The sequence below is a fragment of the Stenotrophomonas sp. C3(2023) genome, assembly GCF_032911385.1.
Taxonomy (GTDB): domain Bacteria; phylum Pseudomonadota; class Gammaproteobacteria; order Xanthomonadales; family Xanthomonadaceae; genus Stenotrophomonas.
On record NZ_JAWJLO010000001.1, the window covers coordinates 1,381,955 to 1,438,080 of the forward strand.

A 56,126-nucleotide genomic window follows, 5' to 3' on the forward strand; every position below is an offset into this window, starting at 1 on the left:
GCCTCGCTCGATGCGGTACTCACTACGCGGCAGAGCGTACTGGGCCAGTTGTTCGCGCAGTCGGCATGGTTTTCCAGCACGCCCGGCCGCGGACAGATCACGCGCGTGCCAGCGGCGGCCTGCGCGTGTGGTAGGTGACGACCGTTGGTCGTCACGCTTGTGCATCTGCTTTCCCGCTTCTCGCTGATTTCTTCCCCGTAACCCACCTCCGCACGCCACGAGGGGCCCGGCCGTTCGCGGTACACTCCAGGATCATCCGTTTGCCGCCCCAGGTCCATGCAACCGCAAACCAAGCTGCCCAAGGTGGGCACCACCATCTTTACCGTGATGTCCCAGCTGGCCGCCGAACACGGCGCCGTCAATCTTGGTCAGGGCTTTCCGGATTTCAGCGCGCCGCAGCGCCTGATCGATGAAACCGCCAAGGCCATGGCCAGCGGCCTCAACCAGTATCCGCCGATGACCGGGGTGGCCCCGTTGCGCCAGGCCATCGCGCAGAAGTCGCTGGACCTGTACGGCGCGCAGGTCGACCCGGACACCGAGGTCACCGTCACCAGTGGCGCGACCGAAGCGATCTTCAATGCCATCCACGCCGTGGTGCGTGCGGGCGAGGAGGTCATCGTGCTTGATCCGGCCTACGACTGTTATGAACCGGCCATCGATCTGGCCGGCGCCAAAGCGGTGCACGTGCCGTTGGACCCGAAGACGTTTGCGGTGGACTGGGACCGCGTGCGGGCAGCGATCAGCCCGCGTACCCGGCTGCTGATGGTCAACACCCCTCACAACCCCTCCGGTGCGATGCTGTCCGAAGCGGACATGCAGGCGCTGGCCGACGTGCTGCGTGGCACGCAGATCTACCTGATTTCCGATGAGGTGTACGAGCACATCATCTACGATGGCCGCCGCCATGAGTCGGCGCTGCGCTACCCGGAACTGCGCGAGCGCGCGTTCGTGATTTCCAGCTTTGGCAAGACCTACCACTGCACGGGCTGGAAGATCGGCTATGCCATCGCCCCGCCTGCGCTGAGTGCCGAGTTCCGCAAGGTACACCAGTACAATACCTTCACCAGTTTTGGTCCGGCCCAGTACGGGTTTGCGGCGATGATCCGCGATGAGCCACAGCACCACCTGGAGCTGGGCGCGTTCTACCAGGCCAAGCGCGATCGCTTCGTGCAGCAGCTGGGCAGCACGCGGCTGACGCCATTGCCGGTACCCGGCGGTTACTTCCAGCTGGTTGACTACTCGGCCATCAGCGACCTGCCGGACCATGAGTTCGTCAAGTGGCTGACGATCGAGAAGGGCGTCACCGCCATTCCACTCTCACCGTTCTACGAAACGGCGCCCGCCGGGCAACGGCTGGTTCGGCTGTGCTTTGCCAAGAACCAAGCTACCCTGGATGCGGCCATCGAACGGCTGCGTGCGCTGTGAGCAAGGTGACCGACATGCAGGATCTACGCATCTCGCTGGTGCAGGGCGATACGCGCTGGCACGACCCGTCCGGCAACCGTGATTACTACGCCGACCTGATGGCGCCGCTGGCCGGCAGCACCGACCTGGTGATCCTGCCGGAAACCTTCACCAGTGGCTTTTCCAACGAGGCCATCGCCCAGGCCGAAGACATGGAAGGCGCGACGGTAGCCTGGATGCAGGCCCAGGCACGTGCGCTGGGCGCGGCGGTTACCGGCAGCGTGCAGCTGCGCGTGGGGCAGGGTGTCTACAACCGGCTGCTGTTTGCCACGCCCGACGGTCGGCTGGCGCATTACGACAAGCGCCATCTGTTCCGCTACGGCGGCGAGCACAAGCGCTATGCGGCCGGCAGCGACCGCCTGACCGTGGAGTGGAAAGGCTGGCGGATCAATCCGCAGATCTGCTACGACCTGCGTTTTCCGGTGTTCTGCCGCAACCAGCATGATGTCGAGCGTGCCGGTCAGATGGACTTCGACCTGCAGATTTTCGTGGCCAACTGGCCCTCGGCGCGCGCACATGCGTGGAAGACCCTGCTGCGGGCCCGCGCGATCGAGAACCTGTGCTTCGTCGCGGCAGTCAACCGCGTCGGCGTCGACGGCAACGACCTGCACTATGCCGGCGACAGTGCGGTCATTGATTTCCTCGGACAGGCACAGGTCGAGATCCGCGAGCGCGAGCAGGTGGTGACCACCACCCTGTCGGCGCAGTCGTTGGCCGAGCACCGTGAGCGATTCCCGGCCATGCTGGATGCTGACCGCTTCGAGCTCGCCGCGCAGGACTGAACCGATCCCCGCTGCGCATGCGCACTCCGCTTCCGCAGCGGGGGCCGGCGCTGCGAGAATCCGGACGTACCCGCTTCCCGAGGTTCGATCCAATGCGCAGGTTGCTTTACGTGTTTGTTGTGATGCTGGCCGGTGCCGGTCTGGCACCAGCGGCGCAGGCCGCCGGCAACATCAGCTGTGAACTGCGTTATGACCTGTCCGGCTGGTCGTTGATCTACAAGACCGCGTCGGGCAACGGCACGATCAGCTGCGACAACGGTGCACGGATTCCCGTGCGGATCAACGTGCGCGGCGGCGGTCTGACAGTGGGCAAGTCGAAGATCGTCGATGGCCGCGGGCAGTTCACTGGCGCCTATACGCTGGACGACCTGTTTGGCACCTACGCCGCCGTAGGCGCACATGCCGGCGCGGTGCGATCCAGCGGCGCGCAGGCCATGACCAAGGGCGATATCTCGCTGGCCCTTGCCGGCACCGGCAAGGGCTGGGACCTCGGCGTGGACGGTGCGGCCTTCACCATCAGCCGACGTTGAGCTGGCGCCGATCCGAGGGGGCGTGTGGTGAGCCCCTCCTTCCCTGGATTCTGGTGGGCGCCTAACGAAAAACCCCGGCCGAAGCCGGGGTTTTTCTGTTTCAGCGATCAGCCGCCGCGCGGGCCGCTGCGGCGCGGTCCACCGGGACCGCGATTGCCGCCCGGGCCACCCGGACCACGGTTGCCACCCGGACCGCCGGGACCACGACCGCCACCCGGACCGCCCGGGCCACGATTGCCGCCGGGGCCGCGATTGCCACCGGGGCCGCCCGCTGCGCGGTTGCCACCCGGGCGGCCATTGCCGGCCGGACGCGGGGTGCTGCCGTACGGGCTGTAACCCGGGTTGGCATGGTCGGAGGGGAAGCTCGGGGCGTTGCCCGGGTGACCGTAGGGGTGCTTGTTGCCGTGGCCCTGCCCACGTGCACCTGCACCCCCCGGACGTCCCTGGCCGCCACCGGCGCCTGCGCCCGGCGACTTCGGCTTGCCGTAGGGACGGCCCTGGCCACCCGCGCCGGGGCCTCGCGCGCCCGGACCACGGCTGCCCGGGCCGGCATTGCGGTGGCCGCTCGGACCCGTGCTGACACCGTCGGGCACGTACCAGGTACGGAACGCGGCCGGGTTGCCTTCCGGCAGTGCACGGTCGTTGCGCGGGGCGCGCTGCTTGAACGGCTTCTGCGACTGCTTGGCCGCCGCTTCACCACTGACCGTCAGGCCGCCCTTGAAGCCGCCGCCCTTGCCACCGCGGCCACGGCCGCGGTCTTCGCGGACGTTGTCGAAGCGGCGCAGCTCGCGGCCTTCATCGGCGGTGCTGTGGCCATTGACGTAGGCGTTGCCGCGGCCACCTTCGCGCACGCGCACGGTGGTCTTGGCCGCACGGCGCTGGCCGATCACCGGCTGCAGGGTCAGGGCGGAGGGGGCGCCTTCTTCCAGCTTCAGCTGGGCGCGCAGGGCATCGACCTGGGCGCTGGGCAGCTCCACGGTCTGGCCACGGGCCAGCTCGCGCGGCAGGCTGACCTTGCCGTAGCGGGTGCGCTTGAGGCGGCTCACCTGGCAGCCCTGCGACTCCCACAGGCGGCGCACTTCGCGGTTGCGGCCTTCCTTGACCACCACGCGGAACCAGTCGTGCGAGTCGGTGCCGCCGATGCGTTCGATCTCGTCGAATTTCGCCGGGCCGTCTTCCAGGGCGACGCCGCGGGCAAGGCGGTCGACGATCGCGTCGGAGACCTTTTCCTCGCCTTCCGGCGCACGCACACGCACCACGTACTCGCGCTCCACCTCGAAGGAGGGGTGCATCATGGCGTTGGCCAGCTCACCGTCGGTGGTGGCCAGCAGCAGGCCAGTGGTATTGATGTCCAGGCGGCCGATGGCGATCCAGCGGGCGCCCTTCAGGGCCGGCAGCGACTCGAACACAGTCGGACGGCCTTCGGGATCTTCGCGGGTGGTCACTTCGCCTTCGGGCTTGTTATAGACCAGCACGCGCGAGGGTTCGCTCAGCGCGGTGGCGACGAAGCCACGGCCGTCCAGTTCGATGCGGTCGCCGCTCTTGACCGACATGCCGGTACGCGCGACCTCGCCATTGACCTTGACCAGGCCATCGGCGATGCGCTGTTCCAGCGCACGGCGCGAACCCAGTCCGGCCTGGGCCAGGACCTTGTGCAGGCGCTCTTCAAGCTTGAACTGTTCGGACGTGGCTTCGCGCTTGAGCGAGAGCTTGTTCAACGAAAGCTTGCGGGGGGTGTCACTCATCAACGTTTGCTCCGGCCGGCGTTTGCTTGGCGGCCTCAGGTTCGGAATCGGCTCGGTCAACAGCCACGGTCGTCATCGCGACGGCGTTGTCTTCGCGTTCGTACGTATTCGCCGCGCGCTCGCCCGGCGCGGTAACGGGGTGCCCGGCTTCAGCCTCGGGCGAAGGTGCTTGGTCCTGCGTGTCCGCCGCGGCCGAAGCCTCGACGGACGGTGTTGGTGCGGTGTCGTTGCCACCATCTTCTTCATTGGCCGCCTGGCCGGGCAGGGCGGCCGAAGCCGCTGCGGGCTGGCCGTCGTTGCCCAGAGGCAGCTGCGGTTCCAGTTCGCCCAGGTCCTTCAGTTCGGACAGGGGCGGCAGTTCGTCCAGCCGCTTGAGACCAAAATAATCCAGGAAACCCTTGGTCGTGCCGAACAGGGCCGGCTTGCCAGGGACATCGCGATGACCCACCACGCGGATCCACTCACGTTCTTCCAGGGCCTGGATGATGTTGCTGCTGACCGCCACGCCACGGACCTGTTCGATCTCGCCGCGGGTAATCGGCTGACGGTAGGCGATCAGCGCCAGTGTTTCCAGTGTCGCACGGGTGTAACGGGTCTTGCGCTCGGTCCACAGGCGGCTGATCCAGCCGTGCACCTCACCGGTGACCTGGTAGCGGAAGCCCGAAGCCACCTCGACCAGCTCGACGCCACGGCCTGCACAGGCCTGGCCCAGCAGCTCCAGCGCGCGCTCGATGCTGCCCGGCGGAGCGGGCTCCTCCTCGGGGAACAGCTCCTTGAGCTGCACCAGGGTCAGCGGCTGGCTGGAGGCCAGCAGTGCTCCTTCGACGATTCGGTTGATCAGCGCTTGATCCATCAGCAATCCGGGCTCATTCGGCTTGGTTGGCGTCGTTGTCATCGAACTCGCTGTTGAACTGCAGCGGTTCGTTGGTATTGCCTGCCGCCAGCGACTTCACATAGATCGGTGCCAGCGGTACTTCCTGCACGATATCCAGCAATTGTTCCTTGGCCAGTTCCAGAACCGCCAGGAAGGTGACCAGCACGCCGAGCTTGCCTTCCTCGGCGGTGAACAGCGACTCGAACCGCACGAAACGCCCTTCCTCCAGCTGGCCCAGCACATCACCCATGCGCTGACGCACGCTCAGGGCCTCGCGCTTAATCGCGTGGCCAGTGAACAGCTCGGCGCGCTTGAGTACGTCATGCAGCGCCAGCAGCATTTCCTTCAGGTCCACCGGCGGCGGCAGCTTGATCGCCGCGCGGTCGGGAACGAAGGCATGCACCACCGTGGTGTCGCGGTCCTGCCGGGGCAGGGCGTCGATGTCCTCGGCGGCCTGCTTGAAGCGTTCGTACTCCTGCAGCCGGCGTACCAGTTCGGCACGCGGGTCGGCTTCGTCGCCATCCTCGCTGACCGGCCGCGGCAGCAGCATGCGCGATTTCACCTCGGCCAGGATCGCGGCCATCACCAGGTATTCAGCCGCCAGCTCGAAACGCAGCTCGCGCATCACGGTGATGTACTCCACGTACTGCCGGGTGATCTCGGCCACCGGAATGTCCAGCACATCCAGATTCTGCCGGCGGATCAGGTAAAGCAGCAGATCCAGCGGTCCTTCAAACGCATCCAGGATCACTTCCAGCGCATCCGGCGGGATGTACAGGTCCTGCGGAATCTGCAGGACCGGTTGCCCATGCACCACGGCCAGCGGCATTTCATGCTGCTGGGGGGCGGGCGGCCGGATTGACGTGTTCGCGTCGTGCGCGGGTTCGGAAGTCATCAAATGGACATCAGGGGTGCAACAGCCGGGTCGCAGTGCCCGGGCAGCTGGCGGACGTGGCCGACAGACACTCAAGGCACCATGACACGCCAGCGTCTGGCGCGATTCCACAACTCAAAAAAGCAGGACGCGCCGTGGCGACGGCAGCGACGAAACTACAAGGAGGTCGTCAGCGTGTTCTGGTCGGGGGCAGCGGATCGATCATCGGGGGCTGGCAAGCCACGGTGCCGACGGGATGCTGCGTCCAGTCACGCGCAATGTCGATAGGTTAAGGCTTTGAAGCGCCAGTGTCCAGCGACCGCCAGGCCGCGCCCGCCTGACCTAGAATCTGCACCGCGCCAAGCCCAGGACAGCGAGGAGACAGACATGTGGTACGTGATTGAAGGTTACGACGGCAGGGAGGTGCTGCAGGCCCGCCTGCAGGCGCGCCCGGAGCACCTTGGCCGCCTGCAGGCTTTGCAGGAGCAGGGGCGATTGCTGCTGGCCGGCCCCTGTCCTGCAGTGGACAGCGAGGATCCCGGCCCGGCCGGCTTCAGCGGCAGCGTGGTGATAGCGCAGTTCGATTCGCTGCAGCAGGCGCGCGCCTGGGCCGACGCAGATCCCTATGTGGCCGCCGGTGTCTACGTGAGAACCGAGGTGCGGCCGTTCCGCAAGGTGCTCCCATGACCCGGATCGAACGGATTCGCGCTGCGTTGCAGCAGAAACTGGAACCGTTTGCAGTGGAGATAATCGACGACAGTCACCTGCACGCCGGTCATGCCGGAGCACGCGATGGGCGGGGCCACTACACCGTGCGCGTGGTCGCCAGGTGCTTCGAAGGTCTGCGCCCGTTGGCGCGACATCGCGCGGTATACGCCGCACTTGGCGACATGATGCAGACCGATATCCATGCGTTGGTGATCGAGGCCATGACCCCCGGTGAGGCTGGATGAGGGGGGTGTCCTGGCCTGTCCGTGACGGTCAACCAGTGCCCCATTCGGGCCATCCGGATGGCCACGCTTGGCCACCCAGGACTAACGGAGTGTTTACTTTGGATAATGGAAACGCTTACATTCCGCGCCATGCTGAAAGGCTCAAGCCGTGGAGGGCGGCTTCGTGAACAAGGCAGCCATCACAATCAAAGATGTAGCCCGCGAAGCCAAGGTCTCTGTGGCCACCGTTTCGCGCGCGCTCAACGGTCATGAAAACGTTGCCGAGCCGGTGCGCAAGGCGGTGCTGGAAGTGGCTGCGCGCCTGCGCTATACGCCGCACGCCGCCGCGCGCAGCCTGAGCAGCCGGCGCACCAACACCGTGGGCGTCGTGCTGCCGGACCTTTATGGCGAGTTCTTCTCCGAACTGATGCGCGGCATCGACCAGGTGGCGCGCCAGCGTCGCCAGCATCTGCTGGTCTCCAGCTACCACGGCGACCAGGAACAGCAGGGAGCGGCGCTGCGTGCCATGCGTGGCCGCGTCGACGGTCTGCTTGTGCTCTCGCCCTACGCGGAGAGTCCGGACTTTCTCACCGACAATCTGCCGCAGGCGCTGCCTACGGTGCTGATCAACACCTACCTGCCCGACCAGGATCACCCTGTGTTGAGCATTGATGACCATGCCGGTGCGGTGGCCATGACCCGCCACCTGCTCGAGGCCGGTCATCGCCGTATTGCCTTCATTTCCGGCCCGGACCTCAATTTCGATGCGCGTGAACGCCTGCGGGGTTTCCGCGATGCGTTGGCTGCCTTCGGCGACGCCGCCTGCGGCATCGAGTTGCCCGGTGATTTTGACGAAGCTTCCGGCCATCGCGCCGGTCAGGAGTTGTTGGCAGCCGGCGCGCTGCCAGATGCGGTGTTTGCCGCCAACGACATGATGGCCCTGGGCTGCCTGTATGCGTTCGCGCAGGCGGGTGTGCAGGTGCCTGACGATGTCGCCTTGGCGGGGTTCGACGACATTCCCCTTGCGCGTTTCGTTCACCCCTCGTTGACAACGATGCAGGTCAGCATTGCCGACCTTGGTGACCGGGCAATGACGCGCTTGATGCAGTTGATGGACGGCAAGACCACCGAAGGCGCCGGCGATAAACACACGCTGGTGCCGCGACTGGTCGTTCGTGATTCCAGCCGTCGAGGTTCACGCAGTTCCCGCACCGAGTCGCCAGCCGGCCGTTGAAGCCGGCGGCATTCCAATCGCTACAGCACCACACCTTTAGGGGCCGCCAAGACGGCCGCCACCACCCCCGGAGAGTTTCAAGATGCAGAACAAACCCCGCAACCGCATGCCGGCCCGCCGGCTGCTGACCAGTGCACTGGTCGGCTGCCTGATGGTGGCTGCTGCGCCGAGCTTCGCGCAGAGCACCTCGGCCACCATCCGTGGCCAGGTCATGGTCGACTCGGCTGCCGCGCAGCAGGCCCAGGTCACTGCGACCAACACCGCCACCGGCCTGAGCCGCAGCGTTTCCACCAGCAACGGTCAGTACTCGGTTGGCGGCCTGCCGCCGGGCACCTACCGTATCGACGTCACCGCCGACGGCAAGACCTCCTCGCAGATGGTCACCGTGCAGGTGGGTCAGACCGCGACCATGAACCTGGGCGTCGGCGGCGTGGCCGCCAATGCCGCTGCCGGTGATGCCACCGACCTGGGCACCGTCAACGTGGTGGCGCCTGCGGCCGTGGTCGAGACCAAGACCTCGGAGAATGCGACCTACATCTCCAACGTGATGATCGAGCAGCTGCCGCGCTCGACGCGCAACTTCCTGGAGATCGCCGACACCGTGCCGGGCGTCCAGTTCCGTCGCGCCGCCAACGGCAACACCACCATGCGTGCCGGCGCCACCTCGGCCAACGGCACCAACGTCTACATCGATGGCGTGAGCCAGAAGAACTACGTGCTGACCGGCGGCATCAGCGGCCAGGACTCCAGCCGCGGCAATCCGTTCCCGCAGTCGGCCATCGGTGAGTACAAGGTCATCACCTCCAACTACAAGGCCGAGTTCGACCAGCTGAGCAGCGCCGCCGTTGTCGCCCAGACCAAGTCGGGCACCAACGAGTTCAAGGGCAGCTTCTTCTGGGACTACACCAATGACAGCTGGCGCGAACCGGGCCCGCTGGAAGAGCGCGCCGGCAAGCGCGACCAGTTCAAGGAAGAACAGTACGGCGCCACCTTCAGCGGCCCGATCCTGAAGGATCGCGCGCACTTCTTCGTGGCGTATGAAGCCAAGGAGTATGTGACTCCGGGTACCGTGATTCCGGGTTCGATCTACCGCGACCGCGTCTCCGAGCTGCCGGCCGAGGCACAGGCCGCACTGGGTACCTTCCCGCAGCCGTTCAAGGAAGACCTGTACTTCGCCAAGATCGACTGGCAGTTGAACGACAACAACTACTTCGAGCTCAGCGGCAAGTACCGCAACGAAGATGACACCAGCGGCATCGGCGGCACCAATGCGCAGTCGTACCGCAGCATCCGCAACCAGGAGGAAAAGCGCGGCACCCTGCGCTGGCAGTACAGCAATGACCGCCTGATCAACGACATGCAGCTGACCTACGAGTCGGCCTTCTACAACCCGCAGGCGGCCAACGATGGTATCGGCTACGGCCTGCGCTACTACCCGATGATCAACGGCAATCCGCTGTCGGGCACCGCCGAGACCATCCTGAACTACGGTGCCGGTCGTGACTTCCAGCGCAAGGGCCAGGAAGGCTGGGGCATCCAGAACGACCTGACCCTGCAGGACCTGGAGTGGAACGGCTACCACACCGTCAAGATGGGCGTGAAGTTCAAGGATGTTGAACTGAACACCCTGCAGAAGAACCCGCGCAACCCGCAGTACTTCTACAACATCCTGACCAGCGTCGACGTGCCCTACCTGGTGCAGTACGGCCAGGAAGTCAGTGCCGGTGGCGGCAACGCGATCTCCAAGAACAAGCAGTTCGGTTTCTACATCCAGGACGACTGGGAGGTCAACGACAAGCTGACCCTGAACCTGGGTGTGCGTTGGGATTACGAGAAGACCCCGTCGTTCCTCGACTTCGTCACCCGTGACGATGTGGCCACCGCGCTGCGCAACTGGCCCAATCTGCAGAACGCCAACTACAACATCGAGAACTACCTGAGCAACGGCAACAGCCGCAAGGCGTTCAAGGATGCCTGGCAGCCGCGCATGGGCTTCTCGTATGACCTGTTCGCCGATGAGCGTCACGTCATCTACGGTGGCGCTGGCCGTGCGTACGACCGCAACCTGTTCGACTACATCTCGCTGGAACAGCTCAACGGCACGTTCGCCTCCTACAACTACTACTTCAGCTCGGCGGCCAATCCCTGCCGCGGCACCCCGTGCACCGCATGGGACCCGCGCTACCTGGACCCGGCCAACCTGGCCGAGCTGCCGCCGGTGCTTGGTGGCGGTCGTGAGATCTACCTGATCAACAACGACATCAAGACCCCGTACTCGGACCAGTTCAGCCTGGGCATGCGCAACGCCGTGGATATGTGGGGCAGCACCTGGTACACCGACGTGACCCTGTCGCGCGTGGTCAGCAAGGACGGCTTCGCCTTCGTGCGTGGCAACCGACTGGCCGACGGTTCCTACTTCCAGCCGGGCACCATCTGGGGTTCGCCGAATGCCGGTCCGGACGGCTTCAACGCCATCGTGCTGGGGACCAATGGCCTGGAAACGCGCAACAACTCGCTGGCACTGAAGATCGACAAGCCGTACAGCCGTGCTGATGGCTGGGGCGTGACCATTGCCTACACCTTCAGCGACGCCGAGGAGAACCGCAAGTTCGGTGAGCACTACTCGCTCGATTACCCGAACATTTCCGATTACGGCTGGCACGAGGCTGCTGGCGTTCCCAAGCATCGTCTGGTCGCCACCGGCATCTATGACCTGCCGGGCGGCATCACCGCCTCGGGCAAGCTGACCCTGGAATCGCAGCGCGTCTACTACGGCAACAACTGCCTGGCAGGCGAGGGCCAGTGCGTGATCCAGCAGTTCAAGCCGGATCACACCATCGGCTACAAGGACTTCAGCATCGGCCTGAACAAGGAATGGGACACCGGCACGAACCTGAAGTTCAACGTCCGCGCCGACGTGCTCAACGTGTTCAACTGGGTCAACTACGCCGAGTACAGCGCCAATACCGGTACCGCGCTGAACCCGGATACCGCCTACGGCACGCCGACCTACACGCTGTGGGCCCCGATGCGTACCTTCAAGCTCTCCATGGGCCTGAACTGGTAAGCACGTCATCCGCCCCTGCGCTTCGGCGCGGGGGCGGAGCTGACAGAGGCTGGCCGGCATGTGCTGCCGGCCTGCCTGCTGCAGGCGGTTGCCGGACCCGTTCCGGCACCGCACCTGGCCACGCATCGTGGCTTTTCAAGCGCTCGGCCTGTAATCGATTACAGTCTGCGCGCGTTATGCTTCAACTACAGATCGCTCACTGGAGGACCCGCGCCATGCAGGCACGCCATCTACTGACCGCTGCCGTGATGACGCTTGCCGTCGTTGCCTGCAAGCCGGCCGAGCAGGAACCGCCCAAGCCCAGGCCGCCGGTGATCCTGGTGGAGGCCGACGTGCCGCCGCGTCCGATGAAACCCGAGCTGCCTCCGCTGTTTGACGACATCGAACGGCGCACCTTCCAGTTCTTCTGGGATACCACCAACGAAATCAATGGTCTGACGCCGGACCGCTATCCGTCGCGCCCGTTTGCCAGCATCGCCTCGGTCGGTTACGCGCTGACCGCCTATCCGATCGGCATCGAGAACGGCTGGGTCAGCCGTACCCAGGCCGTGGACCGCACGCTGACCACACTGAAGTTCTTCCGCGATGTGGCCATGGGCCCGCAGCGCACCGGCAAGGCCGGGTACAAGGGCTTCTATTACCACTTCCTGGACATGCAGGACGGCCACCGCTACGACAGCTGGGTCGAGCTGTCCTCGGTGGACACCGCCCTGCTGATGATGGGCGTGCTGTTTGCCCAGTCGTATTACGACGGCGACGATGCACGCGAGAAGGAAATCCGCCAGATCGCCGACACGCTGTACAAGCGCGTGGACTGGCCGTGGCTGCAGGAGCGTTCGCCGCTGATCTCGATGGGCTGGTTCCCCGAGAGCGGCATCATCGAACACGACTGGATGGGCTACAACGAGGCGATGATCGTCTACATCCTGGCGCTGGGTTCGCCGACCCATCCGGTCAGCCCCGATGCATGGACGGTCTGGACCCGTACCTATGACAATGACTGGGGCGTCTACCAGGGGCAGGAATACCTGTCCTTCGGCCCGTTGTTCGGCCACCAGTACAGCCACGTCTGGATCGACTTCCGCGACATCCAGGACGCCTACATGCGCGAGCGTGGCAGCACCTACTTCCTCAACAGCCGTTCGGCCGCGCTGGCCCAGCGCGAGTATGCGATCAACAACCCGATGAACTGGAAGGACTACGGCCAGAACGTCTGGGGCCTGACCGCCAGCGACGGCCCGCAGAACACGACGCAGGAATACCGTGGCGAGCAGCGGCAGTTCCGCCATTACTCTTCGCGTGGTGCCGGCCTGCGTGAGAACTTCGACGATGGCACCATTGCACCGACCGCGGCGATCTCCTCGATCGTGTTCGCGCCCGAAGAAGTGATTCCGGCCACCCAGGAGATGCACAAGCGCTTCGGCGACTACATCTATTCCAGCTACGGCTTCCTGGATTCGTTCAACCCCAGCTTCGAGTACGACATCCCGATCAAGACCGGTCGGTTGATTCCGGGCCGTGGCTGGGTAGCCAGCGATTACATCGGCATCGACCAGGGGCCGATCCTGACCATGATCGCCAACTACCGCAATGACTTCGTCTGGGACGTGATGAAGAAGAACCCGCACATCCGCAAGGGTCTGGAGCGCGCCGGTTTCACCGGTGGCTGGCTCACCCCGGAAGGTGAGGCGGTGCCGATGCTGCTGGAGAAAGACGAGAAGGCCGCCGCTGCGCGCGCCGTAGGCCTGGCCGAGTCGCGCGCTGCCGCGGCGCAGGACCAGAAAAACAACAGCAACCGTAATTCGAACCAGGGAAAGTAGCCCAGTGGGTGGATTGACGTACCGTTTGACCCGCTGGCTGCTGCCGCTGGCGGCCGCCGTGGCGCTGGCCGGCTGTGGCAGCACCGAGCAGGACACCACCGTGCGCTTCTGGGCGATGGGCCGCGAAGCCGAGGTCGTGGCCGAGCTGATCCATGAGTTCGAGGCGGAAAACCCGGGAATCAAGGTCGATGTGCAGAACATCCCGTGGACTGCCGCGCACGAGAAGCTGCTGACCGCGTTTGCCGCCGAAGGCCTTCCCGATGTCTGCCAGCTCGGCAATACCTGGATCCCCGAGTTCGCCGAGCTCAACACGCTCACGCCGCTGGAGCCGTTCATCGCGCGCTCCAGCGTGGTCAAGCCGGCCGACTACTTCCAGGGAATCTGGGATACCAACATCGTCCACGGCGAGGTGGTCGGCGTGCCGTGGTATGTCGACACCCGGCTGATCTTCTACCGCAAGGACCTGCTGGCCAAGGCCGGCCATGACCACCCGCCGCGCACGTGGGACGAGTGGAACCAGCAGATGGCCGACATCAAGAAGATGCAGGGCCCCAACCGCTACGCGGTGCTGATGCCGATCAACGAGTTCGAGCAGCAGCTGTCGCTGGCGCTGCAGCAGCCCGACCCGCTGCTGCGTGATGACGATACCCGCGGCAACTTCCGCAGCCCGGGGTTCCGTCGCACGCTGGGCTTCTACGCCAACATGTTCGAGCAGGGCTGGGCGCCGCGCATGTCCGAGACCCAGATCTCCAATGTGTGGGACGAGTTCTTCCGCGGCTTCAACGTGTTCTACATCTCCGGCCCCTGGAACATCCGCGAGTTCAAGAAGCTGCAGCCCAAGGCGCTGGAAGGGCAGTGGGGCACCGCGCCGCTGCCGGGGCCTGACGGCCCGGGCGCCGGTATCGCCGGCGGCACCAGTCTGGTGATCTTCCGCAATTCGCAGAAGAAGGAGGCATCGTGGAAGCTGATCGAGTTCCTCTCGCGCCCGGATATCCAGGTCCGCTTCCACGCCATCATCGGTGACCTGCCGCCGCGCCGCAGTTCCTGGCAGGCGCCCTCGCTGGCCAACGATCCGCTGGCGGCCGCCTTTGGTGACCAGCTCGAGCGGGTCAAGCCGACGCCGAAGGTGCTCGAATGGGAGCGCATTGCGCAGGAGATGCGCATCATCACCGAGAAGGTGGTGCGCGGAGGGCAGGACCAGGATGCGGCGGTGACCGAACTGGATGACCGCGTCGACAAGATACTGGCCAAGCGCCGCTGGATGCACGAGCAGCGTCGGCAGCAGGCCGATGAAACCACCACGGCGCCGTCGGCGCCGGCCTCGCACGGTAGTGCCGCAGCGGTCGAAGGGGGCCTGCCATGAAACGTCATTCGCTGGTCGGCTGGGTGTTTGCCGGCCCCTCGCTTATTGTGCTGGGGGTCTTCTTCGCCCTGCCGGTGCTGTCGGCGCTGGCGCTGAGCGTGACCGATTTCGACCTTTATTCGCTGGCCGACAGTGACAACCTCAGGTTTGTCGGGCTCGGCAACTACATCGATCTGCTGCGCACGCCGATGTTCTGGAAGTCGCTGTGGAACACCACCTATTTCGTGGTGATCGGTGTACCGCTGTCCATCGCCGTGTCGCTGGGGGCGGCCATCCTGCTCAACGCGCCGGTGGCGCGTTTCAAGGCGCTGTTCCGTACCGCGCTGTTCGCCCCGGTGGTCACCACCCTGGTGGCCGTGGCGGTGATCTGGCGTTACCTGTTCCACACCAGCTACGGCCTGGTCAATTACGGGCTGGCGCACATCGGCATCGGGCCGGTCGATTGGCTGGGCGACCCGAACTGGGCCATGCCGACCATCATGCTGTTCGCCGTCTGGAAGAACTTCGGCTACAACATGGTGATCTTCCTGGCCGGGCTGCAGGCCATTCCGCATGACCTGTACGAGGCCGCGCGCATCGATGGCGCTTCACGCTGGAAACAGTTCCTGCACATCACCCTGCCCATGCTCGGGCCGGTGCTGCTGGTGGTTGGTGTCATCACCGTCTCCGGTTACTTCCAGCTGTTCGCCGAGCCGTATGTGATGACCCGCGGCGACCCACTGCAGAGCACCGTCAGCGTGCTGTACTTCATGTTTGAAGAAGGCTTCAAGTGGTGGAACCTCGGCCGTGCATCGGCGGTGGCGTTCCTGTTGTTCCTGATCATCCTGGGCGTGACCACGGTGATGCTGCGCATCGGGCGCAAAAGGCAGATGGTATGAGTCGTGAAATCGGTCAGTCGCGCTGGCATCCCTGGGCCGTCAATGGCGGGCTGGTGCTGCTGGCGCTGGTGAGCCTGGCGCCCCTGCTGTGGATGGTGTCCGTCTCGTTCATGCCAGCCGGTGAGGCCTCGCACTTCCCACCGCCGCTGACGCCCTCGCATGTCACCACGGCCAACTACCATGAACTGTTCGCGCGCACCGGTATGGCCGGCAACTTCGCCAACAGCCTGCTGGTGTCGCTGGGCATCACGCTGGGCTCGCTGCTGCTCAACACCATGGCCGGCTATGCGTTTGCCAAGCTCAACTTCGTCGGCCGCGAGCGCCTGTTCCAGGTGCTGCTGGCGGCGCTGGTGATTCCGGCCCAGGTGGCGATGCTGCCGCTGTTCCTGCTGATGAAGCAGCTGGGGCTGGTCAACAGTTTCGGCGGGGTGATCGTGCCGGCACTGGCCTCGGTATTCGGCATCTTCCTGGTGCGGCAATATGCGCGTTCGATTCCCGACGAGCTGCTCGAAGCAGCCCGCATCGACGGGGCAGGGGAGCTGCGCATCTTCTTCCAGATCGTGCTGCCCATGCTCAAGCCGGTGCTGGTGACGCTGTCCATCTTCACCTTCATGGGCGCCTGGAACGACTTCATGTGGCCGTTGATCGTGCTGACCGACCAGGAGCACTACACCCTGCCGGTGGCGCTGGCCACCCTGTCGCGTGAGCACATCATGGATGTGGAGATGATGATGGCCGGTGCTGTGGTCACGGTGGTGCCGGTCCTGTTGCTTTTCCTGGTGCTGCAGCGCTATTACATCCAGGGTCTGCTGCTGGGGAGTGTCAAAGGGTGAACAGGTCGATCGTCGGTGTGCTCGCGTGGCTCGGCTGCAGTGTGGCAGCCGCGCAGGAACTGCCCGCACCGCGGGTCATCGACGATTTCGACGATGTCTCGGCCTGGCGTCTTGTGGTTTCCGACCAGGTCAGCGGCTCGGTGCGCCCGGTCAGCGGTTCCGGCGGTGGTCGCGGCCTGTGCCTGGACTACGACTTCCACGACGTGTCCGGTTATGTGGGTATCCGCCGTGCGCTGCAGATCGACTACCCGGAGAACTACCGGTTCGGTTTCCAGCTGCGCGGTGACTCGCCGTCCAACGACCTGCAGTTCAAGCTGCTTGATGCCAGCGGGGACAACGTCTGGTGGGTCAACCGGCCCGGCTATCGCTTCAACAAGGGCTGGACCCCGGTCGAGTACCGCAGGCGCCAGATCGACAAGGCCTGGGGGCCATCACCCGAACGCGAACTCAAGCGCAGCGCGGCGGTGGAGTTCACCATCTACAGCAAGGTCGGCGGGCGCGGCACGGTGTGCTTTGACAAGCTGACGCTGCAGGGACTGCCGCCGCAGGACACCTCACCGTTGCGCCCGGCCGTGCTGGCCGACACTGCGCCTGCGCTGCAGGACCGGATGATCGACGGCAAGCCGGACACCTTCTGGATCAGTGGCGGGGTCAAGCAGCAGACCATCAGCCTGGATCTGGGCAAGCCGCGTGAGCTGGGTGGTGCCGTCATCGATTGGCTGCCCGGGCTGCAGGCCAGCCGCTACACGGTACGCGCCTCGCGCGATGGTCGCGCCTGGACGGCGCTGCGCGAGGTCACTGCCGGTGCGGGCGGGCGCGACTGGCTGGCGCTGCCAGACACCGAGGCGCGGTATCTGCGCTTTGACCTGGCCGACGGCCCCAACTGGCGCTACGGCATCCGGGACATCGCGCTCAAACCGCTGGAGTTTGCCAGCACGCCCAACGCCTTCCTGGCTTCGGTGGCCGGCGACCTGCCGCGCGGCTCGCTCCCGCGCGCTTTTGTCGGCGAGCAGCCAAGCTGGACTCTGCTTGGCATTGATGGCGGCAAGGAGCAGGCCCTGATCAGCGAGGACGGTGCGTTGGAGCCGGCCAAAGGCGGCTTCAGTGTCGAGCCGTTCGTGGTGCTTGATGGCAAGGTGCTGGGCTGGGCCGATGTAAGGGCCCAGCAATCCCTGCAGGACGGCTACCTGCCCATCGCCAGTGTCGACTGGACGCATGACAGGTTCGCACTGGCGATTACCGGTTTCGTACAGGGTACGGCCGATCGCGCGCAGCTGATCGGCCGTTATCGCCTGAGCAACCCCGACCGCGTGGCCCACGACTACACGCTGGCCCTGGCGGTGCGGCCGTGGCAGGTCAATCCGCCCACCCAGTTCCTCAATACCACCGGTGGCTTCAGCCGCATCGACAGCATCGAGCTGGACGAGCAGCTGGTGCGCATCAACGGCGAGCCGCGGTTGTACCCGCTGCAGCGGCCCGATGCGCGCTTTGCCACCCCGTTCGACGGCAAGCTCGACGTCACTCATCTTGGCAAGGATGCGCTGCCGCAGACCACCTCGACCAAGGACGGGACGGGGCTGGCGTCGGGCATGCTGCTCTATCGCATCCGGCTGGAGCCCGGCCAGAGCCGTGAGGTGGCGGTGGTGGCCCCCCAGACCGGCAGCTGGAAGGCGCAGGCGCTGGACGTGGCCAAGGCGCAGCAGCAGGTCGCAGCGTCCTGGCGCACCCGCCTGGATGCAGTGCAGCTGCAGTTGCCGGCCGAAGGCCAGCCGCTGGCCGATACGCTGCGCACCGCACTGGCGCACATGCTGATATCGCGCGTGGGCCCGCGCCTGCAACCGGGTACGCGCTCCTATGCGCGCAGCTGGATCCGCGACGGTGCGATGATTTCCGAAGGCCTGCTGCGCATGGGCCGCAGCGATGCGGTGCGCGACTATGTGCAGTGGTATGCGCCGTATCAGTTCGACAATGGCAAGGTGCCGTGCTGCGTTGATGATCGCGGCAGCGACCCGGTACCGGAAAATGACAGCCATGGCGAGCTGATCTACAACATCGCCGAGTACTGGCGCTACACCGGCGACGAGGCCTTCCTCGAGCAGATGTGGCCGCACGTGCTGGGCGCCTACCAGTACATGGAAACGCTGCGCGCCAGCGAGCGCACCGAGGACAACCGCGCACGCAACCCGGCGTTCTACGGCATGATGCCGGCGTCGATCAGCCACGAGGGGTACTCGGCCAAGCCGATGCACTCCTACTGGGACAACTTCTGGGCACTGCGCGGCTACAAGGATGCGGCGATCATCGCCGAGCGGCTGGGCAAGCTCGAGGCGATGGCGATCAGCGCCGCGCGCGATGAGTTCCGTGATGACCTGCAGGCGTCGCTGTTGTCCGCGATGGCCCAGCACCGCATTGACTACCTGCCGGGCTCAGCCGAACTGGGCGATTTCGATGCCACCTCGACCACCATCGCACTGGCGCCGGGCGGTGAGCAGGGACGTCTGCCGCAGCCGCAGTTGAACAACACCTTCGAGCGCTACTGGAAGGAGTTCGAACAGCGTCGCGACGGCAAGCGCGAGTGGAAGGACTACACCCCGTACGAGTGGCGCAACGTTGCCGCGTTCGTGCGCCTGGGCTGGCGTGACCGTGCGTGGGAGGCCAGTACGTTCTTCTTCAAGGACCGCTCCCCGCAAGCCTGGAACCAGTGGGCCGAGGTGGTCTCACGCACGCCACGCACGCCGTTCTTCGTCGGCGATCTCCCGCATGCCTGGGTGGCGTCGGACTTCGTGCGGTCGGCGCTGGACATGTTCGCTTACACCCGTGACCTGGATCAGTCGCTGGTGCTGGCCGCTGGGGTACCCGGTCGCTGGCTGGACGGGCAGGGCATTGCGGTGCGCGGCCTGCGCACGCCCCAAGGGCAGCTGGGTTATCGCCTCCAGCGTCAGGACCGGCAGCTGCAGCTCGACATTGACGCCGGTCTGGTGCTGCCGCCCGGTGGCCTGGTGCTGCCGTGGCCTTACCCGGGTGAACCGGGCGCGGCGACCGTCAACGGAGAAGCGGCGCAATGGGAAAACGGCGAGTTGCGTATCCATGTCGTCCCGGCCAGTGTCCTTGTCGACGTACCCGCCGCGCAGCGTCGCAGTGGCCGGCGTGAGCGCTGAGGGATGAAGTGCAGCGCGCTGTGGGTGTCGGCTCTGCTGGCGGTGGCGTGGTTGCCGTCGGCGCTGCAGGCATCGGCCGCACCGGCGCGGCCGGCTGCGGCCGTAGCGTCCACGCAGGTGCCATCGCCCACGCTGGACATGGTGACGTTCAATCTGCACCACGATCGCGAGAACTGGCCACAGCGGCGGCGGATCATTCTGGCCGAGCTCAAGCGCCTGCAGCCTGATGCGATCGCGTTGCAGGAAGTGATCGAGAAGCCGCGGGTGCGCAACCAGGCGCAATGGCTGGCCGCTGAGCTGGGTTACCGCTATGTGTTTGTATCCACCGATCCGCCCGGTGCGCGCAAGCGCTACGGCAACGCGCTGCTGACCCGTCGCCCGGTGCTGGCGCGCGGTGAGCATCTGCTGCAGCCGCTGACCGATTACCGCACGGTGGCGCACCTGCGCATCGACGTGGAAGGGCGTGCGGTTAACGTCTATGCCACCCACCTCAATGAACGCAGCGATACGGCAGGACAGGCGATCCGGCGCAGCCAGGTCGAGGACCTGCTGCGTTACATCACCGCCACCGCATCGGGTGGCCCGGTGGTGATCGCGGGCGATTTCAATGCGCTTGTCGACGCCAGCGATCTGAGTGAGCTGCGCAGCCAGTACGGCGACAGCTACGGCAGCGTGCATGTGAACAACGAACTGGCGACGGTGAGTACGTTGAACAGGCACTACTACCAGGCCCCATCGCGCATCGACCACGTGTTCTTCCAGCAGGACACGCTGCTGGCGCGCGAAGCGCGGCTGTTGTTCGATCAACCCGGCGACGATGGACGCTGGGCATCGGACCATTACGGCGTGTGGACGCGCCTGCAGTTCGCACCGACCCCCTGACCTCGTCGCGGTGGCAGCTGACGCAAGCAACGGCAGGAGCCGTTGCTGACGGCGCGTGCGCCGGCCCGAAGGGCGCTGGTCAGGATGACCGGCGCAACGTTGGTCGTCACGGCTTCTGCGTGCCGCGCTGGGCGCGGGAGCCGACCGTGGGGTCGGCCCTACCGTGCGGCGGCTCCGGTAGGTGACGACCGTTGGTCGTCACAGCCTCTGCCTGCCGCGTTGCGCGCGGTCGTGCACACACGAAAACGGCGGGGATCGTGTGATCCCCGCCGTTTCCATTCAACACATGCCGGATCAGACGTTCGGCTTGTGCTTTTCCTCGTCTTCTTCAACGACGGTCGCGGCTGCTTCCTCGGCTGGCGAAGCGGCATCGATGGCATCGAGAATGCTGGCCTGCACGGGGACTTCGGCCGCCTTCGGCGTCTCCACCTCAGCCGGGGCGTCGACCACCTTCGGGCTCTCAACCGCTACCGGGGCGTCGACCACCTTCGGGCTCTCCACCGCTACCGGGGCGTCGACCACCGTCGGGGTCTCGACCACAGCCGGGGCGTCAACGACCGTCGGGGTCTCGACCACAGCCGGGGCGTCCACCACCTTCGGGGTCTCCACCGCGACAGGGGCGTCAGCCACCTTCGGCGCGTCAGCGATCACCGGAGCATCGATCACCTTCGGAGGCTCGGCCACGACCGGGGCACCGACCATCTCCGGGGTCTGGGAGTCGGCCGGGGCGTCAGCCACCGTCGGACGTTCGATCGGCGCGGGGCGCTCGATGCTGGGGACCGGGACCGCAGCAACGGCGGCACGCGGTTCGGCCCTGGTACGAACCGGGGCGACCGGTGCTGCAGTTTCGCCTTCGTCATCAAAGTCGAATTCCGGCTGGCTGCGAGCGGGCTTCGACGTGGCCTGTGCCTGCTCAAGTGCAGCCACATCGGTGACCGCCGCATCGATTTCGCCGTCGTCAGCGTCATCGCTGCCGTCGTCGTCATGACCCAGTTCGTCGACACCCCCTGCGTTCTCGGCATTGCCGCGACGACGACGACGACCGCCACGACGGCCGCGACGACGGCGGGCGCCGCCTTCTCCATTGACGCCGGCCTCGGCACCGGCGTCAGTGCTGTCAGCGCCTTCGGCAGTGACCTCGGCTGCGGCCACCACGGCAGTGTCTTCACCCTGCGCTGCATCTGCAGGCGCGGCTGTGGCTGCGGGCACCGAAGCGACGGTGGGAGCGGAAGCCTCAGCAACCGGGGCTACCGGTGCGGTGCCCTGCACCACGGCAGCAGCAGCGGCCACGACCGGCGCGGTATCGATCGCCTCAGGCGCGGGGCCTCGCTGCGGCTTCTCATTGGCCGCCTTGTCGGCATCCTGTGCGGCACGCGGCTGACGCGGCTGCTTCAGCTTCGGCTGCGGCTGGCCGTGCTCGCCGCGCTGTTCATTGCGCTGCTTGCCCTGGCCCTGCTTCTGCTCCTGCTTCGGTTCGGCCTTGGCTGCGGGCTCCTGCTTCTGGACCTGCTCGTGCTTCTGTCCGTTGCCGTTGGCACCGTTCTGCCGACGGTCTTCCTTGCGCTCGCCGCGCTCCTTGCGGCCCTGGCTCTGACCGTTCTGGCCGTTAGCACGGTTCTCGTCGCGACGTTCCTTGCGGTCCTTGTTGCGGTCCTTGCCACGCTGCTCGCGGCGGCCACCGTCCTGGCTCGGGCGTGCGGCTGGTGCCGGCGCGGCGGCCGGTGCGGGTTCGCCGCCGAAGATGCGCTTGAGCCAGCCGACCACGCCGCCGCTGGCAGCGGGGGCGACAGCCACCGGCGCCGGCTGCGGGGCGGGTGCCGGCTGCGGCGCCGGCTCGGCGCGAACCGGGGCGGGCGAGGAGTGCTGCACCTGGGTCACCGCCGGCGGCGGAATGTTCAGCTGGCCCTTGGTCAGCGCGTGCACCGGCAACTTGCGCGGCGTGCCGCGCTGATAGCTCGGCTTTCCACTCTCTTCGCCCAGCTCGTTCTCGCGCAGGCGGGTCACGGTGTAGTGCGGGGTGTGCAGCTGCTCGTCGGCAACGATCACGATCGGCGCCTCATGGCGCTGTTCGATTTCACGCAGCGCGCTGCGCTTTTCGTTGAGCAGGTAGTTGGCGATCTCCACCGGGGCCTGCACCAGCACCTGTCCGGTGTTCTCCTTCATCGCATGCTCTTCGGCCACGCGGATGATCGACAGCGACAGCGACTCCACGCTGCGCATGCGGCCGTGGCCTTCACAGCGCGGGCAGACCAGCTGGCTCGACTCACCCAGACTCGGGCGCAGACGCTGGCGACTCATTTCCAGCAGGCCGAAGCGCGAGATGCGGCCAACCTGCACGCGGGCGCGGTCGTACTTGAGCGCGTTGGCCAGGCGGTTTTCCACTTCGCGCTGGTGCTTGTTGGAGGCCATGTCGATGAAGTCGATGACCACCAGGCCACCCAGGTCGCGCAGGCGCAGCTGGCGGGCCACTTCCTCGGCCGCTTCCAGATTGGTCTGGAACGCGGTGTCCTCGATGTCGCTGCCCTTGGTGGCGCGCGAGGAGTTGACGTCTACGGCGGTCAGCGCCTCGGTCTGGTCGACCACGATCGAGCCGCCCGACGGCAGGCGCACGTTGCGCTCGTAGGCACCTTCGATCTGCGATTCGATCTGGAAGCGGTTGAACAGCGGGATGTCGTCCTTGTAATGCTTGAGCTTGCGCAGGGTCTGCGGCATCACCTGCTGCATGAACTCGCGGGCGTGCTCGTACATTTCCTCGGTGTCCACGAGGATCTCGCCGATGTCGGCGCGCAGGTAGTCACGCAGGGCGCGCACGATCAGGCGCGATTCCTGGTAGATCAGGAACGGAGCCGGCCTGCTCAGTGCGGCTTCGGCAATGGCGCGCCAGACGTTGAGCAGGTAATCCAGATCCCACTGCAGCTCTTCGGCGTCGCGCCCGACGCCGGCGGTGCGGATGATGACGCCCATGTCATCGGGGATGTTCAGCTTGTCCAGCGCATCCTTCAGCGCAGCACGGTCCTCGCCCTCGATGCGGCGCGACACGCCACCGGCGGTGGGCGAGTTGGGCATCAGCACCATGTAGCGGCCGGCCAGCGAGATGAACGTGGTCAGGGCAGCGCCCTTGTTGCCGCGTTCTTCCTTGTCGACCTGCACCACCACTTCCTGGCCTTCCTTGAGCAGCTCGCGGATGGTGGCCTTGTTGTGGTCAACCCCGGCCTGGAAGTAGTCGCGGGAGATTTCCTTCAGCGGCAGGAAGCCATGGCGGCCGCCGCCGTATTCGACAAACGCCGCTTCGAGCGACGGCTCGATGCGGAAGATGCGGCCCTTGTAGATGTTCGACTTTTTCTGTTCCTTTGACGGCTGTTCGATGTCGATGTCGTACAGCGCCTGTCCATCGACGATGGCAACCCGCAGCTCTTCAGCCTGCGTGGCGTTGATCAGCATTCGCTTCATTGTTGCGTTCCTCGCAAGCGGCTACCGCGCGGAACACCATGGGGTTTCGCCTCTGGATACGGTTGGTGGCCCATTCGCGCATGCGCGGGGAGGGCCCCCTGGTTTCCAGCGCTACGACACCACGGCAGGCCGCGGGAGCGCTCAGTTCTTCTGGTTTTTTGGGTGTTGCAGGGCCGGCGGCCGCTGTCAGCTGAGCTGGAGCGCCACACGGGACATGTTCAGCGCGACTGCTTGTCAGGCAATCGGCGATGGCCGGGAACGCCGGTGAGCCGCTAACATGGCCGCCCCGCGGGCGGTGGTTGCGCACTGTGCCGGATTCGTCGGAAGCCAGGCTTCTGGCCCTGAGTAACTTCCAACGAAATCAAACCCTTATCTCGCCCCCCGAGTGTAACAGAATAAACTGACTGATGAATGCACCTGACCCCTCGAAAACGTCTGCGGACAAGCCTTCAGTGAAGATGATCACGGTTCCTGAGGACCGTGCCGGCCAGCGGCTGGACAATTTCCTGCTGGGCCAGCTCAAAGGCGCCCCGCGCAGCCTTGTCTACAAGCTCGTGCGCAGCGGCCAGGTGCGGGTCAACGGGGGCAGAGCGAAGGCCGAGCGCAAGCTGGAGGCCGGCGATGAAGTGCGCGTGCCCCCGGTTCGTCTCAGCGAAGAGGGAGACAAGGCCGGCCCGCCCGAGTCCTTCATGCGCAGGCTGGAGCAGGCCATCGTCTTCGAGGACGCGCGCCTGCTCGCGCTGAACAAGCCCTCCGGCGTGGCCAGCCACGGTGGCAGCGGCATCAGCTTCGGGGCCATCGAGACCCTGCGCGCTTTGCGACCCGGCCAGACGCTTGAGCTGGTGCATCGGCTGGACCGCGATACCTCCGGTCTGCTGATCGTGGCCAAGAAGCGCTCGGCGCTCAGCGAGCTGCAGGCCTTGCTGCGCGAGGATCACGGGGCCGGCATCCGCAAGCGCTACCTCACCCTGCTGGTGGGGCGCATGCCTGACGGCACGATGACCGTTGATGCACCGCTGCACGTCGGCCTGCGCCAAGGGGGGGAGCGCCACGTGCAGGTCAACCCGATCGGCAAGGAGTCCATCAGTCATTTCCGCGTGCTGGAGCGCCGCGGCGGGCACTCGTACTGTGAGGTACGCATTGAAACCGGGCGCACCCATCAGATCCGGGCGCACGCCCAGCACATCCATCACGCCGTCGCTGGAGACGACAAGTACGGCGATCCAGCCGTCAACAAGCGGCTTCGTGAGCAGATCGGGCTGAAGCGGCTGTTCCTGCACGCCGCGTCGCTGGAGTTCGCTCTGGACGCCGGCAAAACCCCGTACGTGCTCAACGCCCCGCTGGCCGATGAGTTGGCCGAGGCGCTGGACCGTCTGAAGTAAGCCAAGGCCCGCCCGGCGACGCCGATGGGTCGTCACGCGGGCCGCTCCCTTGGTAGGTGACGACCGTTGGTCGTCACGCTCGTGCCTCATCGTCTGCCTCTGCCAGGCAACCAACGCTCGTCACTTCCCGGCGGTCGGCCTGTCTGTCAGCGGTGTCCCATCGTCAACCATGCTGACACGCCGCTCAGGGGTTGTCTGCCAGCGTCTGCTGGATGAACCCGTGAATCTCCGGGCCCGCCAACCGCATGAACACACTCGGCTTGGGCCGGTTGACGCAGCCGCGCGGGCCGCGCGAAACGATGCCGAGCTGGATCCAGCCTTGCCCATCGTTGACCAGCAATGGGCCACCGGAATCGCCACCGCAGGCGCCGCGCGTCGGCGTGCCCGCGCACATCGCGTTCTCCGGATGCAGTGCTGAGTCTCCCCACATGGCCTGGCATTGCGCCAGCGCAATGAACGGCACCTGGACATGCTGCAGTCGCTCGGGGACCTGGTCAGCGCCTGAGGCGCCCCAGCCGACGGCCATCATCGGGTAGCCAGGTGCTTCATAGCCGGAACCTGCGACGCCGATCAGACGAACCGGGGTGACATCGGAGACCGGCGTGGCCAGGCGCACGAGCGCGATGTCGCGGTCGAAGTCAAACGGTCCGGGGCGATGGATGCTGGCGATCTCCAGCTCACGCGCGTTGGGATCATTGAGGTCGGTACTGCCCAGGCGGATGGTCCAGCGCTTGGCATTTGTAACAAAGCAATGGTTGGCCAGCAGGACCCAGGAGGGGGCGATCAGGGTGCCGCCGCAATAGTGCTTGTCGCGTGGCGTCGGGCCGTCGATCTCGGGTACCTGCAGGCTGACCATGAACGGATAACGCCCTTCCGGTGCGTCCTCGCCACCGATGATCCGTGGGCTGGGCGTGGCTGCGTCTCCGAGAAGGGGCAGCAGCAGGCAGGGGAGGGCGAACAGGAACGCTGTGAGGTGTCTGAGGCGCATGGCTGAGGGACCGGGGGGGATGGAGCGGGCATTACACGCGCACCGTTGCGCGACGGGTGTGACCCAGGCCGCGCCGCGCAGGTTTTGCAGCGTTACTCACGCGCCCCGCAAGCGTGCGGCGCATTCCGTCTCACCATCTGAACAGCACCAGACTGATCGCCAGCGTGCCCATGCCCGCCACCAGCCCATATACCGTTTCGTGGCCCTTGGCATAGCGCTTTGCCGCCGGCAGCAGCTCGTCCAGCGCCAGGAACACCATCACCCCGGCGATCAGCCCGAACACCCAGCCGAAGGTGGCGTGGGACAGTGAATCGTGCAGCAGGAAGTAGCCGATCACCGCACCCACCGGCTCGGCCAGGCCGGAGAGCAGGCTGGCGCCCACTGCGTACAGCTTGTTCTGGGTGGCGAAATAGACCGGCACGGCGATCGCAATGCCTTCGGGTATGTTGTGGATGGCAATGGCAAAGGCCAGTGGCATGCCCACCGAGGGGCTCTCCAGCGTGGCAAAGAAGGTTGCCAGCCCTTCGGGAAAATTGTGCGCGGTAATCGCCACCGCGGTAAGCAGACCGACCCGGCGGATGTAGGCGGCATTGTTCTGCTGGAATGCCGGGTCCTGCTTGTCCAGGCTCTCGTGCGGATTCGGGATGAAGTGGTCGATCAACACGATCGCCGCCATGCCGAGCAGGAAGGCGGCCGTACCATATGCAAAGCCAATGCGTTCGCCATAGCTGAGGGCGAAGGACGCAATGGATTTATTGAGGATTTCCGACAGCGATACGTACACCATCGCGCCGCCGGCAAAGGCCAGCCCGAACGCCAGCAGGCGCGGGTTGGGCCGGCGCGAGAACACAACCATCAGGCTGCCGAGGGTGGTGGCCAGGCCGGCTGCAAGGGTGACCGCCAAGGCGATCCATACATTTTCGGGTGTGATCTGCATGCGCCCGCACCATTTTTCATCGGGTTACAGCCCCGGCCAAGCCGGGGATCAAGAGAGAGGCGGGCGCGGGCTGGCCTCGAAGAAGCGTGGCTCAGCCGCCGCGACGCACGCGCTCTTCCACGGCGAAGCATTCATCCGGGCGCGGCTGCGGCGGGTTGAAGCTGACCGGGACCTGGATCGTGGCCGGTACTTTTTCACCGTTGCGGGTGGCGGCGTTGAACTGCCATCCCTGCACGGCCGTGCGGGCCAGCTCGTCCAGCTGCGGATTGCCGCTGCTGGCGACCTGGCTGACCTCACTTGGCTTGCCGTCCGCACCGACCACCACCTTCAGCGTGCTTGTGCCCCCCACGCCCATGCAGGCCAGTTCGATCGGGTAGGTGGGCGGCGGCGTCTTGACCGCCGCCACGTCGGTAGGTGGTACCGCCGGGGCGGCCGGGGTGCCGGGTCCGCCGCAGGCTGCCAAGAGCAGGCTGGCGGTGGCGGCGGTCATGATCAGGCGCAGGTGCATGGGCATTACTCCGTAAGGGCGGACGCTTTGGCGGCGCAGATGAAGTCGTTCTCGCTTAGCCCACCCACATCGTGGGTGGAGAAGCGCACCACTGCGCGGTCGTAGTGAACACCGAGGTCGGGATGGTGATCTTCGCGATGGGCAACGAAGGCCAGCGCGTTCACGAATGCCATCGTGTGGTGGTAGTCCTTGAAGCGGAATGTGCGCACCAGCGCCTGACCCTGCTCGGCCAGCTCCCAGCCCGGGACCTGCGGCAGCAGCTCAGCCAGCCGTGCCTGACCCAGGCGGTGCTCGTTGCCGCGCCGCGGGACACAGTGTGCCAGCGCCAGGGGGACCAGATCGTTCATGCCGCTCTCCACGTGCAAATCGTTGACTGAACAATGCGCCACAGGGTGTATAAGGGCCATGAGCGCATTCCACTATTTAGTTAGAATAGCCCGATGATCCAGATTTCCAACACCGCCCAGACCCATTTCCGCAAGTTGATCGAACGCGAAGGCGTGCCCGGCATGGGTGTGCGTCTGAGCGCGGTCGATCCTGGCACGCCGTCGGCCGATGCACGCCTGGAATTTGCCGAGCCGGCCGACCTGCTGGGCGACGAATGGGCTGTGGACTGCGATGGCTTCACCCTCTATGTGGCAGCCACCAGCGTGGCGTGGATGGATGGCGCCGAGATCGATATCGTGGCCGGTACCGCTGGTGGCCAGCAGTTGACCATCAAGGCGCCGCGCATCAAGGGCGAGGCCCCGGGTGAGGCCGCCTCGCTGGTCGAGCGCGTGCACTGGGTGGTGGAGAACGAGGTCAACCCGCAGCTTGCCTCGCATGGCGGCAAGGTCGCGGTGCAGGAAGTATCTGCCGACGGTGTGGTGCTGCTGCGTTTCGGTGGGGGCTGCCAGGGTTGCGGCATGGCCGATGTCACGCTCAAGCAGGGCATCGAGAAGACCTTGATGGGCCGCGTGCCTGGTGTGACCGCTGTGCGTGACGCGACCGACCATGATGGTGGGCACGCGCCTTACATTCCTCGCGGCAACGCTGCCTGACCGCCCGCCTGCGTGGCCTCGCGCCGGGCGTCTGAACTGATCGAGCAGCTGCTGGCACGCCAGCAGCATCCGCTCATTCTGGAAAAGCACACGCGACTGCCTTACGGCTGGGCGATATGGTTGCGCGCGCGAGGGCTCGCACCGCTGCCCCGGCCGAGCCCGGCCGAAGCGCTGGTGGCGCATCTATCGGCCCAGCCACGTGCGCCGGCGCAGGGGCGCTTGCCTGCGCTGGGTTTTGTGCAGGCGTTCCGGCGCCTGTTCTGGCAGGGCTGGGACAAGGCCCCCCATGACCAGCGCTGGATGCGCCGGGGCGCGGCGGCCACCAGCCTGCTGCTGCACCTGCTGTTTGCGCTGGCCTTGCTATGGGTGGCCGTGATCCGCCCGCCACAGACGCCGGAGCAGGGCGGCGAAGGTGAACGCGTGCAGGTCGAGTTTGTCGGACAAGGTTCGCAGGACGGCGGCGCGCCTGAGCCTGCGGTCGCTGCTGCCGAGCCCGCCGTCGCGGCCGCAGCAGCAGGCGTTGTGCGCCCATCGCAGACCGATGCGCCGACCGGGTCGCAGCCTGCCGCCGCTGCCGTCAGCAGCCAGACAGCGCCGCCGCCGCCCGCCATCGCCGATGCGCCGGTGGTGCCTGAAGCCGAGCCTGCTTCCTCGCCGCTGCAGGCCACGGAAGTGGCCGAAGCCACCTCGAGCTTTGTCGTGCCACCGATGACCGTGCCACAGCGCGATGTGCGCGCGATAGCAGTGCCGGCCGCGCCCGCCGTGCGTGAGCGCACGGTCGCGCTGCAACCACCGGCCCCGACTCCGGTGCTGCCGTCGGTGTCATTGCCTGAGGTAGCCGTTCCCTCGAGCCAGCCCGCACCGCTGGAGGTGCGCGAACGTGAGGTGACCGCGCCGTTGAACGCACCGGCGGTATCCGCATTGCGTCCGGCGCCGCGGCCGGACGTCGCCGTGCCATCGCGCGAGCTGACTGTGCGCGAGCGGCAGGTGGAAGCGCCGCCCGCCGTTCAACCTCCCAGCATGCCCGCACGTGCCGCCCCGTCTATCACCGCCCCGGCCTTGCCCCAGGCGGGCACCGCCGTGCGCGAGCGCAGCGTGACGGCCCGGCCGACGCCGGCCGCGACCGCCGCGCCGCCGGCTGCTGCAGCGGCCGCTGCGCCTGCCGTGAACAGCAGTGCCCCGCGCGCGGCCGCGCGGCCGGCACCTGATACTGGCAACTGGGCCACACCCGCGCGCGGCGATGACTGGGGCGCGGCCGCGCGTAGCCGCGACGGCGCCACCGCGGGCACACAGACCAGTGCCGCGCGCGGTGCCAGCCAAGGCCTGTTCAATGCAGACGGCTCGGTACGTGTGGCGAGCCCGCCAGGCGACGGACCCGGCGAGCGTGGCGCGCCTGGCGGCGAGAAGGATGGCTGGAGCCGGGACCGCATCGCCCAGTCCGGCACTTGGCTCAAACGTCCCCCGTACGATTACACCCCGACCTCGTTCGACAAGTACTGGGTACCCAACGAATCACTGCTGGCCGAATGGGTGCGCAAAGGCATCAAGGCCATCGAGATTCCGCTGCCTGGCAGCGGCACGAAGATCTCCTGTGTGATATCGGTGCTGCAGTTCGGCGGTGGCTGTGGTCTGACCGACCCGAACATGCAGGACCAGCCCGCCATCGCCCGCCCACCACCGGATATCCCGTTCAAGCCGGAGTACCAGGAGGAGTAGTCAGGCGCTGTCAGCCGGCATCGGGGCTGGATTCAACCCGCCTCGGCGATGAACGCCCAGAACGGCACGTCCTGCTCCACCCAGTAGTGGCAGGCATCGTCCAGCACATCCAGCAGGGCGTCGAACACCGCCGGTGCGGTTGCCCGCAGGGCATCGACATCGTCCAGGAACAGTGCATGGCCGCCGCCTGTGGGCAGCCAGGCCAGGTCGCGCAGGTTGTCGGCCAGCGCATCCCAGTTGCCGCCAAAGCCAACGGGGAAATCCAGCTGCGCCGCCAGTCGTGCCAGCAGGGTGCGCTTGTCGACCACGCCGTGCAGGTCCACGCGCGCCACGCGCAGGCCTGCCGCGCGCATCGCAGCGGCCAGCGGCGCCACGTCGCCGTTGCCGATGGCATAGACGCCGGCATTGTTGATGTCATGCAGGCCGAGGCCAAGTGCATCATGGTTCATCAGTACCCTCCAGGGCAGGAACGCTGAAACTGCGGAAGGTCTGGTAATGGTCAGCGGTGTAATACCAGGTCTCCACCGGCTTTCCCCCGGTGATGATGCGCCTGGCGCCGCGGTTGGAGGCGCCAGGCGTGGGGACGGTGTACTCGCGATAATAGCCGCGCGGCCGCTGCGGCAGGCGCTGCTCACGGTTGCCGAACACGGTGCCGTCCTGGCGGTGGGGGAACGGTCCGCCTCGCTGTATCAGCACGATGGTCCGTGCGGCTTCGGCCGGCAGGAACGCGGGCAGGGCAGCGGGACGTGTCGCCTCGGCTGGTGCATGCACGGCAGCCGTGCCCAGGTCCGGTGCGAAGCGCGGCGCCGGTGGCTTCTGCAGGTAGTGGTTGGTCAGCAGGCCCACCACCAGCAATGCAGCGGCAGTGAGCAGGAGTCTGGGATTGCGCATGAAGGCTTCGGTTGATGGCGTGCGTGCACTCTAGCGCGCGCCAACTGCACCCGGAATAAGGAAGCGATGCGTAGCTGCCGTGTCAGTGCCAGCACGAAGTTTCCTTTACATCCCCCTTGGTAAACTCGACGCCTGTCCCCATCTTCCACCCGCAACACCCGACGATGCGTCGGGTGCCCCGTTATCAGGAGATGCACCATGGCCTATACCCTGCCCAAGCTGCCTTACGCCTACGACGCGCTGGAGCCGCACATCGATGCGGCCACGATGGAAATCCATCACAGCAAGCATCACCAGACCTACATCAACAACGTCAACGCGGCACTGGAAGGCACCGAATTCGCCGACCTGCCGGTTGAAGAGCTGGTGCGCAAGACGAAGTCACTGCCGGAAAACCTGCAGGGCGTCGTGCGCAACAACGGTGGCGGCCACGCCAACCACTCGCTGTTCTGGACGGTGATGGCGCCCAACGCCGGCGGCAACCCGGGCGGTGCGGTGGCCAAGGCGATCGACGCAGAGCTTGGCGGCTTTGAAAAGTTCAAGGAGGCGTTCACCAAGGCCGCACTGACCCGCTTCGGCAGCGGCTGGGCATGGCTGAGCGTGACCCCGGACAAGAAGCTCGTGGTTGAGAGCAGCGGTAACCAGGACAGCCCGCTGATGGATGGCAACACGCCGATCCTCGCGCTGGACGTGTGGGAGCACGCGTACTACCTGAAGTACCAGAACCGTCGCCCCGAGTACATCGGCGCATTCTTCAACGTCATCGACTGGAACGAAGTCGAGCGTCGTTACCAGGACGCCATCGCCTGATCGCAGGCTGATGATGCGCAACAGCGGCCGGGCAGCAATGCCCGGCCGCTTCTGTTTCAGCGTCACCAGACCCGCTGGCCGGAACCAGTATGCCGCACGGCTACAGACTGGCCGGTTGCAGCTCCAGCACGGCCAGCGTGCCCAGCCGCAGGGCCGGCAGCTCGCCCTGCGCCGGCAGTTCCACGCGCTGCTGGCGCAGGCCGCCGAACTGTTTGACCTGGTACAGCACGTCCAGGCCATGGCCACGTTCGGCGGCACTGGCGGGGCCGGACGGTGTGCCGCGTGGCGCCGGGTTGCGCCGCGAGGGCTGGAAGCCCGGCAGGCTGCCGACCAGCTCGCCGGTGGCGGCCGAGAACTCGCCGGCCACCACGCTGGGCAGGCCGCTGCTGGTCGCTTCGATCCAGATGCGCAGGTCGTTGCTCTGATGGCGTCTGCTGGCGACGTCATCCTGCTCGGGGCGCAGCTGCACCATGTAGATGTTCACCGGCTGCTCGCCAACCGTTACCCGCATCATGCCGGCGGCGCTGTAGCGACCCGGTGGGTGCAGCAGGGTCACCCCGTCCTCGCTGATGCTCAGCCGGCTGAGCATGGCAATGCCGTGCCGCTGCGCCTGGCTGGGACGGTCGGGCGTGACGAAATCGCAGCTGTAGCGAAGGCGCCGGGCCAACCAACAGGCCGGGCTGCGGCCCTGTTCCTGCAGCTGCGCATGGATGGCCAGCACGTCCGGGCGCAGGGTGGCCAGCAGTTCGACGATCTGCTCGCGGCGCTGCTGCCATTCGGGGCCATCGGCAGCGGGAAGTTCCAGCGAAGCCACACTCAGGGACGGCAGCGCAGCGGGCGGCGTCTGTGGCTGTGCCCGCGCGGGAATGGCCAGCAGGCTCAACGTGACCAGCAACAGGGGTGAAAAAAACGCGCGCATAACGATAAGTTTACTAAGCTCGCGTGCAGGTGCTGTGACTCCGCCGACGGTCCGTGCGGCGCGGCAGCGTGCGCAAAGGGCGCCCGTTCCGGTACCCTTTGCGCTTTCGTGTCGCAGGAAAGCCGTACAGGATGAGCACCAACGCAGCCGCCCCTTCGGGCAAGGCCTCCATGCCGGGCCAGATCCCCTACATCATCGGCAACGAGGCCTGCGAGCGCTTCAGTTTCTACGGCATGCGCAACATCCTGGTGCAGTTCCTGATCACCTCGCTGCTGCTGCAGGAGATCACCGCCGAAGGACGGGCGGGCGAGGCCAAGGACATCATGCACAGCTTCATGATCGGCGTGTATTTCTTCCCGCTGCTCGGTGGCTGGCTGGCCGACAGGTTTTTTGGCAAGTACCACACCATTCTGTGGTTCAGCCTGATCTACTGCGCGGGGCACCTGTGTCTTGCGCTGTTCGAGAACAGCCGCCAGGGCTTCTTCGTCGGTCTGGGTCTGATCGCGCTCGGTGCTGGTGGCATCAAGCCGCTGGTGGCCTCGTTCATGGGTGACCAGTTCGACCAGGGCAACAAGCACCTGGCCAAACTGGTGTTCGACGCGTTCTACTGGATCATCAACTTCGGCTCGCTGTTCGCCTCGCTGCTGATTCCGCTGGTGCTCAAGAACTGGGGTCCGCAGTGGGCCTTCGGCATTCCGGGCATCCTGATGTTCGTGGCGACGTTCGTGTTCTGGATGGGTCGCAAGCGCTATGTGCTGGTGCCGCTGCCGCCGAAGGACCCGCATTCGTTCGCCAATGTGGTGCGTACGGCACTGACCGCGCGCGTGGAAGGCCGCGGGCGCCCGGGACTGGTGATCGCCATTGCGGGGCTGGTGCTGGCTGCGGCGTCGTTCGCGCTGGTCGGCTCGCTGGGCATTGTGATCTGCCTTTGCCTGGCGCTGGTGGCGATCCTGGCCGGCATCGGCGGCGGTACCTGGATGCAGCTGGACCGTGCCCGCGCCGTGCACCCGGCCGAGGCAGTGGAGGGTGTGCGCGCGGTACTGCGTGTGCTGGTGATCTTCGCCCTGACCACACCGTTCTTCTCGCTGTTTGACCAGAAAGCCTCCACCTGGGTGCTGCAGGGCCAGCAGATGCAGATGCCGAGCTGGTTCACCGCCTCGCAGATGCAGGCGCTCAACCCGCTGCTGGTGATGATCCTGATTCCGTTCAACAACCTGGTGCTTTATCCGGCCCTGCGGCGCTTTGGCTTCGAGCCGACCGCGCTGCGCCGCATGACCGCCGGCATCGCCTTCAGCGGCCTGGCCTGGATCGTGGTCGGCGGCATCCAGGTGGTGATGGATGGCGGCAACGCGATGTCGATCTTCTGGCAGGTGCTGCCGTACGCGCTGCTTACCTTCGGTGAAGTGCTGGTGTCAGCCACCGGCCTGGAGTTTGCGTACAGCCAGGCGCCGCAGGCGATGAAGGGCGTGGTGATGAGCTTCTGGAACCTGACCACCACCATCGGCAACCTGTGGGTGCTGCTGTCCAATGCGGCCGTCCGCAATGACACGGTGACCCACCAGATCGCCAGCACAGGCTTGAGCGAAGCGGCCTTTCTGATGTTCTTCTTCGCCGGCTTCGCGTTCGTGGCGGCACTGGCCTTTGGCTGGTATGCGCGCCGCTACCGCATGGTCGACAACTACCGCACTGCCTGAGCCTGACATGAGTCCTGTCAACCTGCTGCTGATCGCTGTGACCGCCATCCTGTCGTGGATGGCGTTCAACAACCGCAAACTCGCCGACCGCCTGATTCTGTGGCCGCCGGCGGTGGACCGCCACCGCCAGTACGACCGCCTGATCACCTACGGTTTCATCCATGCCGACTGGCCGCACCTGATCTTCAACATGATCACGCTGTTCTTCTTCGGACGGCAGATCGAAGCGGTGATGGTGGCGATGACCGGCAGCTACCTCACCTATCCGGCGTTCTATCTGGCCGCGCTGCTGGTCTCGATCCTGCCCAGCTATCTGAAGAACCAGAAGAACCCGAACTACCTCAGTCTCGGTGCATCCGGTGCGGTGTCGGCGGTGCTGTTCGCCTTCATCCTGCTCAGTCCGTGGACGACGATCCTGGTGTTCATCATCCCCGCGCCGGCGATCGTGTACGCGGTGTTCTATGTGGGCTACAGCATCTGGATGGAACGGCGTGGTGGGGACCGCATCAACCACAGCGCCCATCTGGCGGGCGCGGCCTTCGGCGTGCTGTTCATGCTCGCCATGCGCCCGCAGATCTTCAACCATTTCCTGGCCGAACTGGCCAATCCGCGCTTCGGCTTCGGCGGTTGAGGTGTACTGCCGGGCAGAGCCCGGCACTACGGGTTAGAGGCTCCCTCGGCATAGGCGGCCAGCAGCCGGCTGTGGACTTCCTCGCCGATGCGCTGGAACTCGCGCGCGTCGGTCCGACCTTCGACGGCCAGTTGCAGCAGGCCCTCCAGCAACAGGCTGTCGGTACTGCCATCAGGCTCGGTCGCGGTATGCATGGGCGGTCTCCGGTGACAGGGACAAAGCGGGTCAGGTGGCGGGGTCGGCGTGAATGTCCTCGCTGAGCGCGGTATCGGCCGGCCTGCCGTTTTCTTGAGCGGCCGTCGCCCCTTGCGCTACCCAAGTGCCTGAGGCGGGTTCATACTTCACGCCATCGTGGCGGCTGCCTGCGCACCATCGTCCCAGTACCGCTGCAGGAGACCGCTCATGGCTTCGGTGACGCCCCCTGGCCTGGCTTACGAGATCGAGCACGACGAGGCACACCAGCGTTTTACCGCGCGGGTGAGCGGATACCTGGCCCTGCTCGATTACCAGCTTCGGCCGGCCTCCAGGCCGCGTCGCATGGTCATCACCCACACCGAGGTACCTGAGGCGATCGGCGGCAGGGGCATCGCCGGTGAACTGACCCGCGTGGCACTGCGATGGGCGCGGGAGAAAAAGTACAAGGTGGAGCCAGCCTGCTCTTATGCGCAGGCGTTCATGGCACGCCATGAAGAGTTTGATGACCTGCTGGCCGGTTGAGACCAGCGCCGTTGCCGGCGGACCCGGCAGCGCAATGACAGGCAGGACGCAGCAATGAGGCATGCAGGGCAGGTAATGAAGAGCATGGGTGCAGTGCGGGCCGGTCGGCCGGTGGTAGCCGGGGTGTGGCTGGCGATGGCGATGGTGCTGTCAGGATGCGGCCGCAACGATGAGGCGACCGGGACGGTGGCAGCGCCCGCCGTGAGCGGCGCCCCCGCGCAGGACGCGGCTGCGGCCGGCGAAGCCTCAAGCGCGCCGTTGACGGACGTGATCGAACGTAGCCCGCAGGCGGTCATCGGCATCAGCTACCCGCCAGGGCTGGAGCGCTACCCTGGTCTGGCCAGCGCTTTGCTTGCCTACAGCACCGCTGCCAGGGCAGAGCTGCAGCAGGCGCTCGACGGCCTGGGCAACGACCAGCCGCGTATGCCCTATGAACTGTCGCTGGCGTTCGAAAAACTCCAGGAAACGCCGAACGTTGTTGCGGTGAGTGCTGAAGGCAGCCGGTACACCGGTGGTGCCCACGGCGAACCGCTGGTGGCGCGCTTTGTCTGGTTGCCGAAGCGGGAAAAGATGCTGGCCGCCAGTGAACTGATCACCGACCCCAAAGGCTGGCAGGCGATCAGCAGCTATGTGGCCGATCAGCTGCGCGAGCGCGTGGCGACCCGCCTGAGTGGTGAGGAACTGCAACCTGGTGAACTGCAGGAATCGCTGCGGTCGGCCACCCGGATGATTGCCGAAGGCACCGGCGCCGATGCAGCGAATTTCAGCCAGTTTGAGCCCATCGTCGACGGCGAAGGCAGGATCACGGCACTGCGTTTCGTGTTCCCGCCCTACCAGGTGGCACCGTATGCGGACGGGACCCAGACCGCGGATGTGCCTGCCTCGGTACTGGAGCCGCATCTGTCGGCGGAGTACACGACACTGTTTGCTGGCGGCTGAGCGCCGCACGCGCCGCACAGCGCATACGCATCGCGTGGCCGCGCTTGCCGGATCGAAGGTGGTGCAGCTGCTGCAATCGTCGAGAATGAAAAAGCCGCCCGGTTGCCCGGGCGGCTTTCTTCATTCTGCGGTGTGCGGGATCAGTCGTTGGCGCCGGTCAGGCCACGCTTTTCCAGCAGCGGTTCGATCTGCGGCTCGTGGCCGGCGAAATCACGGAACAGCTGCATCGCATCGACACTGCCACCCTTGGACAGCAGGGTCTTGCGGAAGTGATCGCCGTTGGCACGGGTCAGGCCGCCGTTCTCACGGAACCACTTCTGGGTGTTGGCGTCGAGCACCTCCGACCAGATGTAGGCGTAGTAGCCGGCCGAGTAGCCGCCCATGATGTGGCTGAAGTAGGGGGTTTTGTAACGCGGCGGCACGGCGGCGTAGTAGATGCCGGCCTTTTCAAGCGCTTCGCGTTCGAACTTCATCACATCGGCCGCTGCCGGCACCTGGCTGGCGCCGATCTGGTGCCAGCGCTGGTCCAGCATGGCCGCGCCCAGGTACTCGGTGGTGGCAAAGCCCTGGTTGAACTTGGCCGCGGCGATCACCTTGTCCAGCAGTGCCTGCGGCATCACGCTGCCGTTCTGGTAGTGCTTGGCGTAGTTCTTAAGGATGACCGGATTGTCGGCCCACATCTCGTTGACCTGCGAGGGGAACTCGACGAAGTCACGCGGCACTGCGGTGCCGGAGAAGTAGGGATACTTCACGTCCGAGAACATGCCATGCAGCGCGTGGCCGAACTCGTGGAAGGTCGTGGTCACTTCGTCCCAGGTCAGCAGGGTCGGCTGGCCCGCCGGCGGCTTGGGGATGTTGAGGTGGTTGGCAACCACCGGCTTGTCACCGGTCAGCTCCGACTGGGAAACGTAGGAGTTCATCCAGGCGCCGCCTCGCTTGGACGCGCGGGCGTACGGATCGAAGATGAAGATCGCCAGCTGGCTGCCATCAGCATCGAAGACGTCGTAGACGGTGACGTCGTCGTGGTACACCGGCAGGTCGGTGCGCTGCTTGAAGGTCAGGCCGAACTCAAGATTGGCGGCGTGGAAGACACCGTTTTCCAGCACCGACTTCATTTCGAAGTAGGGCTTGAGCTGCGATTCGTCGAAGTTGTACTTGGCCTGGCGCACCTTCTCGCTGTAGAAGGCCCAGTCCCACGGCTCCAGCTTGAAGGTCGGCTGGCCGGCGGCCTTCTGTTCCTGGTCGATCATCGCCTGCAGGTCGGCAGCTTCACGCTTGGCGTTGGCCACCGCAGCCGGGGCCAGCTGGCCCAGCATCGCATTGACCGCTTCGGGGGTCTTGGCGGTCTGGTTGGTCAGGTTGTAGGCGGCGAAGTTGGCAAAGCCCATCAGCGCGGCCTTGTCGGCGCGCAGCTGCATGATGCGCGACACCAGCGCGGTGTTGTCGAACTCACCGCCGCGGCTGCCGCGGGCGACCGAGGCTTCAAAGATCTTCTGGCGCAGTGCACGGTTGGCCAGGTTGGTCAGCGGCGGCTGGCCGGTGGTGTTGAGCAGGGTGATCACATACTTGCCGTCCAGGCCACGGGCCTTGGCGGCCTCGGCAGCGGCGGCGATCTGCTCGGCCGACAGACCGTCCAGTTCCTTGACGTCCTCCACCGTGATCGCCGAAGCGTTCACTTCGGACTGCACGTTCTGGCTGAACTTGGTGCCCAGGTTGGCCAGCTCGGCGTTGATCTGCTTCAGCTTGGCCTTGTCCGCGTCGGACAGCTTGGCGCCGGCGCGCACGTAGTTGTCGTGGTACTTCTCCACCAGACGCAGGCCTTCGGCATCCAGACCCAGCTGGGTGCGGGTGTCATACAGGGCCTTGATGCGGGCAAACAGCTTGCCGTTCAGCGCGATGGCATCGCTGTGCGCGGCGAAGCGTGCCGAGTAGTCGGCCTGCAGCTTCTTGCGCGCGTCATTGGTGTCAGCGCCCACGAGGCTGAAGAAAACGGTGGTGGCGCGGTCCAGCACTTCACCGCTCTTCTCCAGCGCGATGATCGTGTTGTCGAAGGTCGGCTTGGCCTTGTTGTTGGCGATGGCCTCCACTTCCTGCAGCTGCTGGGCCATGCCGGCGTCGAAGGCGGGCGCGAAGTCGCTGTCCTTGATCCTGTCGAACTGCGGGTAGTGCAGCGGCAGCGGGCTTTCGGCGAAGAACGGATTGGCCTGTTCGGCGTTGGCGGCCGGGGTGGCGGCGCTGACCGAATAGGCGGGCAGGGCAAGGCCGAGGGTCACGGCCACGGCGAGGGCAAGGCGGGTCGTCAAGGGAAGCACTCCTTCTATACAAGTGCCCGAGGGTAACCCGCGCCGCTGTGACGGGACGTGTGTCAAAAGGCACGTTGCAGGCGACCGGGCGCGTGCTGCGCCCCAGCGCAGACGCCACGGTCGGCGATCCCATCGCGACCCGGCCGCAGGGGGGGGGCGTTATCATGCGGTGAACATTCGCGAGCGCCTTTCCATGTCCACTGCGTACGATTTCGGCTTTGTCGACCTTGATGGCCAGCCGCAGGACCTTGCGCAGTACCGCAGTCGGCCGTTGCTGCTGGTCAACGTGGCCAGCCGTTGCGGGTTCACGCCGCAGTACACCGGGCTGGAGCAGCTGTGGCAGCAGTATCGTGGACGCGGCCTGGTGGTGGTCGGCTTTCCCTGCAACCAGTTCGGCGCGCAGGAACCGGGCGACGCCGCTCAGATCCGGCAGTTCTGCTCGCTCGACTATCCGGTCAGCTTCCCGCTGTCGCGCCGGATCGAGGTCAACGGCGACGGTGCGGACCCGTTGTGGGCCTGGTTGCAGCAGCAGCGGCGGGGGCTGCTCGGCAGCGCCCGCATCAAGTGGAACTTCACCAAGTTCCTGGTCGATCGCAGCGGCGCAGTGGTGTCACGCCATGCCCCCTCCACGCGCCCCGAACAGCTGCGCGTGGCGGTGGAACGCCTGCTGTGAGGCGTGCTGTTGCCAGCGCCCGTCACTTCTCGACGAAGGCGCGCTCGAACACGTAGTGACCCGGCTGGCCGATGCGCGGTGAGACCTGGAAGCCCCGGGCATCGAGGACCGTGCGCAGGTCGGCCAGCATCTGCGGGCTGCCGCAGATCATCGCGCGGTCATTTTCCGGGCTCAGTTCCGGCAGCCCCAGCGTGCGCTGCATCGCGCCGCTTTCCATCAGCGAGGTCAGCCGGCCCTGGTTGGCGAACGGCTCACGGGTGACGGCCGGGTAGTAAAGCAGCTTGTCGCCGATCATCTCGCCGAGGAATTCGTGCTCGCGCAGCTCTTTTTCGAAGTAGTCGCGGTACGCCAGGTCCTTCTCGTAGCGCACGCCATGGCACAGGATGACCTTGTCAAAGCGCTCGTAGGTTTCCGGGTCCTTGATGATCGACAGCCACGGCGCCAGGCCGGTACCGGTACCGAGCAGGTACAGGTGCCTGCCTGGGTGCAGGTCGCTGATCAGCAGGGTGCCGGTCGGCTTTTTGCCCACCAGCACCTTGTCGCCGGGCTTGATGTGCTGCAGGCGCGAAGTCAGCGGGCCGTCCTGCACCTTGATGCTGAAGAACTCCAGGTTCTCTTCCCAGTTAGCGCTGGCGATGGAGTAGGCGCGCAGCAGCGGACGCGCTTCGGTTTCCAGGCCGATCATCACGAACTGACCGTTCTCGAAGCGGAATCCGCTGTCGCGGGTGAGGGTGAAGCTGAAGTAGGCATCGGTCCAGTGACGGACCTCAAGCACCGTTTCGGCGCCGAAAGCGGAGGACATGGGGAGGCGTGTTCTGTGATTTCGTCGCGGACATTCTACCCCAAATGAGATGGATTCTCATTGAGCGGAACGAGAGGCGTTCTCACCGGTAACCTGCTGCCTGCAGTTCGAACAATTCGGCATAGCGGCCGCCCTGTGCCATCAGCTCAGTGTGGGTCCCGCTGGCCTCGATGCGGCCGTCGGCCAGCACCAGGATGCGGTCGGCCATGCGGACCGATGAGAAACGGTGTGAGATCAACACGGCGGTACGCTGCTCGGACAGTTCCTGGAAGCGTTGGAACACCTCGAATTCGGCGCGCGCATCGAGCGCGGCGGTCGGCTCATCCAGGATCATCACCTGCGCATCGCGCATCCAGGCCCGTGCAATGGCGATCTTCTGCCACTGTCCGCCGGACAGATCCACACCCTGCTTGAAGCGTCGTCCGATCAGCTGCCCGTACCCACCGGGCAGCGCATCGATGACCTCCATGGCCATGCCGCGACGTGCGGCGTCGGCGATGCGGTCCTGATCGTCCATCGCGCCGACCTGGCCGACGCCGATGTTCTCGCCGGCGGTCAGGTTGTAGCGCACGAAGTCCTGGAAGATGACGCCCAGATTGGCGCGCAGGTCGTCCAGGTCATAGCGGCGCAGGTCCTGCCCATCGAGCAGGATGCGGCCTTCGTCCGGGTCATAAAGGCGTGCCAGCAGCTTGACCAGCGTGGTCTTGCCGGCCCCGTTCTCGCCGACCAGCGCCAGCACTTCACCTGCCCGCAGCTGGAAGTCGAGATGGCGCACCGCCCACTGCTCGGCATCGGGGTAACGGAAGCCGACATTCTCGAATACGAAGCCATCACGGATGGGCCGCGGCACCGGGATCGGGTCGGCCGGCGACTGGATTTCGGCCTCGATCTGAAAGAACGAGAACAGGTCGTCCAAGTACATCGCCTGGCTTGCCACCTGCGAAAACCCGATCAGCAACCCTTCCAGCAGCTGTCGCAGGCGCAGGAAACTGCCGGCCAGGAAGGTCAGGTCGCCGATGCTGAAGTCGCCGCGCACCGTGCGCCAGGCGATGTACCCGTAAGCGGTGTAGTAGCCCAGCGTACCCAACGCGGCCAGCAGCGTTCCCCAGATCGCACGCCGCCGTGCCAGCGCCCGGTTGGCCAGGAAGAACTTCTCGGCCAGCAGGCGATACCGCTGCACCAGGAACCGGTGCAGGTTGAATATCTTCACTTCCTTGGCGGTTTCGACGCTGGCGCCGATCTGGCGCAGGTAATCCAGCTGACGACGTTCGGGGGTCCATTGGAAATTGAGGCTGTAACCGGCCGCATTGAAGTGCGATTCGCCGATGAAGGCCGGCACCAGCGCCACCGCCAGCAGCACGATCAGCCACGGTGCGTACACCACCAGGCCGACCGCCAGGCTGGCCACGGTTATCGCATCCTGCACCTGGCCAAACAGCTGGCTCATCAGGTTGCCGCGACCCATCGACTGGCGGCGGGCCCGGTCCAGCTTGTCCTGCAGGTCCGGGTCCTCGAAATCCTCCAGGTCCAGCTCGGCGGCGTGTTCCATCAGCCGCACGCTGGTCGCGTTGTTGAACAGTTCCGACAGCAGGCCATCGGCATAGCTGACCAGCCGCCCGAGCAGGTCCGAGCTGACGGCCAGTCCCAGTTCCAGCGCCAGCAGCGCCAGCAGCGGATTGAGCAGGCCGCTGGCCAGGGCCTCGGTGAAACCCGGGAAACCGGGTCCGTGCTGGCTCAGCGCCAGCGCGGTGTCGATGATCAGCTTGCCCACGTACAGCATCGCCACCGGCAGCAGCGCCCGCACCACACGCAGGCCGAGGCTGGCCAGCGTGAGGCTGGGGCTGGTCTGCCAGACCTGACGCAGGAACGGGGGCAGGTTGCGCAGGGCGCCGAACCGCTGGCGCAGGGTCGGGCGGGTGGTGGGAGCGGAAGGAGCCATGCCTCATTGTGCACACGGTCGCATGCGCGTTCCGTGCACGAAACGCGGTATTCAGGTGCCACGTAGAGCGGGGCTCTGCCCCGCTGGGGCCGCTGCAACGGTGATTACGGCATCGGTGGCAGCAGTCCGGCACCCAGCCGGTTCCAGGCATTGATGATTGCGATGCCCATGCTCAGGTCGCTGATGCCTTTCTCGTCGAAGTGGGGGGGCAGCGTCTCGTAGTCGGCCTCGGAGGGAGCCGCCTCGGTCAACCGGGTCAGCGCCTCGGCCCAGCCCAGCGCGGCGCGCTCACGCGCATCGAAGAACCGGCTCTCGTGCCAGGCCGGCAGCGTATCGAGCTTGCGCGGATCGATCCCCGCTTTGCGCAATGCGGTGCCATGGATATCCATGCAGTACCCGCAGCGGTTGAGCTGGGACACGCGCATGAACACCAGCTCCATCAGTGTCGGCTCGAGCGAGCAGTCGTGGACGATCCTGCTGGTCGCGAGCAGCGACTGGAACGCGTCACTGGCCAGACGGGTGTAGGGAACTCGAGGGGAAGCAGCGGACATGGGACACTCCATGGCGGCCCCGATGGCCGCCTTCATTCCAAGGACGTCGCGACACCTCCGCCTGTGACAAGCCCGTCCAGTTTGTGCGGATTGAGCACGCTGTAGATGCCGATGATCCTGCCGTCGTGCACCTCGATGGTGGTCACCGACTGCAGCTGGCTGCCGACACCACGCAGAATCGCAAGTTCGCCGTTGACCCAGCCAAGTCGTGCCGGCGCGGCCGCCCCACGTCGGGCGATGGCCCAGTACAGCCGCGCGATGCGCTCGGCGCCGCACAACGGACGGATGCCGGCGGTCACCACGCCGCCGCCATCGGAGAGATGGCGTGCGTGGGCGTGCAGCAGGGACTGCAGGGCGGCGCGGTCACCGCGCTGGCTGGCTTCCATGAAGCGGGTCAGCAGCTGTACGTGCTGCTGAGGGTCGACACTGAAGCGCGGTCGCCCCGCCTGCAGTCGCTGCCGGGCCCGGTGCACCAGCTGCCTGCAGTTGGCTTGGCTGTGCCCGAGCAGTCCGGCCATCTGCGGGTAGTCGATGTCGAAGGCCTCCTTGAGCACGAAGGCCGCCCGCTCGTCTGCGCTCAGCTGCTCCAGCAGCGACAGGAAGGCCAGCGATACCGCTTCGGTCTGCCCGTGGACCTGCGGCGGATCCGGTGCATGCTCTTCCACGCTCAACGGGCCCGGCAACCACGGTCCCGCGTAACGCTGGCGTTCGCGCCTGACTGCGCGCAGCCGGTCCAGCCCCAGCCGGGTGGTGGCCGTTACCAGCCAGGCCAGCGGGTCGCGGATATCGGCCTGGTTGGCGCCGGCCCACCGCAGCCAGGCATCCTGCAGCACGTCCTCGGCCTCGGCGCGGTCACCGAGCAGCCGGTAGGCCAGCGCCAGCAGGCGCGGCCGATGGGTCTGAAAAGTCAGTTCGGCGTTCATGGATTCCAGGACGTCCGGTCGCGCGCGCCTGTGACAGACGCCGGTCAGGGCACCGACTCTACCTGCGGTCGGTGAAGGGGTAAAATGGTCCGATTACCCCCGCCAGCCATGAGCAAGCGAGCCCGTCGTGACTTCGATCAAGCAGGAAGACCTCATCCAGTCTGTCGCCGATGCGTTGCAGTACATCTCGTACTACCACCCGGTCGACTACATCAAGAACCTGGCTGCGGCCTACGAGCGTGAGGAGTCGCCGGCTGCCAAGGAGGCGATGGCGCAGATCCTGATCAATTCGCGCATGTGCGCCGAAGGGCACCGCCCGATCTGCCAGGACACCGGCATCGTCACCGTGTTCCTGGAAATCGGCATGGACGTGCGCTGGGACGACGCCACGATGGGCGTGGAGGACATGGCCAACGAGGGCATCCGTCGCGCCTACCTGCATCCGGACAACAAGCTGCGTGCATCGGTGCTGGCCGATCCGGCCGGCAAGCGCACCAATACGCGCGACAACACGCCCGGCGTGGTCAACGTCAAGGTGGTGCCCGGCAATACGGTCGATGTGATCGTCGCGGCCAAGGGCGGTGGCTCGGAAGCCAAGACCAAGTTCGCCATGCTCAACCCCTCCGACTCGATCGTTGACTGGGTGCTCAGGACCGTGCCGACGATGGGCGCCGGCTGGTGCCCGCCGGGCATGCTGGGCATCGGCATCGGCGGTACGGCCGAAAAGGCGATGCTGCTGGCCAAAGAGGCGCTGATGGAGCCGATCGACATCACCGATCTGCAGGCGCGCGGTCCGTCCAACCGCATCGAGGAGCTGCGGCTGGAGCTCTATGAAAAGGTCAACGCACTGGGCATCGGTGCGCAGGGTCTGGGCGGGCTGACCACCGTGCTGGACATCAAGATCAACGACTACCCGACCCACGCGGCCAATCTGCCGGTGGCGATGATTCCCAACTGCGCAGCGACCCGCCATGCGCACTTCACCCTGGACGGCAGCGGCCCGGTGATGCTGGACCCCCCGTCGCTGGAAGACTGGCCCCAGCTGACCTACGACGCGTCCAAGGGCACGCGGGTCGACCTGGATACCATCACCCCGGAAGACGTGGCCAGCTGGAAGCCGGGCCAGACGCTGCTGCTCAACGGCAAGCTGCTGACCGGCCGCGACGCCGCGCACAAGCGCATGGTCGACATGCTCAACAAGGGTGAACCGCTGCCGGTGGATCTCAAGGGCCGCTTCATCTATTACGTGGGTCCGGTCGATCCGGTGCGCGACGAAGTGGTAGGCCCGGCCGGCCCGACCACGGCAACCCGCATGGACAAGTTCACCCGCCAGGTGCTGGAGCAGACCGGCCTGCTGGGCATGGTCGGCAAGGCCGAGCGTGGCCCGGCGGCGATCGAAGCGATCCGTGACAACAAGTCGGCCTATCTGATGGCGGTGGGCGGTTCGGCCTACCTGGTGTCCAAGGCGATCAAGGGGGCCAAGGTGGTGGGCTTCGCCGACCTGGGCATGGAAGCGATCTACGAGTTCACCGTGCAGGACATGCCGGTCACCGTGGCGGTGGATTCCACCGGCGAGTCGGTGCACAGGACCGGCCCGCGCGAGTGGCAGGCCCGCATCGGCAAGATTCCGGTCGTGGTCGAGTGACCGCAGGCCGCGCGCAGGATCACCTGCGCCGGCGTGAACCACAACGGCGCCTTTCCGGCGCCGTTGTGGTTGCCCTCGCACTCGCCAGGGCAGGCATCGATGGTGTGCCGGACTACAGAATCTCCAGCACGGTCTCCGGCGGGCGACACAGGCGGGTACCCTTGTCGGTGATGACCACCGGCCGGTTGATCAGACGCGGGTGCGCGGCCATGGCTTCAACCAGCACCTCATCGCTGGCGTTGGCCAGACCGAGTTCGGCATAGGCTGCTTCCTTGGTGCGCATCAGTTCGACCGGCCGCAGCCCGGCGTCGGCCAGCACCGTGCGCAGCGTGGCCGCATCCGGTGGCGTGCCCAGGTAATCCACCACCTGCGGATCAAATCCGGCGTCGCGGATCAGTGTGAGCGCGCCGCGCGAATTGCTGCAGGCCGGGTTGTGCCAGATCGTCACCTGCATCAGAACCACTCCAGCAGCGAGACGCCCAGGCCGATGTAGGTGGCCTTGTGGTTGTAGTCGATCATGCTCTCGCCATAGCCGTCGAAGACCTGCACATGGCCGCGCAGCAGGTTGCTGATCGGGAAACCGTAGTCGAGCTGCAGCGCACCGTGCGAGCGCGAACCGCTGCGCAGTGAATGCCGCGCCATCAGAGCGACCTCATGGCCATTGCGGTTCCACACCAGCGTCGCGTCGCCGCGGCCCATGTAGTCTTCGATGTCCGGATTGTTGTCCTCGCCGCGCGACTCGGGAATGCGGTACCAGGGACGCAGCATCAGCGCCCAGTTCTCGCGGTCCAGGCCGACGTTGAGGATCACCCGGTTCCAGCTGCGCGACAGCGGATCGGCCCGGCCATTGGACTGGTGGTTGAGCGTGATGCCGCTCATGCGTCCACGCCAGCCACCGATCGAGTAGCCGTTGCGGAACATAAGCATGACTTCCGGCTCGTAGTTGGTTTCGCGGAACGGGCGCGAGTTTTCGCTGTTGTAGGCCTGCCAGCGCGAGCTCTGCGTGTAGGCGGCCCAGATGTCGCCGTTGTCGCCAAACAGGTTTTCCACCACCTTGGTCTTGAAACTGAGCTGGAACTTGAGCTCGGTGCTGTCCAGCACCTGCGGGGTGCGCACGCTGTTGTCCGGGTTCGGCGACTGCGGCATCTGGTTCTTGTCGCTGGTCCAGAAGGCAGGCAGCAGATAGACCGGCTTGTAGGCGCGCAGCTGGAACGGGCCCAGCTTGGAGTCTTCGGCCAGCTCCCAGCGACTGTCCAGCAGAGAACCACGTCCAGCATTGGCCAAGGCGGTATCGGCCGGGGTTTCATGGCTCGCGCGGAACATCTCGCCCATGCGCTGGCTGAGCCGCTGCTCGCCTTGGCTCATCCGCTGGTTCTGCCGCTGCTGGCGGCGCTGTGCGGCGGCCTCCGCCGCTGCAGCGTCGGCCTCTGCGGTGCTCAGCGCATTCGGGGCGAACAGCTGGTCGTAGCACGCCAGGCGTGCGGCGTCGGTGGTAATGGCCGCACAGGCGCCCGGCGCGGTTGCCGGCGGGACAATCACCTCCTGGGCGAGGGCGGGCAGGCAGGCCAAGGCCAGGGGAAGGGGCGAAAGGCGTAACAGGCCAGAAGGCAGCGTCATCGGCGCAGGCTCATCGATAGTGAGTATGTATGGAAAGAGTGTGGCGGTACTGTTCGAAAACAGCCAGCACTGGCCCTCTTATGCCTTTTGATGGCGTCATCAGGCCGTGAACGCGATGTCGCCAGCGTCACAGCCACCAGGCAAAGCCGAAAAGGCCGAGCATGGCCACGACTACCGCCAGGTTGAGCGCAACGCCCAGCAGCAGGCCCATCCATGTCGCCAGTCCGACCCGCGTCGCCTGACCGAGTGCGCGTCCATGCCAGTACTCGCCCAGCAGGGCGCCGATCAGCGGGCCCAGCAGCAGTCCCAGCGGCATGAAGAAAAGTCCTGCCACTGTGCCCACGAATGTACCCCATAGGGCCTTGCGGCTCGCACCTACGCGCTGCGCGCCGAGCACGGTGGCCAGCAGGTCGATGACGAAGGAAAGCGCGGTCAATGCCGCCAGTGCCAGCAGGGTGGGCCAGCCGACCCGGCTGAAACCGTCAGCCCAGGCGGCCAGCAGCAGGCCAAGAAACACCAGTGGGGTACCCGGCAACGCCGGCAGGACGACACCGGCCACGCCGGCCACTACCAGCAGGCCCGCTAGCAGGTAAAACATGAATGGGAGGTCCATTCTTCACCGTATGTTTGCCAAGTTGGGGTTGACAGGTGTTGTTTTCGACCGTTGCAATTTCATTTTGCTCGGGTTAAGTTGCAGTTGCTGAGCTTGGCAAGGTCACCGTGAATCGTGGCCTGATGATGGTAGATCGTTCCGATCCGCTGGCATCGTTGCACCTCGCTTCCCCTTGCTTGTCAGCCGTCCGCTACCGGGCGTACCCAACAACAAGAGAGAGAGTCAGGGAGTCGTAAAGATGTCAGATCGCGAGAGCGGAACCGTGAAGTGGTTCAATGATGCCAAGGGCTTCGGCTTTATCAGCCGTGAGAACGGCGAGGATGTGTTCGTGCACTTCCGCGCCATCCAGACCCAGGGCTTCAAGAGCCTGAAGGAAGGCCAGCAGGTCACCTTCACCGTCGTGCAGGGTCAGAAGGGCCTGCAGGCCGATGCCGTGCAGCCGATCTGATCGGCAGGCGACATTCGAATGAAAGAAGGCCCGCGCAAGCGGGCCTTCTTGTTTGCGGAGCCCGGCGCGCAGCCGCGTGCCGGTTGTCTGATGCGGAAGCGGCGCAGTGCCGCCGGATCATCCACTCAGCGCAGGACTACCCGGCCGTTGATCACGCGGACATAGGTGTTTTCGCGGATGCCCGCCAGGTCACGCTGGTTGACCACGACGGTACGACCGTCGTCCATGCGCACGGTGATGTCGTAGGTGTCGCTGGTCACGTTCTTCTGGATCTGGTTGCCGGCCAGCGCGCCGCCGGCGGCACCCGCCACCGCGGCGATGTTCTTGTTGCCGCGGCTGCCGCCGGTGTGGTCGGAGATCTCATGGCCGGCGACGGCGCCCACGATGCCGCCGAGGATGGCGCCGGTCGCACTCGGGGCACTGCGTCCGGACTGCACGGTGTTGATGCGGGTCACGATGCCGCAGTCGGCGCAGGTACGGTTCTGGTAACCGCTGTTGCTGCTGTAGCCACTGTTGTAGCCGCCTCCACCGTAGCCCGGCGAAGTGGCACAACCGGCCAGGGCGAGGGTGGCGATGGCGCCGGCGGCGATGAGCTTGATCTTCATGGACTTCTCCTGGCCAGAAGTAACGGTGGAAGGGGTGTGTGGCTGAATCGTCACGCTTTCAACGTGAACGGCGCGCCAATCCCGACCGCTCAATATGGCTGGTCAATGAATCTGGGGGTGGGGCGGGGGCGCTGTCTGCAGGCCAGCTTCTGTGTCCACACTGCGGCACAAGGCATTGCCGCGTTAAAATGACGCGATGAATGAACAGCTCAAAGAACGCTTCGCCGGTATTGAACGGCTCTATGGACGTGGCGCCCTCGATCGATTTCAGGCCAGTCGCGTCGCCGTTGTCGGGATGGGCGGGGTTGGCTCCTGGGTTGTCGAAGCGTTGGCGCGCTCGGCCGTGGGTCATCTGACCCTGATCGACGCCGACGACATCTGTGTGTCCAATACCAACCGGCAGCTGCCAGCGCTGGACGGCAACTATGGTCGCAACAAGGCCGTGGCGATGGCCGAACGCTGCCTGGCGATCAACCCGCAGATGTCGGTGGACGCGGTGGAGGCCTTTCTTACCCCCGGCAACATGCTGGAGTTGCTGGATCGTCAGTTCGACCTGGTCATTGATGCCTGCGACAGTTTCCGGGTCAAGGTGGAAACCATTGCCTGGTGCCGGCGCCGCAAGTTGCCGCTGCTGACCGTCGGCGCGGCAGGGGGCAGGACCGATCCGACGCTGGTGCGGATTCGTGACGTTTCCCGCACGGAACACGACGCGATGCTGGCGTTGATCCGCAAGAAACTGCGCAGTGAGTTCAAATTCCCCAGCAATCCCAAACGTTACTTTGGCGTCCCGGCGGTGTACTCGCTGGAAAATGTGAAGTATCCGCAGGCCGATGGGAGCGTGTGCGGCCTGCGGCCCAACCTCGGCGCCGACGCGGCTCTGAAGCTCGATTGCGGTGCTGGCCTGGGCGCCGCAACGCACATTACCGGCGCCTTCGCCTTTGCTGCAGTGGGTAAGGCATTGGACATGCTGCTGTCGCCGAAAAAAACTGCCGGGTAGCGCCGGGCCCGCGCGTCGAGCGCGGCGCCGTGGCGCATCATCCCGGCAACCCGAACAGCCGCCGCGCGTTGTCGCTGGTGACGCGCGCCAGCTCTTCAAGCGCAACCCCGCGCAGCGAGGCGACGTGGCATGCGATCACCTGCAGCCGTGCCGGTTCGTTCCGCTGGCCGGCGATGCCTGCGTCGGGCTGATCGGGGGCATCGGTCTCCAGCAGCAGCTGCTCCAGCGGCATCTGTTTGACCAGCGCCTGCAACCGCTGCGCGCGCGGCCAGGTGGTCGGCCCGCCCAGCCCCAGCAGGAAACCTTCCCGGTACAACATCGCCGCCTGCTGTGGGCTGCCCGAGAAACTGTGCACAACACCGCGCAGGCCACCGACGCGACGGATCGCGGCGGTCACCGCATCCACCGCTTTGCGCGCATGCACGATCACCGGAAGATCGAACTGCCGCGCCAGCCGCAGCTGCGCCTCGAAGAACTCCAACTGCTGGGCCGGGTCATGGCCCTGGACGAAAAAATCCAGCCCACACTCGCCTACCGCACAGGGTCGCTCGCGCTCCAGCCACTGCGCGAGTTCGTCAAGGTGCGCTCGGCGGTGGTCGTCCATGAACATGGGGTGCAGGCCATACGCTGGATACAGGCCAGGCGCCTGCCGGCAGACCTCGCGCAGTCGAGGCCAGCCCGCTGCGGTGACCGCAGGAACCACCTGCTGCACCACGCCGGCATCGCGCGCACGGGCGAGCACCTGTGCGCGATCCTCGTCGAAGCGCGGTGCGTCCAGATGACAGTGGCTGTCGACCAGCATCAGCGCGACCGCTGTTGCAGCGGGGGCGGCTCGTCGCTGCGGCGCTTCCAGTTGGCCAGCAGCAGCGTGCCCATCCCGAGCAGGATTTCATCGAGCAAGGGCACCGGGTCGGGGATGATCAGCGTCAGTACGAACAGCCCGGTAGTGAGCTTGAACAGGGTGGGGTGGCGCAGGCGGCGAGCCCACTCCAGCACCGGCAGCAGCAGCGGATTGGCCATCTCGGGTCTCCAGGCGGGCGTGCAAACGCTATCACGCCAGACATGTGGCCGTTTGCTGAATGGGGCAAGGTGCCCCCGGGCGGCGTGCTGAGATCGTTCAGCATACGCGTGCTGCAATCTGCGCCGAGAACATTGCGAATGGTTCGCAAGGATCTGGAGCCTGACATGAAAAGCACAACTACTACTGTCCTCGTCGCCGCCGGGGCGCTGCTGGTCGGGGGCATGGCCACCGCTGCCTTCATGAAGGGTAACGACAAGGCGCCAGACGCCTTGACCGGCAGCCCGACAGCTCAGACGCAGGATGACGTGGGTGCGGTGGTCGCCGACGACGGTGCCCGCAGTGACGCGCTGGACCTGGGCGGCCGTTCCGGCCTGCAGTATGCCGACGTGCTCAAGGTCGACCCTATCACCCAGAAGGAACGCGCCTACGCGACGGTCATCGGCAGCGAGGCCGTCCGCGAAACGTCCAGCGTGCAGACCCCGCATGAGGTGTGCGAGGACGTGGTGGTGCAGGAACGCCTGCCCGAGCGTGATGGCAATGTCGGCGGCACCGTGGCCGGCGCCGTCATCGGCGGTCTGCTGGGCAACCAGGTGGGCGGCGGCAATGGCCGCAAGGTCGCTACGGCCGCCGGCGCCGTGGCCGGCGGCGTGATCGGCAACCAGGTCGACAAGCGCCACGTCGGCGGCCGCGTGGTCAACCGTACCGAGCGCCAGTGTCATACCGAGACCACGACCTCTGAATCCAGCCGCGTCACCGGCTACAACGTGACCTATCGCAACGCCGACGGCACGACCGGCACCATGCGCATGGACAGCAAGCCCGGCACGCGCATTGCGATGGGCAACACCGATGTGGTCAAGGGTTATAACGTGACCTACCGCTACGACGGCGCCGAGAAGACCATCCGCATGGACAACCGGCCGGTCAGTGATCGCCTGCCGGTCGTGGATGGTCAGCTGGTGACCCAGACCGCTGCGGCCGACGGCAGCACCCGCCAGTAAACGCATTCGTCCCCTTCCACGAGACGCAGCAGAGCCGGCGCACGCCGGCTTTGCTGCATCCGGGGCCGGACCAGCAAGGGCGTGACGACCAACGGTCGTCACCTACCACAAGCGGAGCCTGATCCACCGGGAGGTGACGACCGTTGGTCGTCACGCTGTTGCTCCTGCACTGCAGCTTGGAACCGCCCGCCGTTGTTGCCAGACTGCGCTGGCGCCTGCCCGGCACGCGCGGCGGTCGGCGTTCTGACAATGCCGACGGACCTTTGCAGCAACGACACGAGCGAGGTGATCGATGTTTGCGGTGGTACCTGACCCCATTCCCGCGCGGATGCGTGGCCTCAACCGCGCCGAAATCTGTGACGCGAACTTTCTCGAGTTCATCCGCAACTGGCAGGGCAGGGCGGGCCGACCGCCAACGGCGTCCGAGCCGATCCTGCCCGGCAGCGCGCTGGAGGCCGCCGCGTTCGGCGAACTGTTCGAGTCCCAGCTGGCCAGCCGTCACCTCGACCTGATGGCACGCGTGCTGCGCGTGCAGGACAAGGTCTACTACACCATCGGCTCGGCCGGGCACGAGGGCAATGCCATGCTGGCGCGGGCCTGCCGGGTGACCGATCCGGCATTTCTGCACTACCGCTCTGGTGCGTTCATGGCCGAGCGCGCGCGCCAGGTCCCCGGCATCGACCCGGTGCTGGACACCGCGCTGTCCTTTGCCGCCAGCGTTGACGACCCGGCCAGCGGCGGGCGGCACAAGGTGTGGGGCAGTCGTGCCCTGTGGGTGCTGCCGCAGACCTCGACCATCGCCTCGCATCTGCCCAAGGCCTTGGGTACCGCCCTGGCCATCGAGAGTTCGCAGCGGCTGGGGCAGCTGCTGCCGGTGCCGGTCGACAGCATCGTCATCTGCTCCTTCGGCGACGCTTCGGCAAACCACGCCACCGCCCAGACCGCCTTCAACACGGCCAGCTGGTCCGCGCACCAGAAACTGCCAGCCCCGGTGCTGTTCGTCTGCGAGGACAATGGACTGGGCATCTCCGTGCGTACCCCCGAGGGCTGGATTGCCCAGCGTTTCGGCAACCAGCCGGGACTCGACTACTTTGCTGCCGACGGGCTGGACCTGGCTGCCGGCCATGCCCAGGTAACGGCGGCGGTAGACCACTGCCGGCGCACCCGTCGCCCCACGTTCCTGCACCTGCGCACCACGCGGCTGATGGGGCACGCCGGCACCGACTTCGAGGTGGAGTGGCGCGCACTGGACGAACTGTGCCGCGCAGAGGCCTGCGATCCGCTGCTGCGCAGCGCGCAGATCGCACTGCAGTCGGGCTGGATGGATGCCAGCCGGCTGGAGCGTGCCTACGAGGCGATGCGTTCACGGTGCTTTGCTGCCGCTGAGCTGGCCCAGCAGCGGCCCAGGCTGCGCTCGCTGGCCGAGGTGGTCCAGCCATTGGCCCCGTACTCGCCGCAGGCGGTGCAGGTCGAGGCCTGCCGCGCACCGGCAAGCGACACGCGCGCGTTGCTGTGCGGAGGTGACAGCCAGTTGCCCGAGCGGCTGCCGCCGCGTCACATGGCGCTGCAGATCAATGCAGCCCTGCAGGAGCTGATGTGCAAGTACCCGCAGTCCCTGCTGTTCGGTGAAGACGTGGCGCAGAAGGGCGGCGTCTACACCGTGACCCGCGGCCTGATGCGCCAGTTCGGACCGCGCCGGGTGTTCAACACCCTGCTGGATGAAACGATGATCCTCGGACTGGCCCAGGGCATGGCCAACATGCAGCTGCTGCCGATCGCCGAGATCCAGTACCTGGCCTATCTGCACAATGCGCTGGACCAGCTGCGGGGCGAGGCCTGTTCACTGCAGTTCTTTTCCAACGACCAGTTCCGCAACCCGATGCTGGTCCGGGTGCCGGGGCTGGGCTATCAGAAGGGCTTTGGCGGGCATTTCCACAACGACAACTCGATTACCGCGCTGCGTGATATCCCGGGGCTGGTGGTTGGGTGTCCGAGCCGCGGCGACGATGCGGTGGCAATGCTGCGCACGCTGGCTGCGCTGGCCCGGGTGGATGGTCGGGTATGTGTCCTGCTCGAGCCCATCGCGCTGTATATGACCAAGGATCTGCACAGCGCCGGCGATGGACAGTGGTTGTTCGATTACCCTGCGCCGGGGCACGCGCTGGTCCCGGGACAAGGCCGGGTGTACTTCCCCGAGGCATGCGATCTGGTGGTGTTCACCTTCGGCAACGGTGTGCCGATGGCCCTGCGCGTGGCGCGGCGCCTGCAGGAGGAGCACGGCCTGCAGGTGAGGGTGGTGGACCTGCGTTGGCTGGTGCCGCTGGATGTGGCCTTCATCGTCAGCCAGGCGGCCGATGCGCGACGGGTTCTGGTCGTGGATGAGGGGCGGCGCAGCGGAGGGGTGGGCGAGGGCGTGCTCAGCGCCCTGGTCGAGGCCGGCTTCGGACAGCTGCCGACAGCCCGTGTCAGCGGCGCGGACACCTATACCCCGCTGGCAGGTGCAGCAATCTTCGGGCTTCCAAGCGACAATGTCGTCATGAGCGCTGCCTTGGCGTTGGCGCGGGAATCTTGATGCATGTGTGGATTGGCTGGAGTATTGCTGCCGCAGGCGGCCGAGGGCGCCGAGGCGCTGCAGCAGGTGGCGCAGGCGATGGGCGATGCCCTGCATCACCGCGGCCCCGATGACGGGGGGACGTGGGTCGACGCGCGGGCCGGCATCGCGCTGGCCCACCGACGCTTGAGCATCCTGGACCTGTCACCGCTGGGTCACCAGCCAATGGACTCAAGCGACGGGCGCTATGCCATCGCCTATAACGGCGAGGTCTACAATTTCGCTGCGCTGCGCGCCGAACTGGAGCCACTGGGGCACGCCTTCCGCGGCCACTCCGACACCGAGGTGCTGCTGGCCGCGTTCCTGCAGTGGGGCGTGGAGGACACCCTCTCACGCTGCAACGGCATGTTCGTCCTCGCGCTGTGGGACCGTCAGGAGCAGTGTCTGTGGCTGGCCCGTGACCGGGTCGGCAAGAAACCGCTGTATTACGGCTGGGCCGGCGATGCGCTGGTGTTCGGCTCGGAACTGAAAGCGCTGTGGCAGCATCCGCGCTTCGACAATGACATCGACCGCGACGCGCTGACCCTGCTGCTGCGGCTGGATTACATTCCGGCACCGCACAGCATCCACGAGCGTTGCTTCAAGCTCATGCCGGGGCGGGTGCTGCGGCTGGATGCCGCCAGTGTGGCCGCCGGAGCCGGCAACCATCGCCCCGATCAGGCGCAGCGCCCCTTCTGGGATGCGCGCGCGCGCATGCAGGAGGCCCTGGCCAACCCGTTCCAGGGCAGCATCGAGCAGGCCGAGGCGCAGTTGGATGCGTTGCTGCGCGACGCGGTAGCGCTGCGCATGGTGGCCGATGTGCCGGTCGGTGTGTTCCTGTCCGGCGGCACCGACTCATCGTTGGTGGCCGCATTGATGCAGGCGCAGAGCAGCAGCCCGGTACACAGCTTCAGTATCGGCTTCAGCGGCTCGCATCACGACGAAGCGCCGCTTGCCAGCGAACTGGCCCAGCATCTGGGCTGCGACCATACCGAACTCTATGTCAGCGGGGCTGACGCACTGGCCGTGGTGCCGACGTTGCCGACGATGTTCGATGAACCTTTTGCCGATGCTTCCCAGGTACCGACCGCGCTGGTGGCGCGGCTGGCACGGCAGGGGGTGACCGTGGCGCTTTCCGGTGACGGCGGCGACGAGCTGTTCTTCGGCTACACGCGCTATCAGCGTGCGCTGCGCAACTGGCAGATGCTGGGCAAGGTTCCTGCGCCGCTGCGGCGCTGGATGAGCGGGCGGGCCGGGAGCCAGGGCGAGGCGTCGCGGACCGGCGGGTTGGCGGCTCTGTTGGCCGAGGCCGGCGCGCGTGGCATCGGTGATGTCTACCG

Annotated in this window: 51 protein-coding genes (1 of these 51 cut by a window edge); 28 read left to right on the forward strand and 23 right to left on the reverse strand. The window is 66.1% G+C overall.

What is annotated here, in order from left to right:
* Positions 1-276: 276 nt before the first annotated feature.
* The 3 genes from RZA67_RS06040 (at position 277) to RZA67_RS06050 (ending at position 2,776) form a co-directional block, all read left to right on the forward strand.
* The gene (locus RZA67_RS06040; RefSeq protein WP_317211733.1) at positions 277-1,425 is read left to right on the forward strand and encodes a pyridoxal phosphate-dependent aminotransferase; all 1,149 of its coding nucleotides are present in this window, start codon (positions 277-279) and stop codon (positions 1,423-1,425) included.
* A 14-nt stretch (positions 1,426-1,439) separates the two neighbouring features.
* Positions 1,440-2,246 (forward strand): amidohydrolase, encoded by an 807-nt coding sequence (locus RZA67_RS06045; protein WP_317211734.1) that lies wholly within the window; start codon positions 1,440-1,442, stop codon positions 2,244-2,246.
* Positions 2,247-2,338: 92 nt separating this feature from the next.
* Positions 2,339-2,776: a hypothetical protein gene (locus RZA67_RS06050; RefSeq protein WP_317211735.1), complete on the forward strand. Its 438-nt coding sequence runs from the start codon at positions 2,339-2,341 to the stop codon at positions 2,774-2,776.
* 107 nt (positions 2,777-2,883) lie between these two features.
* On the opposite strand, the gene RZA67_RS06055 is transcribed toward RZA67_RS06050, so the two are convergent.
* The 3 genes from RZA67_RS06055 to RZA67_RS06065 are packed head-to-tail and all read right to left on the reverse strand — an operon-like array spanning position 2,884 to position 6,290.
* Positions 2,884-4,521 carry a pseudouridine synthase gene (locus RZA67_RS06055; protein WP_317211736.1) on the reverse strand — a complete coding sequence of 546 codons (1,638 nt, stop codon included), beginning with the start codon at positions 4,519-4,521 and terminating at the stop codon, positions 2,884-2,886.
* Positions 4,514-5,374, reverse strand: coding sequence for an SMC-Scp complex subunit ScpB (scpB, locus tag RZA67_RS06060; protein WP_317211737.1), 861 nt, complete (start codon positions 5,372-5,374; stop codon positions 4,514-4,516). Before scpB ends, RZA67_RS06055 begins: the two co-directional genes overlap by 8 nt.
* 13 nt (positions 5,375-5,387) lie before the next feature.
* A complete protein-coding gene (locus tag RZA67_RS06065) occupies positions 5,388-6,290 on the reverse strand; it encodes a ScpA family protein (protein ID WP_317211738.1) in 903 nt (300 codons plus the stop codon).
* Between the two features lie 366 nt (positions 6,291-6,656).
* Here RZA67_RS06065 and RZA67_RS06070 point away from each other — a divergent pair, with 366 nt between their 5' ends.
* From RZA67_RS06070 to RZA67_RS06115, 10 genes are all read left to right on the forward strand, one after another.
* The gene (locus tag RZA67_RS06070; protein ID WP_317211739.1) at positions 6,657-6,956 is read left to right on the forward strand and encodes a YciI family protein; all 300 of its coding nucleotides are present in this window, start codon (positions 6,657-6,659) and stop codon (positions 6,954-6,956) included.
* Positions 6,953-7,222 (forward strand): BolA family protein, encoded by a 270-nt coding sequence (locus RZA67_RS06075; RefSeq protein WP_317211740.1) that lies wholly within the window; start codon positions 6,953-6,955, stop codon positions 7,220-7,222. Before RZA67_RS06070 ends, RZA67_RS06075 begins: the two co-directional genes overlap by 4 nt.
* Positions 7,223-7,370: 148 nt before the next feature.
* Entirely contained in the window at positions 7,371-8,435 is a 1,065-nt protein-coding gene (locus RZA67_RS06080) for a LacI family DNA-binding transcriptional regulator (protein ID WP_317211741.1), read from the forward strand.
* Between the two features lie 82 nt (positions 8,436-8,517).
* On the forward strand, positions 8,518-11,502 hold the full coding sequence (locus RZA67_RS06085) for a TonB-dependent receptor (RefSeq protein ID WP_317211742.1): 2,985 nt from the start codon (positions 8,518-8,520) through the stop codon (positions 11,500-11,502).
* Between the two features lie 215 nt (positions 11,503-11,717).
* Positions 11,718-13,322: a glucoamylase family protein gene (locus RZA67_RS06090; protein ID WP_317211743.1), complete on the forward strand. Its 1,605-nt coding sequence runs from the start codon at positions 11,718-11,720 to the stop codon at positions 13,320-13,322.
* Between the two features lie 115 nt (positions 13,323-13,437).
* On the forward strand, positions 13,438-14,685 hold the full coding sequence (locus tag RZA67_RS06095; protein WP_317213921.1) for a sugar ABC transporter substrate-binding protein: 1,248 nt from the start codon (positions 13,438-13,440) through the stop codon (positions 14,683-14,685).
* Positions 14,682-15,563 (forward strand): sugar ABC transporter permease, encoded by an 882-nt coding sequence (locus RZA67_RS06100; protein ID WP_317211744.1) that lies wholly within the window; start codon positions 14,682-14,684, stop codon positions 15,561-15,563. Before RZA67_RS06095 ends, RZA67_RS06100 begins: the two co-directional genes overlap by 4 nt.
* The gene (locus RZA67_RS06105; protein ID WP_317211745.1) at positions 15,560-16,396 is read left to right on the forward strand and encodes a carbohydrate ABC transporter permease; all 837 of its coding nucleotides are present in this window, start codon (positions 15,560-15,562) and stop codon (positions 16,394-16,396) included. The genes RZA67_RS06100 and RZA67_RS06105 overlap by 4 nt, the downstream gene beginning before the upstream one ends.
* Positions 16,393-19,554, forward strand: coding sequence for a discoidin domain-containing protein (locus tag RZA67_RS06110; RefSeq protein ID WP_317211746.1), 3,162 nt, complete (start codon positions 16,393-16,395; stop codon positions 19,552-19,554). Before RZA67_RS06105 ends, RZA67_RS06110 begins: the two co-directional genes overlap by 4 nt.
* A 3-nt stretch (positions 19,555-19,557) precedes the next feature.
* Complete coding sequence (locus RZA67_RS06115) at positions 19,558-20,436, forward strand: endonuclease/exonuclease/phosphatase family protein (protein ID WP_317211747.1); 879 nt, start codon at positions 19,558-19,560, stop codon at positions 20,434-20,436.
* A gap of 294 nt (positions 20,437-20,730) precedes the next feature.
* On the opposite strand, the gene rne is transcribed toward RZA67_RS06115, so the two are convergent.
* On the reverse strand, positions 20,731-23,886 hold the full coding sequence (rne, locus tag RZA67_RS06120; RefSeq protein WP_317211748.1) for a ribonuclease E: 3,156 nt from the start codon (positions 23,884-23,886) through the stop codon (positions 20,731-20,733).
* 407 nt (positions 23,887-24,293) lie between these two features.
* Here rne and RZA67_RS06125 point away from each other — a divergent pair, with 407 nt between their 5' ends.
* Complete coding sequence (locus RZA67_RS06125) at positions 24,294-25,268, forward strand: RluA family pseudouridine synthase (protein ID WP_317211749.1); 975 nt, start codon at positions 24,294-24,296, stop codon at positions 25,266-25,268.
* 184 nt (positions 25,269-25,452) lie between these two features.
* Here RZA67_RS06125 and RZA67_RS06130 read toward each other — a convergent pair whose 3' ends face one another.
* From RZA67_RS06130 to RZA67_RS06145, 4 genes are all read right to left on the reverse strand, one after another.
* Positions 25,453-26,256 (reverse strand): serine protease, encoded by an 804-nt coding sequence (locus RZA67_RS06130; RefSeq protein ID WP_317211750.1) that lies wholly within the window; start codon positions 26,254-26,256, stop codon positions 25,453-25,455.
* A gap of 130 nt (positions 26,257-26,386) precedes the next feature.
* Complete coding sequence (zupT, locus tag RZA67_RS06135) at positions 26,387-27,193, reverse strand: zinc transporter ZupT (protein ID WP_317211751.1); 807 nt, start codon at positions 27,191-27,193, stop codon at positions 26,387-26,389.
* Between the two features lie 91 nt (positions 27,194-27,284).
* Positions 27,285-27,683 (reverse strand): energy transducer TonB, encoded by a 399-nt coding sequence (locus RZA67_RS06140; protein ID WP_317213923.1) that lies wholly within the window; start codon positions 27,681-27,683, stop codon positions 27,285-27,287.
* 23 nt (positions 27,684-27,706) lie between these two features.
* On the reverse strand, positions 27,707-28,048 hold the full coding sequence (locus RZA67_RS06145; RefSeq protein ID WP_317211752.1) for a 4a-hydroxytetrahydrobiopterin dehydratase: 342 nt from the start codon (positions 28,046-28,048) through the stop codon (positions 27,707-27,709).
* Between the two features lie 93 nt (positions 28,049-28,141).
* On the opposite strand from RZA67_RS06145, the gene RZA67_RS06150 reads away from it, so the two are divergent.
* Together RZA67_RS06150 and RZA67_RS06155 are read left to right on the forward strand one after the other, a co-directional pair.
* Positions 28,142-28,741 (forward strand): NfuA family Fe-S biogenesis protein, encoded by a 600-nt coding sequence (locus RZA67_RS06150; RefSeq protein WP_317211753.1) that lies wholly within the window; start codon positions 28,142-28,144, stop codon positions 28,739-28,741.
* A gap of 12 nt (positions 28,742-28,753) precedes the next feature.
* Complete coding sequence (locus tag RZA67_RS06155) at positions 28,754-30,457, forward strand: hypothetical protein (RefSeq protein ID WP_317211754.1); 1,704 nt, start codon at positions 28,754-28,756, stop codon at positions 30,455-30,457.
* Between the two features lie 32 nt (positions 30,458-30,489).
* Here RZA67_RS06155 and RZA67_RS06160 read toward each other — a convergent pair whose 3' ends face one another.
* A complete protein-coding gene (locus tag RZA67_RS06160) occupies positions 30,490-30,906 on the reverse strand; it encodes a barstar family protein (RefSeq protein WP_317211755.1) in 417 nt (138 codons plus the stop codon).
* Complete coding sequence (locus RZA67_RS06165; protein WP_317211756.1) at positions 30,896-31,348, reverse strand: ribonuclease domain-containing protein; 453 nt, start codon at positions 31,346-31,348, stop codon at positions 30,896-30,898. Before RZA67_RS06165 ends, RZA67_RS06160 begins: the two co-directional genes overlap by 11 nt.
* A 198-nt stretch (positions 31,349-31,546) precedes the next feature.
* Between RZA67_RS06165 and RZA67_RS06170 the strand changes: the two genes are divergently transcribed.
* The gene (locus RZA67_RS06170; RefSeq protein ID WP_317211758.1) at positions 31,547-32,158 is read left to right on the forward strand and encodes a superoxide dismutase; all 612 of its coding nucleotides are present in this window, start codon (positions 31,547-31,549) and stop codon (positions 32,156-32,158) included.
* Between the two features lie 100 nt (positions 32,159-32,258).
* On the opposite strand, the gene RZA67_RS06175 is transcribed toward RZA67_RS06170, so the two are convergent.
* Positions 32,259-33,077, reverse strand: a complete 819-nt coding sequence (locus tag RZA67_RS06175) for an endonuclease/exonuclease/phosphatase family protein (protein ID WP_317211759.1) — start codon at positions 33,075-33,077, stop codon at positions 32,259-32,261.
* Positions 33,078-33,208: 131 nt separating this feature from the next.
* Between RZA67_RS06175 and RZA67_RS06180 the strand changes: the two genes are divergently transcribed.
* Positions 33,209-34,771 (forward strand): oligopeptide:H+ symporter, encoded by a 1,563-nt coding sequence (locus tag RZA67_RS06180; RefSeq protein ID WP_317211760.1) that lies wholly within the window; start codon positions 33,209-33,211, stop codon positions 34,769-34,771.
* Positions 34,772-34,778: 7 nt separating this feature from the next.
* Positions 34,779-35,402, forward strand: coding sequence for a rhomboid family intramembrane serine protease (locus RZA67_RS06185; RefSeq protein ID WP_317211761.1), 624 nt, complete (start codon positions 34,779-34,781; stop codon positions 35,400-35,402).
* Positions 35,403-35,428: 26 nt separating this feature from the next.
* On the opposite strand, the gene RZA67_RS06190 is transcribed toward RZA67_RS06185, so the two are convergent.
* Positions 35,429-35,596 carry a hypothetical protein gene (locus RZA67_RS06190; RefSeq protein WP_317211763.1) on the reverse strand — a complete coding sequence of 56 codons (168 nt, stop codon included), beginning with the start codon at positions 35,594-35,596 and terminating at the stop codon, positions 35,429-35,431.
* Between the two features lie 208 nt (positions 35,597-35,804).
* On the opposite strand from RZA67_RS06190, the gene RZA67_RS06195 reads away from it, so the two are divergent.
* Together RZA67_RS06195 and RZA67_RS06200 are read left to right on the forward strand one after the other, a co-directional pair.
* Positions 35,805-36,119 (forward strand): GNAT family N-acetyltransferase, encoded by a 315-nt coding sequence (locus tag RZA67_RS06195; protein WP_317211764.1) that lies wholly within the window; start codon positions 35,805-35,807, stop codon positions 36,117-36,119.
* A 135-nt stretch (positions 36,120-36,254) separates the two neighbouring features.
* Positions 36,255-37,058: a DUF4163 domain-containing protein gene (locus tag RZA67_RS06200; protein ID WP_317213924.1), complete on the forward strand. Its 804-nt coding sequence runs from the start codon at positions 36,255-36,257 to the stop codon at positions 37,056-37,058.
* 140 nt (positions 37,059-37,198) lie between these two features.
* On the opposite strand, the gene RZA67_RS06205 is transcribed toward RZA67_RS06200, so the two are convergent.
* Positions 37,199-39,361, reverse strand: a complete 2,163-nt coding sequence (locus tag RZA67_RS06205) for a M3 family metallopeptidase (protein WP_317211765.1) — start codon at positions 39,359-39,361, stop codon at positions 37,199-37,201.
* Positions 39,362-39,554: 193 nt separating this feature from the next.
* Between RZA67_RS06205 and RZA67_RS06210 the strand changes: the two genes are divergently transcribed.
* Positions 39,555-40,034: a glutathione peroxidase gene (locus tag RZA67_RS06210; RefSeq protein ID WP_317211766.1), complete on the forward strand. Its 480-nt coding sequence runs from the start codon at positions 39,555-39,557 to the stop codon at positions 40,032-40,034.
* Between the two features lie 22 nt (positions 40,035-40,056).
* On the opposite strand, the gene RZA67_RS06215 is transcribed toward RZA67_RS06210, so the two are convergent.
* From RZA67_RS06215 to sigJ, 4 genes are all read right to left on the reverse strand, one after another.
* A complete protein-coding gene (locus RZA67_RS06215; RefSeq protein ID WP_317211768.1) occupies positions 40,057-40,836 on the reverse strand; it encodes a ferredoxin--NADP reductase in 780 nt (259 codons plus the stop codon).
* Between the two features lie 82 nt (positions 40,837-40,918).
* Positions 40,919-42,775 (reverse strand): ABC transporter ATP-binding protein, encoded by a 1,857-nt coding sequence (locus RZA67_RS06220; protein ID WP_317211769.1) that lies wholly within the window; start codon positions 42,773-42,775, stop codon positions 40,919-40,921.
* 104 nt (positions 42,776-42,879) lie between these two features.
* Entirely contained in the window at positions 42,880-43,326 is a 447-nt protein-coding gene (locus tag RZA67_RS06225) for a carboxymuconolactone decarboxylase family protein (RefSeq protein ID WP_317211770.1), read from the reverse strand.
* Positions 43,327-43,358: 32 nt separating this feature from the next.
* The gene (gene sigJ, locus RZA67_RS06230) at positions 43,359-44,249 is read right to left on the reverse strand and encodes an RNA polymerase sigma factor SigJ (protein ID WP_317211771.1); all 891 of its coding nucleotides are present in this window, start codon (positions 44,247-44,249) and stop codon (positions 43,359-43,361) included.
* Positions 44,250-44,376: 127 nt separating this feature from the next.
* On the opposite strand from sigJ, the gene RZA67_RS06235 reads away from it, so the two are divergent.
* Complete coding sequence (locus tag RZA67_RS06235; protein WP_317211772.1) at positions 44,377-45,894, forward strand: fumarate hydratase; 1,518 nt, start codon at positions 44,377-44,379, stop codon at positions 45,892-45,894.
* 112 nt (positions 45,895-46,006) lie between these two features.
* Here RZA67_RS06235 and arsC read toward each other — a convergent pair whose 3' ends face one another.
* The 3 genes from arsC to RZA67_RS06250 all read right to left on the reverse strand — a co-directional run bounded on the left by arsC (position 46,007) and on the right by RZA67_RS06250 (position 48,124).
* The gene (arsC, locus tag RZA67_RS06240; protein WP_317211773.1) at positions 46,007-46,348 is read right to left on the reverse strand and encodes an arsenate reductase (glutaredoxin); all 342 of its coding nucleotides are present in this window, start codon (positions 46,346-46,348) and stop codon (positions 46,007-46,009) included.
* On the reverse strand, positions 46,348-47,511 hold the full coding sequence (locus tag RZA67_RS06245; protein WP_317211774.1) for a phospholipase A: 1,164 nt from the start codon (positions 47,509-47,511) through the stop codon (positions 46,348-46,350). Before RZA67_RS06245 ends, arsC begins: the two co-directional genes overlap by 1 nt.
* Before the next feature lie 127 nt (positions 47,512-47,638).
* Positions 47,639-48,124, reverse strand: coding sequence for a DUF456 domain-containing protein (locus RZA67_RS06250; RefSeq protein WP_317211775.1), 486 nt, complete (start codon positions 48,122-48,124; stop codon positions 47,639-47,641).
* A 238-nt stretch (positions 48,125-48,362) separates the two neighbouring features.
* Between RZA67_RS06250 and RZA67_RS06255 the strand changes: the two genes are divergently transcribed.
* Positions 48,363-48,572 carry a cold-shock protein gene (locus RZA67_RS06255; RefSeq protein WP_317211776.1) on the forward strand — a complete coding sequence of 70 codons (210 nt, stop codon included), beginning with the start codon at positions 48,363-48,365 and terminating at the stop codon, positions 48,570-48,572.
* 125 nt (positions 48,573-48,697) lie between these two features.
* On the opposite strand, the gene RZA67_RS06260 is transcribed toward RZA67_RS06255, so the two are convergent.
* Complete coding sequence (locus RZA67_RS06260) at positions 48,698-49,177, reverse strand: glycine zipper 2TM domain-containing protein (protein ID WP_317211777.1); 480 nt, start codon at positions 49,175-49,177, stop codon at positions 48,698-48,700.
* 196 nt (positions 49,178-49,373) lie between these two features.
* Here RZA67_RS06260 and RZA67_RS06265 point away from each other — a divergent pair, with 196 nt between their 5' ends.
* Positions 49,374-50,174, forward strand: coding sequence for a tRNA threonylcarbamoyladenosine dehydratase (locus RZA67_RS06265; protein WP_317211778.1), 801 nt, complete (start codon positions 49,374-49,376; stop codon positions 50,172-50,174).
* A gap of 37 nt (positions 50,175-50,211) precedes the next feature.
* Here RZA67_RS06265 and RZA67_RS06270 read toward each other — a convergent pair whose 3' ends face one another.
* Both RZA67_RS06270 and RZA67_RS06275 read right to left on the reverse strand, forming a co-directional pair.
* Positions 50,212-50,976, reverse strand: a complete 765-nt coding sequence (locus RZA67_RS06270) for a TatD family hydrolase (protein ID WP_317211779.1) — start codon at positions 50,974-50,976, stop codon at positions 50,212-50,214.
* Positions 50,976-51,194: a DUF6116 family protein gene (locus RZA67_RS06275; protein WP_317211780.1), complete on the reverse strand. Its 219-nt coding sequence runs from the start codon at positions 51,192-51,194 to the stop codon at positions 50,976-50,978. Before RZA67_RS06275 ends, RZA67_RS06270 begins: the two co-directional genes overlap by 1 nt.
* A gap of 165 nt (positions 51,195-51,359) precedes the next feature.
* On the opposite strand from RZA67_RS06275, the gene RZA67_RS06280 reads away from it, so the two are divergent.
* The 3 genes from RZA67_RS06280 to asnB all read left to right on the forward strand — a co-directional run.
* Positions 51,360-52,196: a glycine zipper 2TM domain-containing protein gene (locus RZA67_RS06280; RefSeq protein ID WP_317211781.1), complete on the forward strand. Its 837-nt coding sequence runs from the start codon at positions 51,360-51,362 to the stop codon at positions 52,194-52,196.
* Between the two features lie 292 nt (positions 52,197-52,488).
* Entirely contained in the window at positions 52,489-54,768 is a 2,280-nt protein-coding gene (locus RZA67_RS06285; protein ID WP_317211782.1) for a transketolase C-terminal domain-containing protein, read from the forward strand.
* Between the two features lie 3 nt (positions 54,769-54,771).
* On the forward strand, positions 54,772-56,126 hold the 5' portion of the coding sequence (gene asnB, locus RZA67_RS06290) for an asparagine synthase (glutamine-hydrolyzing) (RefSeq protein ID WP_317211783.1). The gene runs 586 nt beyond the window's last position; only the first 1,355 of its 1,941 coding nucleotides appear in the window; the start codon lies at positions 54,772-54,774; the stop codon falls past the right edge of the window.

Excerpts from the sequence above, each read along its gene's own strand:
- RZA67_RS06040 (WP_317211733.1), top strand. The coding sequence starts at position 277 with ATGCAACCGCAAACCAAGCTGCCCAAGGTGGGCACCACCATCTTTACC.
- RZA67_RS06045 (WP_317211734.1), top strand. The coding sequence starts at position 1,440 with ATGCAGGATCTACGCATCTCGCTGGTGCAGGGCGATACGCGCTGGCAC.
- RZA67_RS06050 (WP_317211735.1), top strand. The coding sequence starts at position 2,339 with ATGCGCAGGTTGCTTTACGTGTTTGTTGTGATGCTGGCCGGTGCCGGT.
- RZA67_RS06055 (WP_317211736.1), bottom strand. The coding sequence starts at position 4,521 with ATGAGTGACACCCCCCGCAAGCTTTCGTTGAACAAGCTCTCGCTCAAG.
- scpB (WP_317211737.1), bottom strand. The coding sequence starts at position 5,374 with ATGGATCAAGCGCTGATCAACCGAATCGTCGAAGGAGCACTGCTGGCC.
- RZA67_RS06065 (WP_317211738.1), bottom strand. The coding sequence starts at position 6,290 with ATGACTTCCGAACCCGCGCACGACGCGAACACGTCAATCCGGCCGCCC.
- RZA67_RS06070 (WP_317211739.1), top strand. The coding sequence starts at position 6,657 with ATGTGGTACGTGATTGAAGGTTACGACGGCAGGGAGGTGCTGCAGGCC.
- RZA67_RS06075 (WP_317211740.1), top strand. The coding sequence starts at position 6,953 with ATGACCCGGATCGAACGGATTCGCGCTGCGTTGCAGCAGAAACTGGAA.
- RZA67_RS06085 (WP_317211742.1), top strand. The coding sequence starts at position 8,518 with ATGCAGAACAAACCCCGCAACCGCATGCCGGCCCGCCGGCTGCTGACC.
- RZA67_RS06090 (WP_317211743.1), top strand. The coding sequence starts at position 11,718 with ATGCAGGCACGCCATCTACTGACCGCTGCCGTGATGACGCTTGCCGTC.
- RZA67_RS06095 (WP_317213921.1), top strand. The coding sequence starts at position 13,438 with ATGGGCCGCGAAGCCGAGGTCGTGGCCGAGCTGATCCATGAGTTCGAG.
- RZA67_RS06100 (WP_317211744.1), top strand. The coding sequence starts at position 14,682 with ATGAAACGTCATTCGCTGGTCGGCTGGGTGTTTGCCGGCCCCTCGCTT.
- RZA67_RS06105 (WP_317211745.1), top strand. The coding sequence starts at position 15,560 with ATGAGTCGTGAAATCGGTCAGTCGCGCTGGCATCCCTGGGCCGTCAAT.
- RZA67_RS06115 (WP_317211747.1), top strand. The coding sequence starts at position 19,558 with ATGAAGTGCAGCGCGCTGTGGGTGTCGGCTCTGCTGGCGGTGGCGTGG.
- rne (WP_317211748.1), bottom strand. The coding sequence starts at position 23,886 with ATGAAGCGAATGCTGATCAACGCCACGCAGGCTGAAGAGCTGCGGGTT.
- RZA67_RS06125 (WP_317211749.1), top strand. The coding sequence starts at position 24,294 with ATGAATGCACCTGACCCCTCGAAAACGTCTGCGGACAAGCCTTCAGTG.
- RZA67_RS06130 (WP_317211750.1), bottom strand. The coding sequence starts at position 26,256 with ATGCGCCTCAGACACCTCACAGCGTTCCTGTTCGCCCTCCCCTGCCTG.
- zupT (WP_317211751.1), bottom strand. The coding sequence starts at position 27,193 with ATGCAGATCACACCCGAAAATGTATGGATCGCCTTGGCGGTCACCCTT.
- RZA67_RS06140 (WP_317213923.1), bottom strand. The coding sequence starts at position 27,683 with ATGACCGCCGCCACCGCCAGCCTGCTCTTGGCAGCCTGCGGCGGACCC.
- RZA67_RS06145 (WP_317211752.1), bottom strand. The coding sequence starts at position 28,048 with ATGAACGATCTGGTCCCCCTGGCGCTGGCACACTGTGTCCCGCGGCGC.
- RZA67_RS06150 (WP_317211753.1), top strand. The coding sequence starts at position 28,142 with ATGATCCAGATTTCCAACACCGCCCAGACCCATTTCCGCAAGTTGATC.
- RZA67_RS06160 (WP_317211755.1), bottom strand. The coding sequence starts at position 30,906 with ATGAACCATGATGCACTTGGCCTCGGCCTGCATGACATCAACAATGCC.
- RZA67_RS06165 (WP_317211756.1), bottom strand. The coding sequence starts at position 31,348 with ATGCGCAATCCCAGACTCCTGCTCACTGCCGCTGCATTGCTGGTGGTG.
- RZA67_RS06170 (WP_317211758.1), top strand. The coding sequence starts at position 31,547 with ATGGCCTATACCCTGCCCAAGCTGCCTTACGCCTACGACGCGCTGGAG.
- RZA67_RS06175 (WP_317211759.1), bottom strand. The coding sequence starts at position 33,077 with ATGCGCGCGTTTTTTTCACCCCTGTTGCTGGTCACGTTGAGCCTGCTG.
- RZA67_RS06180 (WP_317211760.1), top strand. The coding sequence starts at position 33,209 with ATGAGCACCAACGCAGCCGCCCCTTCGGGCAAGGCCTCCATGCCGGGC.
- RZA67_RS06185 (WP_317211761.1), top strand. The coding sequence starts at position 34,779 with ATGAGTCCTGTCAACCTGCTGCTGATCGCTGTGACCGCCATCCTGTCG.
- RZA67_RS06190 (WP_317211763.1), bottom strand. The coding sequence starts at position 35,596 with ATGCATACCGCGACCGAGCCTGATGGCAGTACCGACAGCCTGTTGCTG.
- RZA67_RS06195 (WP_317211764.1), top strand. The coding sequence starts at position 35,805 with ATGGCTTCGGTGACGCCCCCTGGCCTGGCTTACGAGATCGAGCACGAC.
- RZA67_RS06200 (WP_317213924.1), top strand. The coding sequence starts at position 36,255 with ATGGCGATGGTGCTGTCAGGATGCGGCCGCAACGATGAGGCGACCGGG.
- RZA67_RS06210 (WP_317211766.1), top strand. The coding sequence starts at position 39,555 with ATGTCCACTGCGTACGATTTCGGCTTTGTCGACCTTGATGGCCAGCCG.
- RZA67_RS06215 (WP_317211768.1), bottom strand. The coding sequence starts at position 40,836 with ATGTCCTCCGCTTTCGGCGCCGAAACGGTGCTTGAGGTCCGTCACTGG.
- RZA67_RS06220 (WP_317211769.1), bottom strand. The coding sequence starts at position 42,775 with ATGGCTCCTTCCGCTCCCACCACCCGCCCGACCCTGCGCCAGCGGTTC.
- RZA67_RS06225 (WP_317211770.1), bottom strand. The coding sequence starts at position 43,326 with ATGTCCGCTGCTTCCCCTCGAGTTCCCTACACCCGTCTGGCCAGTGAC.
- sigJ (WP_317211771.1), bottom strand. The coding sequence starts at position 44,249 with ATGAACGCCGAACTGACTTTTCAGACCCATCGGCCGCGCCTGCTGGCG.
- arsC (WP_317211773.1), bottom strand. The coding sequence starts at position 46,348 with ATGCAGGTGACGATCTGGCACAACCCGGCCTGCAGCAATTCGCGCGGC.
- RZA67_RS06245 (WP_317211774.1), bottom strand. The coding sequence starts at position 47,511 with ATGACGCTGCCTTCTGGCCTGTTACGCCTTTCGCCCCTTCCCCTGGCC.
- RZA67_RS06250 (WP_317211775.1), bottom strand. The coding sequence starts at position 48,124 with ATGGACCTCCCATTCATGTTTTACCTGCTAGCGGGCCTGCTGGTAGTG.
- RZA67_RS06255 (WP_317211776.1), top strand. The coding sequence starts at position 48,363 with ATGTCAGATCGCGAGAGCGGAACCGTGAAGTGGTTCAATGATGCCAAG.
- RZA67_RS06260 (WP_317211777.1), bottom strand. The coding sequence starts at position 49,177 with ATGAAGATCAAGCTCATCGCCGCCGGCGCCATCGCCACCCTCGCCCTG.
- RZA67_RS06265 (WP_317211778.1), top strand. The coding sequence starts at position 49,374 with ATGAATGAACAGCTCAAAGAACGCTTCGCCGGTATTGAACGGCTCTAT.
- RZA67_RS06270 (WP_317211779.1), bottom strand. The coding sequence starts at position 50,976 with ATGCTGGTCGACAGCCACTGTCATCTGGACGCACCGCGCTTCGACGAG.
- RZA67_RS06275 (WP_317211780.1), bottom strand. The coding sequence starts at position 51,194 with ATGGCCAATCCGCTGCTGCTGCCGGTGCTGGAGTGGGCTCGCCGCCTG.
- RZA67_RS06280 (WP_317211781.1), top strand. The coding sequence starts at position 51,360 with ATGAAAAGCACAACTACTACTGTCCTCGTCGCCGCCGGGGCGCTGCTG.
- RZA67_RS06285 (WP_317211782.1), top strand. The coding sequence starts at position 52,489 with ATGTTTGCGGTGGTACCTGACCCCATTCCCGCGCGGATGCGTGGCCTC.